Raw genomic sequence first — 57671 nt, 5'->3', positions numbered from 1 at the left:
GCGACGAGCAGCACGTCGCCGAAGAACCGCTCGACGGCGATGGTCGCCCGGGGCACGAGGGACGCGGCCGTGTCCAGGCTCTGGGCATACACGGGCGCGTATGCCGGTGGGTCGCCCAGCGCCTCCACGTCGTCGTCGTAGGGCACGAACGGGACCGGCTCGCCGCCCCGGCTCCACGAGGAGTGCTGCGGCCGCAGCTCGCCGTCGGGACCCGGCCCGACGTTGGCCCATGCGACGTGGCTCGGCGCGAGCGCGACGACGGCGTCGACCCGGGGGTCGTCACCGGCATACAGGAGAAAACCTTCGGCGGTCTTCGACGACCCGAACAGGACCACGCGCTCGCACTCGGCGGCGAGGGTGCCGACCGCGTCGCCGAAGGCCTCGAGCGGGTACTCCCAGACGGCGGCCGGCAGGCCAGGGCCGCCGAACCAGCGATAGGTGAGGGCGGCCGACACCCCGGCCGAGGCGAGCACCGTCGCCCGCTCCGTCTCGACGCGGCCGCTGGAGCCGGAGAGCACGAGCACGCCGGTGCCGTTGCCACCGTCGGCAGGTGCGACGAGGACGCCGTCGTGGTCGTAGGGGCGGGTTCGCAGATCCACCTCCCCAACCTATCCGTGGTGGGAGCATGGACCATGCCCGACTACTCCCACACCGAGACCGTGAACGCCTCTCCCGCAGCGGTCTTCGCCATCCTCGACGACGTCACCAGGGCCCCTGAGTGGCTCAAGCGGTGCACGCAGCTCGACAACGTCTCCGGCGGTCCGACGGCTGTCGGCACGCGCCTCAAGTACCACTACAAGGACGGCAGCCGCACCGGCGTCATGGACGGCTCGGTCGTCGCGCGCGAGCAGGACCGCAAGCTGACCAACCGCTTCACCGACAAGATGATGGACGTCACCGTCGACTTCGACGTCGCACCCGGGGCGATGCCCGACCAGACCACGCTGACCCACACCGTCACCATCGACACCAAGGGCCTCGGCAAGGTGTTCACGCCGATGATCAGGCGCCAGCTGCCGGCACAGACGACGGGCGCGATGGCCGAGCTCAAGCGGCTCGCCGAGTCGGGAACCTGACGGGGAACGCCCGGTCGGCTCAGCCGCCGAGGCGCTCGAACGCCGTGACCGTGAGCACCGCGGCCCCGGCCTCGTCGCTCGCCGCGAGGTCGACGACTGCCGTGATGCCCCAGTCGCGGTCGTCGTCGGGGTCGACGACGACCTGGCGCAGTCGCCACTCGCGGGGCGCCTTCTCGACCTGCAGCAGGGCGGGGGAGCGGGCGCCCTGGTCGGTCGCGATGGCGTCGTGCTCGTCGTAGTAGGCGCCGAGGGCCTCGTTCCACGCGTCGGCGTCCATCACGACCTTCTGCGGTGGGTCGGTCAGCTCGGCGACGCGGGCCTCGAGCTCGCCGAGCGCCTCCCACTCGTCGCGGGCGGCGAGCTCGACCCGGTGGAACATCGCGTTGCGGATCATGACCGTGAACGCACGTTCGTTGGCCGTGATCGGCCGCGCGGGCGGGGCCACGTCGGCGGTGGCGAGGACGGCCTCGCTCGGGTTGACGAGGTCCTCCCACTCGTCGAGCAGGCTCGAGTCGGTCTGGCGCACGAGCTCGCCGAGCCACTCGATGACGTCCTCGAGCTCCTCCGTGCGGTGCGACTCGGGCACCGTGTGCCGTAGGGCCCGGTACGCGTCGGTGAGGTAGCGCAGGACGAGCCCCTCCGACCTGGAGAGGCCGTAGTACGAGATGAACTCGTTGAAGGTCATGCCGCGCTCGTACATCTCGCGCACCACCGACTTGGCGGAGAGCGCGTCGGCCGAGATCCACGGGTGGGTCCGGCGGTAGGCCGCCAGGGTCACCTCGAGCAGGTCGGCCAAGGGCTTGGGCCAGCTGACCTCCTCGAGCCGTTCCATCCGCTCCTCGTACTCGACGCCGTCGAGCTTCATCGCCGCGACCGCCTCACCACGCGCCTTGAACTCCTGCGCCCACAGCACCTGGCGCGGGTCCTCGAGGATCGCCTCGATGACCGAGACGAGATCTCTTGCGTAGGAGTCGGACTCGGGGTCAAGGGTGTCCATCACCGCGAGAGCGAAGGGCGCCAGCGGCTGGTTGAGGGCGAAGTCGCGCTGGAGGTCGATCGTCAGCGCGTGGCGGCGGCCTGACGACTCGGCCGTGGCGAGCCGCTCGACGACGCCGGAGGTGAGCAGCTCCTTGGCGAGGACGAGGGCGTGCCGCTGGAGGCGCCGCTGGTCCTTGGCCTCATGGTGGTTGTCGGAGAAGAGCCGCACGGCGTGGGTGACCGGGTTGCCCTCTCGCGCAAGCAGGTTGACGAGCATCGAGTGGGAGACTCGCAGCCGCGGCTGCAGCGGCTCAGGCTCTGCCGCGATGAGGCGCTCGAAGGTCTCCTCCGACCAGTTGACGAAGCCGTCGGGAGCCTTCTTGCGCTGGATCTTCTTCTGCTTCTTGGGGTCGTCGCCCGCCTTCTCGACCGCGCGGAGGTTCTCGACGACGTGCTCCGGAGCCTGCGCGACCACCCAGCCTCGCGCGTCGAACCCGGCGCGCCCGGCGCGCCCGACGATCTGGTGGAACTCACGGGCCTTGAGCAGCCGCTGCTTCGTCCCGTCGAACTTCGTCAGGCCGGTGAGCAGGACCGTGCGGATCGGCACGTTGATGCCGACCCCGAGCGTGTCGGTGCCGCAGATGACCTTGAGCAGGCCGTCCTGGGCGAGCTGCTCGACGAGGCGGCGGTACTTCGGCAGCATGCCCGCGTGGTGCACGCCGATGCCGTGCCGCACGAGCCGCGACAGGGTGCGCCCGAAGCCGGCGCCGAAGCGGAAGCCGCCGATGCGCGTGGCGATGGCCTCGCGCTCCTCGCGGGTCGTGATCTTCACGGCCATGAGGCTCTGCGCGCGCTCGAGCGCGGCCGCCTGCGTGAAGTGCACGACGTAGACGGGGGCGCGGTCCTTCTCGAGGAGCTCCTCGATGGTCTCGTGGAGCGGGGTGACGGCATACGAGAACTCGAGGGGGACGGGACGCTCGGTGCCGGTGATGACCCCGGTGGACCGGCCGGTGCGGCGGGTCAGGTCGTCGCGGAACATCGTGACGTCGCCGAGGGTCGCCGACATCAGCACGAACTGAGCCTGCGGCAGCTCGAGGATCGGCACCTGCCAGGCCCAGCCTCGGTCGGGCTCGGAGTAGAAGTGGAACTCGTCCATGACGACGAGGCCGATGTCGGCCGAGCTGCCCTCTCGCAGAGCGATGTTCGCGAGGATCTCGGCGGTGCAGCAGATGATCGGGGCGTCGGCGTTGACGGACGCGTCACCGGTGATCATGCCGACGTTGTCGGCGCCGAACTGCTCGCAGAGGGCGAAGAACTTCTCCGACACCAGGGCCTTGATGGGGGCCGTGTAGAAGGAGACGCGGTCCTCGGCGAGCGCGGTGAAGTGGGCGGCGGTCGCGACGAGCGACTTCCCGGAGCCGGTCGGCGTCGACAGGATGAGGTTGCTGCCGCTCAGCACCTCGAGGAACGCCTCCTCCTGGTGGGGGTAGAGGGTGAGCCCGCGCTCGGCGGTCCACTCCGAGAAGACCTCGTAGAGCCCGTCGGGGTCGGGGTCCCGCGGGATGCGCTCGCTGAGGTTCTTCGTCACCACGCGAGTATGCCGTCGGGCCGCCTCGTCGGCCCAATCACCGTCGGTCGGGGGTGAGCAGCAGCACCACGGCCCCGACCAGCGCGCCGAGGACGGTCTCGAAGAGGCGGTCGCGCAGCAGCGACCCCACCGGGGCCGCGTGCGCGAGCTGGCCCATCATCAGGGCCAAGGGGGTGATGAAGAGCAGGGCGACGCCGTAGTTGCGCCCGACGACGAGCTCGGTGAGCACCTGGAGCACGACGATGACGAGCACGGCCCACGCCCCCTGCGGTGACCACAGCAGGATGGGCGCGGCCACGACGACGCCGAGGGCCGTGCCGACCACGCGGTGCAGCCCTCGGGTGAGCCGTGACGCGAGGTCGGGACCCGACAGCACGACGACGGCCGCGACCATCGCCCAGTACGGGTGCTCCCAGCCGAGCGCCGTCGCGATCGCGCCGGAGGCCCCGAGAGCCGCGACGTGGCGCAGCAGGTGGGTGCGGGCACCCGGCGCGTCGAGCGCGTCGCGGAAGGTGGGGGCCGGGAGATCGGGGCGCTGCCACTCACCGCGCCCGCGGAGGACGCCGACGTGCGACACAGCCAGTGAGAAGAGGACGCTCGCGGCCGAGACGGCGGCAGCGACCAGGACCGTCACGGGGGTGGCCGGCACCATGGCGCAGACCGTGAAGGCGAAGACGAGGAAGAGCGGGCCCGGAGGGTGCCAGCGGTAGGCGTCCGACGTGAGCGACCCGGCCGCGGCGAGCAGCGCGCCCAGCGGCACGACGAGCCAGCGCGAGTCGGGTGCGAGCGAGACGAGCGCCCCGAGGGTGACGGCGACCGTCAGGGCCACGCCGGCCACGACCTGCATGCCGGCCCGCTGCGCCCGGGCGTCGTTGCGCCCGTACAGCGACGTGAAGGCGCCGAACGCGGCATACGGCGTCCACTCGACGCGGCCGAACAGGACGAGCACGAGCAACGGGACCAGCACCGACACCCCGGCGCGCAGCGCGACCCGGTGGACGCCACCGTGTGGCCCCCAGCGCAGCAGCCCGCCGGCCACCCCTCGCGTTCTCATCGGCCTCGATTCTAGGTGGGGCGCCTATCCGCCTTTTCGGGCGTCCGCGTGCCTAGGGTGGTTACGACAGCGTGCCTTGTGGGAATACAGAGGTACGAGAGGTCGTGATACTCGGCCGGCGTGCGCGCACGCCGCGAAAGGTGGCGCCATGGAGGCGAAGAAGACGTTCTTGTCGTGGCCCGTGCTGCGGCAGGTCCGTTCCGGTGACTTCCTCGGCCGGGGCCCGGCCGTGACGTCCGAGCGCACGCGCACCCTGCAGCCGCGCACGTCCACGGCCGACCGCGTCGTGCAGAGCGTCTGCCCGTACTGCGCCGTCGGCTGCGGCCAGAAGGTGTACGTCAAGGACGAGAAGGTCGTGCAGATCGAGGGCGACCCCGACTCGCCGGTCTCGCGGGGCCGCCTGTGCCCCAAGGGTTCCGCGAGCGAGCAGCTCGTCAACAACCCGACCCGCGTGCGCGAGGTGCTCTATCGCCGTCCGGGCGGCACCGACTGGGAGCGTATGCCGCGGGCCACGGCCGTCGAGATGATCGCGCAGCGCTTCGTCGAGAGCCGCCGGGCCGGCTGGCAGGACCACGACGAGAAGGGCCGCCCGCTCCGGCGCACGATGGGCATCGCCTCGCTCGGCGGCGCGACGCTCGACAACGAGGAGAACTACCTCATCAAGAAGCTGTTCACCGCGGCCGGAGCGATCCAGATCGAGAACCAGGCCCGTATTTGACACTCCTCCACGGTCCCCAGTCTGGGGTCCTCGTTCGGGCGCGGCGGCGCGACACAGTACGTGCAGGATCTCTCCAACGCTGACTGCATCGTCATCCAGGGTTCCAACATGGCCGAGTGCCACCCGGTGGCGTACCAGTGGGTGACGGAGGCTCGCCTCAAGGGTGCCAAGGTGATCCACGTCGACCCGCGCTTCACGCGTACGTCGGCGACGTCCGACAAGCACATCCCGATCCGGGCGGGCAGCGACGTCGTGCTGCTCGGCGCCCTCATCAACCACATCCTCGAGGGCGGGCTGTACTTCAAGGAGTACGTCGTCGCGTACACCAACGCCGCGACCCTCGTCAGCGAGAAGTTCCAGGACACCGAGGACCTCGACGGGCTCTTCTCCGGCTACGACGACGAGACGGGACAGTACGCCCCCGACACGTGGGCGTACGCGACGTCCGAGGACGGCGAGGAGGACGGCGACCCGTCACCGGGCACCATCGGCGGGCCCGCCGCCGGGCACGAGGGCGGCGGCGACGGTGCGCACGAGCACGGCCACAGCAAGTCCGAGCGGGCGGCCGGCGACGAGCACGGCTCCGGCGGGCCCGCGCTCGAGCACGCCCGCGTGCTGCGCGACGAGACGCTGCAGGACCCGCGGTGCGTCTTCCAGATCCTCAGGCGGCACTACTCGCGCTACACGCCCGAGATGGTCGCCGACACGTGCGGCGTCAGCGTCGACGACTTCGCGTACCTCGCGAAGGCCGTCACCGAGAACAGCGGGCGCGACCGCACGACCGCGTTCGTCTACGCCGTCGGCTGGACCCAGCACACGCTCGGCGCGCAGTTCATCCGCACCGCGGCGATCGTGCAGCTGCTGCTCGGCAACATGGGCCGCCCCGGCGGCGGCATCATGGCGCTGCGCGGGCACGCCAGCATCCAGGGCTCCACCGACATCCCGACCCTCTACAACATCCTCCCCGGCTACCTCGCGATGCCGGTGGCCGGACTCCACGACACGTGGGACGAGTACGTGAACGCGATCGGCAGCAAGGAGCAGAAGGGCTTCTGGGCCAACGCCGACACGTATGCCGTCAGCCTCCTCAAGGCGTGGTGGGGCAAGGCCGCGACCGCCGAGAACGACTGGTGCTTCGACTACCTGCCCCGGCTCTCCGGCGCCCACGGCACCTACCAGACGACGATGGCGATGCTCGACGACCAGGTCGAGGGCTACTTCCTCCTCGGCCAGAACCCGGCCGTCGGGTCGGCGCACGGACGCATGCAGCGCCAGGCCATGAGCCACCTGAAGTGGCTCGTCGTGCGCGACTTCGCGATGATCGAGTCGGCGACGTTCTGGAAGGACGGACCCGAGATCGCCACCGGCGAGATGCGACCCGAGGACATCCAGACCGAGGTGTTCTTCCTCCCGGCTGCGGCCCACACCGAGAAGGCCGGGTCGTTCACCCAGACGCAGCGGATGCTCCAGTGGCACCACAAGGCGGTCGCCCCGCCCGGCGAGGCCCAGAGCGAGCTCGAGTTCTTCTACGAGCTCGGTCGGCGCGTGCGCGAGATCCTCGCAGACTCCGACGACCCTCGCGACCGGCCGCTGCTCGACCTCACGTGGGACTATCCCCTCGATGCCGACGGCGAGATCGACGCCGAGGCCGTGCTCGCCGAGGTCAACGGGCGTCACCTGACGGGCGACAAGGCGGGCCAGCCACTCTCTGCCTTCACCGAGATGAAGGCCGACGGGTCGACCAGCGGCGGGTGCTGGATCTACACCGGCGTCTATGCCGGCGGCGTCAACAAGGCCGCCAACCGACGGCCCGGGCGCGAGCAGGACCTCACCGCCCTGGACTGGGGCTGGGCGTGGCCCGCCAACCGCCGCATCCTCTACAACCGCGCCTCGGCCGACCCCGAGGGCAACCCGTGGAGCGAGCGCAAGAAGTACGTGTGGTGGGACGCCGACGAGCAGAAGTGGGTGGGCCACGACGTGCCGGACTTCCCGGTCGCGAAGGCGCCGAGCTACCGGCCCGAGCCCGGGACGGGCGGCCCCGACGGCCTCGCCGGCGATGACCCGTTCATCATGCAGGCCGACGGCAAGGGCTGGCTCTACACGCCGAAGGGCATGCTCGACGGGCCGCTGCCGACCCACTACGAGCCGCAGGAGAGCCCCGTCCGCAACCCGCTCTACCACCAGCAGTCCAACCCGGCGCGCCGCGTCTTCCCGCGCAAGGACAACCTGTGGAGCCCCTCAGGCGACGAGCCCGGCGCCGACGTCTACCCGTACGTCTTCACGACCTACCGCCTGACCGAGCACCACACGGCCGGCGGGATGAGCCGCTTCCTGCCCTACCTGTCCGAGCTGCAGCCCGAGTTCTTCTGCGAGGTCTCGCCCGAGCTCGCGAAGGAGCGAGGGCTCGAGCCGGGCGGCTGGGCGACGATCGTCTCGGCCCGCACCGCCGTCGAGGCCCGCGTGCTCGTCACCGAGCGCATGACGCCGCTGGTCATCCGGGGCCGCACCGTCCACCAGGTCGGCCTGCCCTACCACTGGGGTGTCGGCAGCGCCGCCGTCGTCAGCGGTGACGCCGCCAACGACCTGCTCGGCGTCGCACTCGACCCCAACGTGCAGATCCAGGAGAGCAAGGCCGGCTCGTGCGACATCGTGCCCGGCCGGCGTCCGACCGGTGAGGCCCTGCTGCGGTTCGTCGCCGAGTACCAGTCGCGGTCCGGTTCGACCGCCATGACGGGCAACGAGCTGCGCACCGGACACCCCGAGTCGGTTCCCGGGACGGCGACCACGACGAAGAAGGAGGGCTGAGACGTGGCCTTCTGGCGCAACCAGCTGTCCGGTCCCACCGACCCTGCGGCGGACGCGGCGTGGGACCGCCACGAGCCGCGCAAGGGCTTCTTCACCGACACCTCGATCTGCATCGGGTGCAAGGCGTGCGAGGTCGCCTGCAAGGAGTGGAACGGCATCCCCGAGGACGGCCTCGACCTGCTGAACCAGTCCTACGACAACACCGGCGCGCTCGGGGCGAGCACGTGGCGCCACGTCGCGTTCGTCGAGCAGAGCACCGACCGCATCGAGAAGGCGAGGGAGTCGGGTCGTCGCCTCGTCCAGCTCGGCATGCCGACGGTGCGGGACTCGGCGACGGCCACCGCCACGCTCGAGGCTCCCGGCGAGGTCCGCTCCGGCGCCGCGGCGGGACCCGGCCCCACCGACACGGCCGTGCCCGACGTGCGCTGGCTCATGGCGTCCGACGTGTGCAAGCACTGCACGCACGCCGCCTGCCTCGACGTGTGCCCCACGGGCTCCCTCTTCCGCACCGAGTTCGGCACCGTCGTCGTGCAGGACGACGTCTGCAACGGCTGCGGCTACTGCGTCGCCGCCTGCCCCTTCGGCGTCATCGAGCGCCGCCGCGGCGACGAGGGCCACGAGGGCGGCCGGCAGTCGCACGGCATCACGATCAACGGCGGCGGCGCCGACCCGGCCCACAACGGCGAGGTCAAGAACGTCGGCATCGCCCAGAAGTGCACCCTCTGCTACGACCGCCTCGGCGACGGCCAGACGCCCGCGTGCGCCAAGGCGTGCCCGACGACATCCATCAAGTTCGGCGACCTCGCCGACATGCGGGCCACCGCCCAGGCCCGCGTGACCGAGCTGCACGAGCTCGGCTACACCGAGGCGCGGCTCTACGGCGCCGACGTAAACGACGGCGTCGGAGGCACCGGCTCGGTGTTCCTGCTGCTCGACGAGCCGGAGGTCTACGGCCTGCCGCCCGACCCCCGGGTCACGACGGCCGACCTTCCCGACATGTTCCGCAAGGCCGGCATGGCAGGCCTTGCGATGCTCGGCATGGCGGCGGCCGCGTTCGTCGGGAGGAAGCGATGACGACCAACCCGTTCGACGCCGACCGGCCGCCCGAGAAGGAGCGGCGGCGAGACGTCGCGAGCCACGGCAACGCCCGCGACGGCAGCCACCAGGCCGGCCAGAACGGCGGGCGGCGGCGCCGCGACGAGTCGCTCATGGTGCCCGACGCGCAGTTCGACAGCTACTACGGCCGCCACATCGTCAAGCCGGCGCCCTGGGAGAAGGAGATCGCGGCGTACCTCTTCCTCGGCGGCGTCGCGGGCGGCTCGGCGCTGCTCGCAGCCGGCGGCAAGGTGCTCGGCTACCCCGCCCTGAGACGCGCGGGTCGCATCGGAGCCGTCGGCGCGGCCGCCCTCGGTGGTGCGGCGCTCGCCAAGGACCTCGGCAAGCCCAGCCGCGCGCTGAACATGATGCGCACCGTCAAGCTCACCTCGCCGATGTCGGTCGGCTCGTGGATCCTCACCGCCTTCAGTGGTTTCTCGGGGCTCGCGCTCGCATCGGAGCTCGGTCAAGCCCTCATCGAAAGTCGTTCCGGCACAACCGGGCCCGGCACAGCGCTCGCCCGCGTGAGCCGGATGCTCGAGATCGCCGACGGCCCGGCGACAGCAGGCTCGGCGCTCTTCGCGCCGCCGCTCGCCGCGTACACGGCCGTGCTGCTCGCCGACACGGCGACGCCCACCTGGCACGAGTCCTACCGTGAGCTGCCGTTCGTCTTCGTCAGCTCGGCCAACCTCGCCGCATCCGGTCTCGCGCTGCTCACGGTGCCTTCCCGGCAGAACGGTCCGGCGCGCCGGCTCGCAGCCGTGAGCGCGGTCGTCGAGACCCTCGCCTTCGAACGCATGCAGGACCGGCTCGGCCCGACCCTCTCCGAGCCGCTCCGCACCGGCAAGGCCGCCCGGCTGCTCAGGGCGAGCAAGGTGCTGACCATCGCCGGCGCCGTCGGCGCCGTCACCCTCGGGCGTACGCGTGTCGGAGCGGCCCTGAGCGGCCTGGCCCTCATGGCCGGCTCGGCCTGCACCCGCTTCGGGGTCTTCGAGGCGGGTATGACCTCTGCGATCGACCCCAAGTACACCGTCGAGCCACAGCGCGAGCGCCTCGAGGCGCGCCGGGCGAAGGGCATCGTCAACGACTCCATCACCACGGCGCGCTGAAGCGCCGCCCCCGACGGCGCAACGACGCGCCGCCGGACCACCGGAAAGGGGAAGTGCTGTGAGCAGGACCGACACAGGCCTGGAACAGGGGCCGGACACCACCGGCCGGGGCGCGAACCGCTGGGTGATCCTCGTGTGCGCCGTGCTCGTCCAGCTGGCCATCGGCTCCGTCTACGCATGGAGCGTCTTCGCCAAGGCGCTGCAGAGTGATGCGGCGTTCGGGTGGTCCAAGTCCAAGGCCGCCGTGCCGTTCAGCGTCGTCATCGGCATGATCTTCGTCGGCAGCTACGTCGGCGGCCGCCTCCAGGACGCCCGCGGCCCACGCGTCGTGGCGATGACCGGCGGCATCATCTACGCCGTCGGCGTCATCCTCGCCTCGTTCGCCCAGTCGCCCGACGCCTTCTGGCTGCTCGTCCTCGGCTACGGCGTCATCGGCGGCTTCGGCCTCGGCATGGTCTACATCGTCCCGATCGCCATGCTGCAGAAGTGGTTCCCCGACAAGCCGGGCCTCATCACCGGTCTCGCCGTCGCCGGGTTCGGCTTCGGTGCGGTGGTCACGGCACCCGTCGGCCAGGCGCTCATCGACAACTCGCCCAGCGTGCCCACCAAGGCCTTCCTCTGGCTGGGCATCGGCTACCTCGTCATCCTGCTCATCTGCACGTCGGTGTTCCGCAACCCCGCGGTGCGAGCCGACTGGGGCGCCGGCACGAAGGCTGCGGCGGCCGGCCCCGCCACGACGACGCGTGACTTCACGCCCAGCGAGGCCCTGCACACCAAGCAGTGGTACCTGCTCACCGCCATCCTCACGATGAGTGTCACGGCGGGCATCTCGCTCATCGCCGTCGCCGCCGGCACGGCCAGCGACGTCGCGGGCTACTCCGCCACCAGCGCCGCGGCCTTGGTCGGCGTGCTCGGCCTCTTCAACGGCGCCGGCCGCATCCTCTGGGGCTGGCTGTCCGACATGCTCGGCAAGATGCCGGCCTTCCTCGGCATCCTCGGCATCCAGGGCGTCTGCCTGCTCCTCATCCCGCACGCCGCCAACCCGGCGATGTTCGCCGTCCTCGCGGCCCTCGTCTACACCTGCTACGGCGGCGGGTTCGGCACGATGCCGTCGACCGCAGGCACGTTCTTCGGCGTCAAGAACGTCGGCGCGATCTACGGCCTCATGCTCATCGGCTGGAGCATCGGCGGCGTCGTCGGCCCGCTCCTCATCGCCTCGCTCATCGGCAGCGACAAGGCGTACAACCTCGGTTTCACGGTCATCGGCATCATCACGCTCGTGGCGCTCGTGCTGCCGCTCGTCACGAAGAAACCGCGGGCGGTCGACGGGGCCGAGTCCGTCGACGCGCGCGGTGCCCGCGGAGGCCGTCGAGGTCGCCCCGACACTGTGCGGAGCTGAGCCGACTGAGCCGACTGAGCTACTCGCGCACGTCGGCGGGGTCGGCTGACAGCGGCAGCCCGGCCGCGAGCCATGCCTCGACCCCTCCGACGACGTCAGTGGCCCGGCCCAGTCCGATGCGCGCTGTGCTGCCGTACGCGTGTCGACGAGGAGTGCGCCGGAGCGTGCCTCCGCCCACGCCTCCCCGGGCGTGAGGCGGTCGAGGAGGCGACGAGCTTCCTGCAGCGCGTCGTCGACCCTGCTCACCGGACTCTGATCACGTGATCGCCACGGGGCACGAGCTCACCGACGACGATGCCGCCGGGCACCTCGCCGGCGACGAGGAGGCCGCCGCTCGTCTGGGCGTCGGCGAGCAGCACGAGCTCGTCGTCCCCGACCCTCGCGTCGAGGTGCGGTCGCACCCAGTCGAGGTTGCGGCGGCTGCCGCCGGGCACGAAGCCCGCCGCGAGCGACTCGCGGGCCCCGTCGAGATAGGGCACGGCCGCCGCGTCGACGACGGCTGAGACTCCCGAGGCGCGGGCCATCTTGTAGAGGTGGCCCAGCAGGCCGAAGCCCGTGACGTCCGTCGCCGCGCGCACGCCGGCCGCAACGGCAGCCCGGCTCGCGACGTCGTTGAGGGCCACCATCGACGCGACCGCGTGCGGGAACACCTCGCCGGTCGCCTTATGCCGGTTGTTGAGCACGCCGACCCCGAGCGGCTTGGTGAGGCTGAGAGGTAGTCCGGCGACGGCGGCGTCGTTGCGCAGCAGGCGTTCCGGGTCGGCGATGCCCGTCACCGCCATGCCGTACTTCGGCTCGGGGTCGTCGATGCTGTGGCCGCCGGCGACCGGACAGCCAGCAAGGCGCCCGACGTCGAGGCCGCCGCGCAGCACCTCCGCCGCGAGCTCGATCGGGAGGACGCCGCGCGGCCAGCCGAGCAGGTTGACGGCGAGCACCGGGCGGCCACCCATCGCGTACACGTCGGAGAGGGCGTTGGCTGCGGCGATGCGTCCCCAGTCGTACGGGTCGTCGACGACGGGGGTGAAGAAGTCGGCCGTCGCGAGCACCGCCACCCCGCCCTCGATGCGCACGGCCGCCGCGTCGTCCCCGGAGTCGAGGCCGACGAGCAGGTCGGGGTGGCTCGCGCCCGTGAGGTCGCGCACCATCTCCTCGAGCTCGCCCGGCGGGATCTTGCAGGCACAGCCGCCGCCGTGCGCGAACTGGGTCAGTCTCACTTGCTCCACGAGCCCGCTCATACCCACACCGTAGGTCGGCGAGTGGCCCGAGCACGCGATGGGTACGGTGGCCCGTGGAGGTGTCTGGGCACCTGGTGGTCCCCACGGTCTTCAAAACCGGTGAGACCGAGCATCTCGGTCTGGCGGGTTCGATTCCCGTCCACCTCCGCCACAGCACTTTTCGAGGAGGGCGGCGTGACGCAGACCGACCCACGGCGGCGCATCCCGCGCACCGACGCGCTGCTCGCCGACCCGGTGCTCGCCGCCGCGGTCACGCGGCACGGCGCCGACGTCGTCAAGGCCGCCGTACGCGTGGCGCAGGGCCGGGCCCGCACCGGGGAGATCGAGCCGGGCGAGGTCGCCGACGCCGCGCGCGCGGCCCTGCCGTCCCGCGCGACGACCCTGCGGCCGCTCCTCAACGCGACGGGGGTGGTCGTGCACACCAACGTCGGCCGGGCTCCGTTGTCGGCAGCGGCGATCGAGGCGGTGACCGCTGCCGCAGGCTACGTCGACGTCGAGTACGACGTGGCCACCGGTGCGCGGGCCCGGCGCGGTCGCGGCACCCTGGCTGCCCTGGGCGACGCCGTGCCCGCCGCCGGCGGCGCGCTCGTCGTCAACAACGGCGCCGCCGCGCTCGTGCTCGCCACGACGGCGCTCGCGGCCGGACGCGAGGTGCTCGTCAGCCGCGGCGAGATGGTCGAGATCGGCGACGGCTTCAGGCTGCCCGACCTCATAGAGTCCACCGGCGCGCGGCTGCGCGAGGTCGGCACGACCAACCGCACCACCGTCGACGACTACGCCGCCGCGGTCGGTCCCGACACCGGGTGCATCCTCAAGGTGCACCCGAGCAACTTCCGGGTCGAGGGCTTCACGAGCGCTGCCTCGGTCGAGCAGCTCGCCGGGGTCACGAGCCCCGACGGTGCGCGGGTGCCGCTCGTCGTCGACATCGGCAGCGGGCTGCTGCGGCACGACCCGCTGCTGCCCGACGAGCCCGACGCCGCCTCGACGCTCGCGGCGGGCGCCACGATCGTCACGGCCAGCGGCGACAAGCTGCTCGGCGGCCCGCAGGCCGGACTCGTGCTCGGTGACTCCGGCACGGTCGAGCGCCTGCGCCGGCACCCGCTGGCCCGGGCGCTGCGTGTCGACAAGCTGACCCTGGCTGCCCTCGAGGCGACGCTGCGCGGACCGGTGCCCCCCGTCACTGCCTACCTCCACGCCGAACCGGACCGGCTGCGGTCCCGCGCCGAGCGGCTCGCCGAGGCCGTGGGCGGTGCGGTGGTGCAGGTCGAGGGGCGCGTCGGTGGGGGCGGCGCGCCCGGCGTGCCGCTGCCCGGCTGGGCGGTCGCCCTGCCCGAGCAGTGCGCCGAGCGCCTGCGCACCGGTGATCCCGGAGTCGTGGCTCGGGTCGAGCGCGGGAGGTGCCTCGTCGACCTGCGCTGTGTCCCAGCGGATTCCGACGGTGACATCGAGCGAGCCGTGCTGGCGGCCCTGGCTCGCGGCGACTGACGTGCGCGTCATCGCCACCGCGGGTCACGTCGACCACGGCAAGTCGACGCTCGTCAGGGCGCTCACCGGCATCGAGCCCGACCGGTGGGCCGAGGAGCACCGCCGCGGCCTCACCATCGACCTCGGGTACGCGTGGACGACGCTCCCCTCGGGCGAGCAGGTCGCGTTCGTCGACGTCCCGGGCCACGAGCGCTTCATCGGCAACATGCTCGCCGGGCTGGGCCCGGTCCCGGCGGTGCTGCTCGTCGTCGCAGCCGACGAGGGGTGGCGTGCCCAGACGACCGAGCACCTCGCGGCCGTCGACGCGCTGGGCCTGACACACGGACTTGTCGTCGTGACGCGCAGCGACCTCGCCGACCCCGTTCCGGCGATGGCGGATGCCGTTGAGCGCGTGAGCAGTTCGTCGCTGGCCGGCTGCCGCGCAGTCGCGGTCTCGGCCCGCAGCGGAGCGGGTCTCGACGAGCTGCGTGAGTCGCTCGACGCACTCGTGGCCGGGCTGCCGGCACCCGTGGTCGACGGCCGCACCCGCCTGTGGGTCGACCGGTCGTTCACGATCCGCGGCGCCGGAACCGTCGTCACCGGAACCCTCGGCGAGGGCACGATCCGCACGGGCGACGAGCTCGTCCTGCACGACACCTCGGGGCGCGAGCGGCCCGTCACCGTGCGCGGCCTGCAGTCGCTCGAGGAGCCGCGCGACGCCATCGCCGCCGTCGCCCGCGTCGCGGTCAACCTCCGCGGGATCGCGGCTGAGGAGGTCCGACGCGGCGACCTGCTGCTCACCGCCGGCGCCTGGCGGTCGACGACCCAGCTCGACGTGCGCCTGGCCGAGGAGACGCCCGCCCGGCGGCCGCTCCACGTCATGGTCCACATCGGCACCACGGCGGTGCAGGCCCGGGTGCGTCCGCTCGGTGGCAGCGCCCTGCGCCTCGCTCTGCCCGATCCGCTGCCCGTGACGGCCGGCGACCGTCTAATCCTGCGCGACCCCGGGTCGCGGCACATCGACGGTGCGGTCGTCGTCGACGCCGACCCGCCACCGCTCACCCGGCGTGGCGCCGCGGCAGTGCGCGCCGCGGTGGTGGCCCGCCAGCACGCCGGGCCGAGCCTGGAGCAGGAGGTCGGGCGACGCGGCGCCATGACCGTCGACGCCGCGCTCGCGCTCGGTGCGACGGTGCCCGACGGCGCCCGTCCGGCCTCCAACGTCGCGCGGCGCGGGCGGTGGCTGGTGACCGACGAGACCTGGGAGCAGTGGGCCGACCGACTACGAGAGGCATTGGAGCACAAGGCCGCTCGTGATCCACTCGACCCGACCCTGACGCTCGAGGCCGCACGCGCAGCCGCCGACGTGCCGGACCGGTCGCTCCTGGCCGACCTGACGGCATACGCAGGCCTCGAGGTGCGCGACGGCCGCGTCGGCGCCCCCGGCCACCGGGAGGCGCTGCCCGAGAAGGTCGACGCGGCCCTGCGCGTCCTCGAGGCGCGCCTCGCCGACCAGCCCTTCGCTGCGCCCGAGCAGCGCGAGCTGCAGGCGTACGGCCTCGGCCCGCGCGAGGTGGCCGCCGCGGTGCGCACCGGCCGGCTGCTGCGGCTCGACGACGACGTCGTGCTGCTGCCGACCAGCCCGGCCCGCGCCATGCGGGTGCTCTCCGGCCTGCCGCAGCCGTTCACGACGAGCGAGGCGCGGGTGGCGCTCGCATCGACGCGGCGCACCGTCATCCCGCTGCTCGAGCACCTCGACGGCAGGGGCTGGACCCGGCGGCTCGACGGCTCGCACCGTGAGGTGCGACGCTGAACACATGGACCCCCGTCCGCCGCTGCCGCCGTTCACCGAGGAGACCGCGCGCCAGAAGGTGCAGGCCGCCGAGGACGCCTGGAACACCCGTGACCCCGAACGCGTCGCCGGCGCCTACACGGCGGACACCGAGTGGCGCAACCGCGACGAGCACCTCGTCGGGCGCGACCAGGTGGTGGAGTTCCTCCGCCGCAAGTGGGACCGCGAGCGGGAGTACCGCCTGCGCAAGAACCTCTGGGCCTTCGAGGGCAACCGGATCGCGGTGCGGTTCCAGTACGAGTCGCAGGACGCCGACGGGCAGTGGTGGCGCTCCTACGGCAACGAGCAGTGGGAGTTCGACGACCTCGGCTACATGCGCCGACGCGAGGCGAGCATCAACGACGTGCGCATCGACGAGGCCGACCTGCGGGTGACGCCGGGCGAGGGCGAGCTGCCGGCGTACTGACGCCCGTCACGCAGGCTCGACGCGCAGCGCCTGCTCCATGTCCCTCTCGATGTCGCGGGTCGTCAGGGCGAGAGCGCTGACGATGTCGACGAGGCGGTCCTCGCGGAAGCGCACCGTCGGCATCGACACGGTCACGGCCGCGTCGGTGCGCTCGCCGATGCGGACACCGCGACCGATCGCGGTCACGCCCGTCTCGGTGCGGTCCTTGTTGATGGCGAAGCCGCGGCGCCGCACGCCCGCCAGGTCCCTGCCGACGGCGGTGACGTCCGGGCGCTGGGCCTCGCGGCCCTCCCACCGGTCCTCCGTGAAGAGCGCCGCCAGCTCGTCGGGAGGCAGGTCGGCGAGCATCACCTTGCCGCCCGAGGCGAGGTGGGCCGGGAAGACCATGCCCTCACGGTCGCCCACGCGCAGCGACTGGTGGCACTCGACCGAGGCGACGAACCGGGCGTGGTCGCCCGCGAGGACCATGAGGTTGGCCGACTCCTCGACCCGGTCGACGAGCACCTGCAGATGGGGGAGCGCGACGGCCCGGAGCAGCGCGGTGTGGCTGCGCGAGTCGGCCTCGAGGGAGATGACGGGGCCGGCGTGGTAGCGGCGGTCGGCGCCCTGCCGGGCGAAGTCGCGGTAGACGAGCATGGACAGCAGCCGGTGCGCGGTCGAGCGGGCGACGCCGAGCCGCTCGGCGACGTCGGAGACGGTCTGCGGACCCTCGACCTGCAGGATGACGGCGAGCTGCAGGGCGTGGTCGACGCTACGAAGGGCGTACTGCGGCTTCGTCTTCAGGCCCGTGTTCATGCGGGTGATCCTCGCTCGTCTCCGGGATGTGGGACTTCTTGATTCTGCCATGCAGAATTGTCTCGTTCTGCCATGTCGAACGATCCCACCATGGTCGGCATGGCAACGACGCCCTCACCCTCGCTCCCGGCCCCCGCCCGGCGGCTCTCCAGCCGCCCCGCCTGGCTGGTCACGCTCCTCTGCTGGCTCATCGTCGTCTTCGACGGCTACGACCTCATCGTCTACGGCACGACGATCCCGTCCCTGCTCAAGGAGCGTGGCTGGGGCCTGACGCCCGCCTCCGCCGGCTTCATCGGCAGCCTCGCCTTCGCCGGCATGCTCGTCGGTGCGCTCGGCGCCGGCTACCTCGCCGACCGGCTCGGCCGCCGCCGCACGATCCTCTGGTGCACCCTCTGGTTCTCCGTCTTCACGGCCCTCTGCGCCGTCGCCTCCGGGCCCGAGGCCTTCGGGGCGTTCCGCTTCGTGGCCGGCCTCGGCCTCGGTGGCCTCGTGCCCTCCGCCAACGCCCTCACCTCCGAGTTCGTCTCCCGCCGGCGCCGCTCCGCGGTCTCGACGATCATGATGTCCGGCGTGCCCATCGGCGGCTCCGCGGCCGCCCTCGTCGGCCTGTGGCTGCTGCCCCAGCACGGCTGGCGGTCCATGTATGCCGTCGCCGTCCTCGCGGTCGTCGTCCTGCTGCCGCTCTGCGCCACCCTCCTGCCGGAGTCGCCGACGTGGCTGCGCACCCGTGGCCGGGTCGACGAGGCGGTCGCCGTCGAGGCCCGCTACGGCCTGGTCCACGACGCCGTCGAGAGCCCTGCCGCAGGTCACCACCGCCCCGGTTTCCGCTCGATCCTCAGCGGCCAGTGGCTGCGCCCCACCGTGCTCTTCGCCGTCGCCACGGTCGCCACCCTCTTCGCGTGGTACGGCCTCGGCACCTGGCTGCCCAAGCTCATGGCCTCCGACGCGCGGTTCGACATGGGCCAGCCGCTGCACTTCCTCCTCGCCCTCAACCTCGGCGCCGTGCTCGGCTCGGTCGTCACTGCGTGGGCAGGCATGCGCTTCGGTCCGCTCAAGAGCGCGATCTGGGCGGCCGCCGCCGCGGCCATGGGCCTGGCCTTCCTGCTGACCTACCCGAGCGACCTGCTGCCGGTCTACGGCGCCCTCATCCTCGCCGGCGTCGGCACCCACGGCACCCAGTGCCTCATCATCGCCGCTGTCGCCAACCACTACCCGCCCGCGCTGCGCGGCACGTCGCTCGGCTTCGCCCTCGGCGTCGGCCGCATCGGTGCGGTGCTCGCCCCCCAGGTCGGTGGCTGGCTGCTCGCCGCGAACCTCGGCGTCGGCAGCAACTTCCTCGCCTTCTCGATCGCGGCCGGCGTGGCCGCACTGCTCCTGCTCGTCACGCTCCTGGCCACCCGTCCCGCCGCCCGCGTCACCTCGGTGGGCGCCCCGGCCGAGCTCGTCCACTGAAAGGAACGACGATGTCCGCACCCTCCTCCGCCTCCTCGGTGAGCCCGTCCAGCCCGGTGAGCCTCGCCGCCGTCGACGCCCCCGACCAGCCGACCGTGACGCCCGAGCTCGAGGACCTCTACCGCGGCTTCGAGAAGGAGCTGCTCGTGCCGCTCTGGACCGAGATCGGCGACCTCATGCCCCCGCACCCGCGCTCCAAGGCGCAGCCGCACCGCTGGGAGTGGGCGACCCTGCTCGAGCTCGCCGGCCGCGCCGGTGACCTCGTGCCCGTCGGCCGTGGCGGGGAGCGGCGCGCGATCGCGCTGGCCAACCCGTCGCTCGGCGGCAAGCCGTACGCCACCCCGACCCTCTGGGCCGCGATCCAGTACCTCATGCCGGGGGAGGACGCCCCCGAGCACCGGCACACGCAGAACGCGTTCCGCTTCGTCGTCGAGGGCGAGGGCGTGTGGACCGTCGTCGGCCGCGACCCGGTGCCCATGCGCCGCGGCGACTTCCTGCCGCAGGCCGGCTGGAACCTGCACGCCCACCACAACGCGGCGGACCGGCCGATGGCGTGGATCGACGGTCTCGACATCCCGTTCCAGTACGAGGTCGAGGCACAGTTCTTCGAGTTCGGCCGCGACCAGATCTCCGACGAGGAGCGCACCACGCCCGAGCGCTCCCGCTCGCAGCGCCTCTGGGGCCACCCCGGCATCGCGCCGGTGTCCCAGCTCGGGTCGACGCCCGGCTCGCCCCTGCTCTGCTACCGCTGGGAGGACACCGACCGCGCCCTCACCGACCAGCTCGTGCTCGAGGCCGAGGGCTTCGGCGGCACCGTCGAGCACGGCCACGCCGCGATCCGCTTCACCAACCCGACGAACGGGGGCGACGTGCTGCCGACGATCCGCACCGAGTTCCACCGCGTCGCATCCGGCACCGAGACGGCCCCGGTCCGCGAGACGGGCTCGTCCGTCTACCAGGTCTTCGACGGTGCCGGCACGGTCACGGTCGGAGACGTCAGCTGGTCGGTGACGCGCGGCGACCTCTTCGTCGTCCCCTCCTGGCAGCCGCTCTCCGTCCGCTCCGAGGCCTCTGCGTCCGACTCCGACTCGGGCGCCCTCGACCTCTTCCGCTTCTCCGACGCGCCGATCTTCGAGCGCCTCAACCTCTTCCGCACCGAGACCGAAGGAACCATCTGATGAAGCTCGCCACCGTCCGCACCGCCGACGGCGCCACCCAGGCCGTACGCGTCGAGGGCCCGGTGCTCGTGCCCCTCGGTGTCCCCGACGTCGGTGCCCTTCTGGCGCAGCCGGACTGGCGCGAGATCGCCGCGGGCTCCGAGGCCGGTGCACCTGCGCTCGAAGCCGGCCAGGCGGCATACGCCCCCGTCGTGCCGCGACCGGGCAAGATCTTCTGCGTCGGGCTCAACTACCGCAACCACATCCTCGAGATGGGACGCGACCTGCCGGAGTACCCGACGATCTTCAGCAAGTACGCCGACACCCTCGTCGGTGCCGAGGACGACATCCTTCGCCCCGACGAGACCGACCAGTTCGACTGGGAGGCCGAGCTCGCCGTCGTCATCGGTGCGACGGTGCGCCGCGCCAGCACCGCCGAGGCCGAGGCCGCCATCGCCGGCTTCGCGGTGCTCAACGACATCACCGCCCGCGACTGGCAGTTCCGCACGAAGGAGTGGCTGCAGGGCAAGAACTGGGAGTCGACGACGCCGCTCGGCCCGTGGCTCGTCACGCCCGACGAGCTGCCCGGCGGCGTGCGCCCGACCCTCGCCATCCGGGCCGAGGTCGACGGTGAGGTCGTCCAGGAGGACACGACCGGCGACCTGCTCTTCGACCCCGTGGCCCTCGTCGAGTACCTCTCGACGATGATCACGCTGCGCCCCGGCGACGTCATCGCCACGGGCACCCCGGGCGGGGTCGGTCACGCCCGCAAGCCCGCCCGCTACCTCGAGGCCGGCCAGAAGGTCGTCACCGAGATCGAGGGCCTCGGTCGCTGCGAGAACGTCGTCGTCGCGGACGGGCGCAGCTGATGTCGCCCACGCTGCTCTGGTCGCGCGACCTCGTCGCCGCCGGCACGGCCCTGTTCCAGCGGGCCCTGGACGGCCTGGACGACGCATCCTTCGCCGATCCGACCGCGCTCGCCGGCTGGACCCGGGCGCACGTCGTCGCCCACGTCGCGGCGAACGCGGAGGCGCTCGTCAACCTCGCGACGTGGGCGCGCACGGACGTCGAGACGCCGATGTACGCGTCCCCGGAGCAGCGTGGGGACGCCATCGAGAAGGGGGCGCTCCTCGCCCCTGCCCGGCTGCGGGGGTGGTTCTCCGACAGCGCTGCCTGGCTCGACACGGCCCTGGGGGCCCTCGACGGAGCGGGCTGGACCCGGCTCGTGCGCACGGCGCAGGGACGCACCGTCCCGGCGACGGAGGTGCCGTGGATGCGCACCCGGGAGGTGATGGTCCACGCCGTCGACCTCGACGGTGGCGTCGGGTTCGACGACCTGCCGACGGACTTCCTCCTCAAGGTGCTGCACGACGTCGCGGCCAAGCGGTCCCGCAGCGCCGACGGCCCAGCCGTGGTGCTCGTCTCGACCGACCCCACCGACTCCGTCGACGGCACGCCGCGCAGCACGGCCTGGCCCGTCGCGGGCGCTGGGGAGCCGGTCCACGTGCGCGGACCGCTCGCCCAGCTCGCCGCGTACGCGACCGGCCGCGGGCACACCGGCCTCACTTCCGACGGGGGAGCGGTCCCGGTCCTGCCGCCGTGGCTCTGACCCCGCGAAGCCCCCTGAACCCGCTGAACGCCCTGACGACGAAGGAGTCGAGATGACCATCCACCACAACCCCACCCAGCCGGTCGACGGCATCGAAGCGATCGTCGTCGGAGGCGGCATCGGCGGCCTCGCCAACGCGCTCGCCCTCACCCGCAAGGGACTGCGCGTGCGCGTGCTCGAGCGGGCCGCCGAGTTCGGCGAGGTCGGCGCCGGCCTCCAGATCGCCCCGAACTGCACCCGGATCCTCGACCAGTGGGGCCTGCTCGACGAGGTCATCGCCCTGGGCGTCGTGCCCGAGAACCTCGTCATGCGCGACGCGGTCGACGGCTCCGAGCTGACCCGGCTGGACCTCGGCGACGCGCGCGAGCGCTACGGGTTCCCCTACGTCGTCATCCACCGCAGCGACCTGCACGGAACGCTGCTCCGGGCCTGCGAACGCGCGGGTGTCGACCTCCTCACGAACGTGGCGGTCACGGCATACGAGCAGGGGTCGGATGGCGCGACCGTCGTGCACGCGGGCGGGCGGGAGACAGCACGCGTCGTCATCGCCGCGGACGGACTGCACTCCGTCGCAAGGAAGCTCATCTCCGACGACCAGCCGGTGTCGTCGGCGTACGTCGCCTACCGCGGTGCCGTGCCGATGGGTCAGGTCGAGCAGCTCGACATCGCTCTCGACGACGTCGTCGTCTACGTCGGGCCGAAGTGCCACTTCGTGCAGTACCCGCTGCGTGGCGGCGAGATGTTCAACCAGGTCGCCGTCTTCGAGTCCCCGAAGGCCCTTGCGGGAGAGGAGGACTGGGGAACCCCCGACGAGCTCGACGCCGCCTTCGACCAGACCTGCGACAACGTGCGCGCCGGTCTGCCGCTCATGTGGCGCGACAAGTGGTGGCGGATGTACGACCGCGACCCGATCGACCAGTGGGTCGTCGGCCGCATCGCCCTCACCGGCGACTCCGCCCACCCGCCGCTGCAGTACCTCGCCCAGGGCGCGGTCATGGCGATCGAGGACGCCTGGGTGCTCTCCGAGCACGTCGGCGCCCAGCTGGAGGCCGGTGCCGACGGCAGCACGCTCGACTGGGACACCGCGCTGGCGGCGTACCAGGCGGTGCGCCCCGAGCACTGCCGGCGTGTCCTCACCACGGCGCGGGCGTGGGGGCGGCTGTGGCACCTCACCGGCGAGGACCGGCTGTGGCGCAACGACGTCATGCGGGACCGCGACGTGCGCGACTACTCGTTCGTCGACTGGCTCTACGGCCCGACCGCGCTGCGCCCGGAGGAGGAGGCGGCGATGTTCGAGCCGCTCGAGCGGCAGGTCGCCGCAGCCGTCTGAGGGTGCTGCGCGGCGCGTGTCGGCGCCGGATGGCAGGCTGGCCCTGATGGCGAGGAGCAAGCGAGCCGACGTGCTCGACCGGTTCTCTCCGGCGACCGCAGAGTGGTTCCGGAGCAGCTTCAGCGCGCCCACGACCGCCCAGGAGGGTGCGTGGGACGCCATCAGCTCGGGGCACCACTGCGTCGTCGTCGCGCCCACCGGCTCGGGCAAGACCCTCTCGGCGTTCCTCTGGGCCATCGACCGGATGGCGAGCGAGCCGGTGCCCGAGGAGCGCCTCGAGCGGTGCCGCGTGCTCTACGTCTCGCCCATGAAGGCGCTCGCCGTCGACGTCGAGCGCAACCTGCGGGCGCCGCTCGTCGGCATCGGTCACGCCGCCACCCGGCTCGAGCTGCCGCCGCCCGACATCAGCGTCAGCGTCCGATCGGGTGACACCCCCGCCAACGAGCGTCGCGCGTTCGCGCGCACCCCCACCGACATCCTCATCACGACGCCCGAGTCGCTCTTCCTCATGCTGACCTCGTCGGTGCGTGAGGCGCTCAAGGGCATCGAGACGGTCATCGTCGACGAGGTCCACGCCGTCGCCGGCACCAAGCGCGGCGCGCACCTGGCCCTCAGCCTCGAGCGCCTCGACGCGATCCTGCCCAAGCCGGCCCAGCGGGTCGGCCTCTCCGCGACGGTGCGCCCGGTCGAGGAGGTCGCGCGCTACCTCGCCGGCGGCCGTCCGGTCGAGATCGTGCAGCCCGCGTCGACCAAGCAGTGGGACCTCGACGTCGTCGTCCCCGTGCCCGACATGGGCGAGCTGTCGGGGGCAGCTGCCGAGATCTCGCCGGGGGTGCCCGACCTCTCGGGCCCGGCGGCGGGCAACGCGCCCCAGGCGAGCATCTGGCCGCACGTCGAGGAGCGCATCGTCGACCTCATCGCCGAGCACCGCTCGACCATCGTCTTCTCCAACTCGCGGCGCCTCGCCGAGCGCCTGACCTCCCGGCTCAACGAGATCTGGGAGGAACGTCTCGCCGAGCAGGAGGGGCTGCCGTCGCCGAACCTCGCGGCGCTGTCGACGCAGCCGCCGGCACAGGTCATGGCGCAGTCCGGTGCCTCGCGTGGCGCGCCCGCGGTGCTCGCCCGCGCGCACCACGGGTCGGTGAGCAAGGAGCACCGCGCCGCCATCGAGGAGGACCTCAAGGCCGGACGCCTGCCCGCCGTCGTCGCCACGAGCAGCCTCGAGCTCGGCATCGACATGGGAGCCGTCGACCTCGTCATCCAGGTCGAGAGCCCGCCCTCGGTGGCGAGCGGCCTGCAGCGTGTGGGGCGCGCCGGTCACCAGGTCGGCGCGGTCAGTCAGGGCGTGCTGTTCCCGAAGTTCCGCGGCGACCTCGTCCAGACGGCCGTCGTCGTCGAGCGCATGCGGGCCGGCGCCATCGAGTCGCTCCGCATCCCCGCCAACCCCGTCGACGTGCTGGCACAGCAGGTCGTCGCGATGTGCGCGCTCGACGACTGGACCGTCGCCGACGTCGAGGCCCTCGTCCGTCGCTCGGCGAGCTTCGCGTCGCTGCCACGCTCCGTCCTCGAGGCGACGCTCGACATGCTCGCGGGCCGCTACCCGTCCGACGAGTTCGCCGAGCTGCGCCCGCGCATCGTCTGGGACCGCGTCACCGACACGCTGAGCGGCCGCCGCGGGTCCCAGCGCCTCGCCGTCACGAGCGGCGGCACCATCCCCGACCGCGGCCTGTATGCCGTCTTCCTCGCGTCAGGCGAGGGCCCCGGTCGCCGGGTCGGCGAGCTCGACGAGGAGATGGTCTACGAGTCGCGCGTCGGCGACGTCTTCACGCTCGGCACGTCGACGTGGCGCATCGAGGACATCACCCACGACCGCGTCCTCGTCACGCCGGCCCCCGGCCAGGCCGGCCGGCTGCCGTTCTGGAAGGGCGACCAGCAGGGCCGGCCGGCCGAGCTCGGCCGCGCCCTCGGCGGCTTCGTCCGCGAGCTCGTCGGCCTCACGCCCGAGCGCGCCCGCGAGCGCGTCACCGCGGCAGGGCTCGACGAGTGGGCGGCCGACAACCTCATCGGCTACCTCACCGAGCAGAAGGAGGCCACGCGGCACGTCCCCGACGACCGCACCATCGTCGTCGAGCGCTTCCGCGACGAGATCGGCGACTGGCGGGTCGCCGTGCTGTCGCCGTTCGGTGGGCAGGTGCACGCGCCGTGGGCGCTCTGCGTGGCCGCCCGCATGCGCGAGCGCTTCGGCATCGACGTCCAGGCGATGCACGGCGACGACGGCATCGTCTTCCGCCTGCCCGACCTCGAGTTCGACGACGGCGCTGCCGTCGGCCAGCAGCTCGTCGAGCTCGTCACCCTCGAGCCCGAGGAGGTCAGCGAGCTCGTCACCCAGGAGATCGGCGGGTCGGCCCTGTTCGCAGCGCGGTTCAGGGAGTGCGCGGCGCGCGCCCTGCTCCTGCCGCGTCGCCGCCCCGACCGCCGCCAGCCGCTGTGGCAGCAGCGGCAGCGGGCCGCCCAGCTCCTCGAGGTGGCCAGCCAGTACCCCTCGTTCCCGATCGTGCTCGAGGCAGTGCGCGAGTGCGTGCAGGACGTCTTCGACGTGCCGGGTCTCGTCGAGCTGATGACCGACATCCGCTCGCGGTCGGTCAAGGTCGTCGACGTCGAGTCGAGCCAGCCGAGCCCCTTCGCGAAGTCGCTCGTCTTCGGCTACGTCGCGCAGTACCTCTACGAGGGCGACTCACCCCTCGCCGAACGTCGGGCGGCGGCGCTGGCGCTCGACCCCTCGCTGCTGTCCGAGCTGCTCGGTCAGGGCGAGGCGCTCGCGCTGCGCGACCTGCTCGACCCCGAGGCTGTCGCCCGCACCGAGGCCGAGCTGCAGCGGCTCACGCCCGAGCGCGGCGCCCGCGACGCCGAGGACGTCGCCGACCTGCTGCGGGTTCTCGGCCCGCTCTCGCTGCGCGACGTCGTGGCCCGCGCGGCCGAGGGCTTCGAGCCCGCCGCGGTCGAGTCCGCGCTCACCGAGCTCGAGGCGGCGCGCCGGGTCATCGCCGTGCGCGTCGGCGGCGAGGACCGCTGGGCCGCCATCGAGGACGCCGCCCGGCTGCGCGACGCCCTGGGCACCGCGCTGCCCGTCGGCGTGCCGCAGGCGTTCCTCGAGTCGGTGCCCGACCCGCTCGCCGACCTCGTCGCGCGGTTCGCCCGCACCCACGGGCCCTTCGCCGTGCAGACGGTCGCCGCGTGGTGGGGCGTGGGCCCGGCCGTCGTCCACGACGCCCTGCGCCGGCTCGTGTCGGCCGGTCGCGTCGTCGAGGGTGAGCTGCTGCCCACCGAGAACGGCGGCGGCCACGGCCCCGAGTTCTGCGACGCCGAGGTGCTGCGCCTGCTCCGCCGCCGCTCGCTCGCCGCACTGCGCCACGAGGTCGAGCCGGTCGCCCAGGCCGACCTCGCGCGGTTCCTGCCGCAGTGGCAGGGCGTCGGCGGTGGCCTGCGCGGGCGAGAGGGGCTGCTGCGTGCCGTCGAGCAGCTGACGGGGGCCGAGGTGCCGGCGAGCGCGCTCGAGTCGCTCGTGCTACCCGCGCGCGTGGCCGGCTACAGCCCAGCCCTGCTGGACGAGGTGATGAGCTCGGGCGAGGTCGTGTGGCGCGGTCACGGCTCGCTGCCCGGCGACGACGGCTGGGTCAGCCTGCACCTGGCCGACGCCGCCCACCTCACCCTCACACCGCCCGAGGTCGTCGACCTCACCGACGCCGAGCAGGCCGTGCTCGACGCGCTGGAGGGCGGTGGCGCGTACTTCTTCCGGGCCCTGTCGACGCGCGTGGGCCTCGGTGACACCGAGCTCAACGACGCCCTGTGGTCCCTGCTGTGGTCGGGGCGCATCACGAACGACACCATCGCGCCGCTGCGCGCGCTCCTCGCCGGCGGCCGCACGGCGCACAAGCGCACCACCTCTGGACCCCGCTCCACGAGGTATGCCGGCCGGCGGGGTTCACTCGGCCGGTTCGGCTCTCTCCGTGGCCCGCTCGCGGGCACGACGTCTGCGCAGGTCGAGGCCGCCGAGGACGCCGCGATCTCCAAGGCGCTCGCCGCCGGGCGTGCGGTCGGGTCGGGGCCGTCGACGGGTGTGGGGCGCTGGACGGCGCTGCCGGCCGCCGAGACCGACCCCACGGTGCGCGCCGTCACCAACGCCGAGCTGCTCCTCGACCGCTACGGCGTGCTGACCCGCGGTTCCGTCGCCACCGAGGACGTGCCCGGTGGCTTCGCCGCGGTCTACCGTGTGCTCGCGGCAGCCGAGGAGGCGGGCAAGGTGCGCCGCGGCTACTTCGTCGAGGGACTCGGCGCGTCGCAGTTCGCGTCGACCGGGGCCGTCGACCGGCTGCGGTCCATGTCGCGGCTACCGGGAGCGGACAGCGCCGGCGCCGACAGCGGCGGCGGCCACCGCGTCGACCCTGCGGAGGGCGACGAGTGGCTGACGCCGTCGCAACCGGCCCGACGCGGCGACCGTCGCGACCGCCCCGAACGCACCGGCCCGCCCGCCCTCGTGCTCGCTGCGAGCGACCCCGCCAACCCCTACGGAGCCGCCATCGGTTGGCCCGAGCGTGGTGTCACCGACGCGACGGACGACTCGTCCTCGGACGGTGCGGCCACCGACGACTCCGGCAAGGGCTCCCGGCGCAAGGGACACCAGCCCGGCCGCAAGGCCGGTGCGCTCGTCGTCCTCGTCGACGGCGACCTCGTGCTCTACGTCGAGCGGGGCGGCAAGACGATGCTGTGCTGGTCCGACGACCCCGACCGGCTCCAGGGTGCCGCCGACGCCCTCGCCCTCGCCGTGCGCGAGGGCGCCCTCGGCCGGCTCACCGTCGAGAAGGCCGACGGCGCCTCGGTGCTCGGCTCGGGACACCCTCTCGTGCAGGCGCTCTCGCAGGCCGGGTTCCACATGACGCCACGAGGTCTGCGCCTGCGCCGCTGAGGTGCGCCCCGCCTGCGCCTAGCACCTCTCCCAGTAGCCGGGGGAGCTCTGCTTCAGGGTCGCCGTGTAGAAGGTGTTGTAGAGGCCCAGGTTCTGGTTCGAGCCGACCGCATAGGCGTAGCCGCCCGACTGGTAGGCACGTCCGGCCACGACGTGGTCGTAGTTGCTCGACGTGATGCACGTCGGCGCCGGTGTCGACGTGGTGGTGGTCGTCGGTGAGGGCGTCGCCGTCGTTGTGGTCGTGCCGGTCGAGGTCGGCGGCGTGCCGCCGTCGAGGCCGAAGAAGGCGACGTCGTAGTACGCGGCGCACACCGTGTCGATGAAGTACGCCCCGGCGGTGCCGCACTGGTTCGCGGCGGTCCCGGGGTCGACGGCGGTGCCGTGGCTCATGCCGGCGACCTTCGTCAGTCGCACGCGGCCGCCGTAGTCCTCCCACGTCACCCCCGGCGCGATGGTGCCGGTCGAGGTCGGTGTCTGCGAGACGCCGTTCACGTTCGTGAACTGGTCGCGCAGCTCGACGCCGTTCAGCGGGGCGACGGTGGTGTCGGACTGGCCGTGCCAGATGGCCACCTTCGGTCGCGCACCCGACCAGCCGGCGTACGCACCCCGCACGAGGTCACCCCAAGCGGCGGGCGTCTTGTCGACGCCCGGGTTCATGCACGAGAACGCGGCGGTCATCGTGGTCGCGCACCTGTAGGGGATGCCGGCGTTGATCGAGCCGCCCGCGAACTTGTCGGGGTAGGCGGCGAGCACGACGGCGGTCATGGCCGCACCGGCGGAGAGGCCCGTGACGTAGACGCGTCGGGAGTCGCTGCCGTAGTTCGCGACGGCGTAGTCGACCATCTGGGCGATGCTCGCGGCCTCGCCCTGGCCGCGCGTGATGTCGCCGGGCTCGAACCAGTTGAAGCACTTGTTCGAGTTGTTGCTGCTGCTCTGCTGCGCGAGCAGCAGGGCGAAGCCGTGGCGGTCTGCGAAGGTGCGCCAGCCGGAGTTCGTGAAGTAGGTCGTCGCGTCCTGCGTGCAGCCGTGGAGCTCGACGACGACCGGTGCGCCGGCGGGCAGCCCGTCCGGGCGGTAGCTGAACATCGTCAGCGCACCTGGGTTGCTGCCGAAGCTCGCCACCTGCTGGAGCGTGGCGGCCTGCGCCGGAGGCGCCGCCGCCACGACGAGAGTCGTCGCCACCGTCACCGCGAGGGCGAGCAGCACTCCGACCGCTCGGACGGCTCTGGCGGGTACGGGAAGGGTGAGTGTTCGCGTCGAAGTCATCGTCGCCTCCGGTCCGGGGCATCCTCGTCAATGTCCGTTTTGTCACGATGGCACCGGGCCTGGGGGCGTGGCATGGGTCGACGCGCCAGCACCGGGCCGACAGCGTGTGCCAGCGGCCCATTGCGCAGCGAGCCATCACGAGCGAACGAGGAGGTGCCGTGCCGGAGGGGGACACCGTCTGGCGGACGGCGACGCGCCTCAACGAGGCGCTCGCCGGCCGGGTCATCGTCGAGTCCGACCTGCGCTGGCCCGGCGAGATCGCGACCGCCGACCTGTCCGGCCGCACGACGCTCGAGGTGGTCAGCCGCGGCAAGCACATCCTGCACCGCGTCGAGGGTGGCTTCACGCTGCACTCCCACCTGCGGATGGAGGGCCAGTGGCGCGTCGAGGCGACGCCCGGTCTCGCCGAGCGGTGGCGCCGCAACCCGCAGCTGCGGGCCCTCGTCTCCGCCGAGGACTGGACCGCGCTCGGGCTGCGCCTGGGCATGCTCGACCTCGTGCCGACGGCGCGCGAGGGTGAGCTCGTCGGGCACCTCGGCCCCGATGTGCTCGGCCCTGACTGGGACCTGCCCCGAGCCGTCGACAACGTGCTGGGCTCCGGCCAGCCGCTGGGTCAGGCCCTGCTCGACCAGCGCAACCTCGCCGGCGTGGGCACCATGTGGTGCGCCGAGACGCTCTTCCTCGAGCGCATGCCGCCGTGGACGCCGACGAGCGAGCTGGACCGCGACGTCGTCGAGCGCGTGGTGACCCGCGCGCACCGGCTCATCGACAACGGCCGCCGCCACGCCGTGCAGTCGAGCACCGGCAGCTACCAGCTCGGCGAGGCCCACTACGTGCACGCCCGCAGCGGACGACCGTGCCGGCGCTGCGGCACCACGGTGCGGGTCGCCCCCATCGGCGAGCCGACGCGTGAGCGCACGATGTTCTACTGCCCCGGCTGCCAGGGCGGGCTCGGCCCGACCGACGACGGGCGACGACAGGCGCCGCTCGGGTCGACCCGGGGGGCCGGTCGCTCGCGTCGGTCGTACTGACGGCTCCTGTTCCTCCGAACGCCACCTCGGTGTCGGACGCCGGTCCTAGGGTGAGAGACACCCATTCCCCGAGAGGAGCACGGTCACATGTCTTCCCGCCTGAACCCCTACATCAGCTTCAAGGACACCGCCCGCGACGCGATGGAGTTCTACAAGTCCGTCTTCGGCGGTGAGCTCAACGTCAGCACGTTCGGGCAGTACGGCGACACCGGCCCCGGCGCCGACAACGTCATGCACGCCCAGCTCGAGACGCCCAGCGGCTACACGATCATGGCGTCCGACACTCCCGAGGGCATGAGCTACGAGCCCGGCAACAACATCACCGTCAGCCTCAGCGGCGACGACTCCGACGAGCTGCGCGGCTACTTCGACAAGCTCTCCGAGGGCGGCAACGTCTCGATGCCCCTCGAGAAGCAGATGTGGGGCGACGAGTTCGGGCAGCTGACCGACAAGTTCGGCATTGGTTGGCTCGTCAACATCGCGGGCGACCAGTCGGGCGAGGCCCCCTCGGCCTGAGACCTGTCGCGGAGCGGGCTGGGCCTCATCCTCGGCCCGCACCGCCGAAGGCGGCAGCCGTCCGGCGACCGAGCTCGGCCTCGTCGATGAGGCTCGAGTGCGTCCCGGGGGTGCCGCACGCCCAGGCACCGGCGACGGTGCCGGCGCGGGCGGCGGCGCGGGCGTCACCGCCGCCGAGCCACCGGTGCAGGAAGGCCGACACGTACGCGTCGCCGGCGCCGTTCGAGTCGACCGCCGGCCGGCCCTCGATCTCGACGGCGGGCACCGCGAACGAGCCTCCCTCGCGCACCGTGACGCGGCTGCCGTCGGCGCCGTCCATCACGACGACGAGCCGGGCGGGGCCACGGTCGAGGATGTCGGCGACGACGTCGTCCTCGGCCGGCCCGAGGCGTGAGCCCGACACGAAGACGAGGTCGGCGGCATACGCGAACGGTCGGTGGTGCGGGTTGCGGCCGTCCCAGTCGTGCAGGTCGGTCGACGTCGTCGCGCCGGCAGCGGCTGCGTCGGCGAGGGCGCCGACGGTCCACGGCATGATCGACGCGTGCACGTGCCGCGCGCCCTCCACGAGGGGGCCGCGCCAGAGTGACGGGTCGGGCGCCAGGTCGTAGGGGTGGCGCGGGTCGTAGAACGACATGCGCCGCCCGGTGGCGTCGACGAGGTTGACCGCCCGGCGCGTGCCGCTCTCGTGCACGACGTGCTCGAAGCGCACGCCCTCCTGGGCGAACCGCTCGCGCACCATGGCGCCCTCGTGGTCGTCGCCGATGACGTCGACGAAGCACGTGGCGAGGCCGAGCCGGTGACAGCCGAGGGCGACCCCGCTGCCGGTGTGGCCGACGACCGTGTCGATGGGCGGCACGACGTGCGAGTCGGCGAGGGGCACCGGCAGGTCGTCGACGCGCACGATGGTGTCGACGCCGGCGCCGCCGACGACGAGGACGTCCGTCGTCGCCTCCCGGTGACTCCCGCTCATGGGCGGGTCACGCTCAGCAGGCCGAGGCACATCTCGTCGGTGGTGCCCTCACCCCAGACGACGTAGCGCTCGGGCAGGCCCTGCAGGTCTGGCAGCTTGTCGCGCCACGACTGGTCGTGGGTGCAGCTGACACGGATCGAGTCGCCGGGCTTGATCGACGTCGCCGGCACGGGCACGGCGCCTTGGTTGTCGAAGTCCCAGAGCTTGATGTCGAGCAGGGTGCGCGCCGACGCAGTGTCGGGGTTCAGCTCGACGCGCAGCGACGACCCGAGCAGGTGCATGTGCCCGGCCACCGCGCGGACGGTCGCCGCCTGCTCGACCGTGCGGGTGCACGACTGGGTCGGCCCCGGCGAGGGCAGCACCGTGCCGTTGCAGACGAGCAGCAGCCCGTTGACGATGCGAGGCGACATGGCGCCGAAGCGACTGGTGACGTCCTCGATGGCCTTGGACCGGTCGCAGAGCGATCCAGACTTCCTTGGGCGACAGGGCAGCTCGACAGGTGCCGGATAGAGCATCGTCTCCAGCGGCTTGAGCCCGGGCGACGACGAGAGGCGCAGCGAGACCGAGGTGCGGTCGGGTGTGACGCCGTGGCGCAGGTTGTAGTGCACCTGCATGATGAGCAGCGAGCCGCGCTGCATGGGGATGCCGACGTCGGCCGGCAGCACGTTCTCGCGGCCGCCGGGGGCCCACGCGCCGACCCAGGGCGCGTCGTCGAGCGTCGCGCCGCGGGAGCCGAGCCCGGTTCCGCCGAAGCACGTCCAGCCCCTGCCTCCGCTCTCGGCGTCGCGAGCCCTGGCCGCGTCGACGGCGGACGGCGGCACGCGGAAGAGGATGACGTGGTGCACCTCGTCGGGCTGGCCGGGCGTGATGTCGAAGCCGGTGACGAACTGGTCCTTCGCCAGCTTCGGGTCGAGGACGAAGCAGCGGTAGTCGTCGGTGCCCGTGGTCGGCGCCCTGGGCGTGTACGAGACCGGCGATGCCACCGAGCGCAGGGACTCGCCCACCCGCAGCGGCGTGGGTGCGGCAGGGCTGGGCGTGGGTGCGGCAGGGCTGGGCGCGGCGGAGGTCGAGTGCCCGGTGTGCGAGGTGGTCACTGCGCCCGGGGCCGATGCAGGGGTCGGCCCGCCGCAGGCGGCCGCGAGCAGCGTCGCAGCCGCCACGGCGACCGCGGCCAGACCGCGTCGAGTCCTCACCTCGTCAGTGTAGGAACTCGGCGCGCGAGAAGGGTCAGGACGGGTCGGCCGCCCTGCTCACGGGGATGCGGCGCGCGTCGGGGGCGCTGAGCCGCTCGGCGTTGGCCTCGGAGTCGGCGAGCTCCTTCTGCGACTCGAGCTCGGCCTCGACACGGGCGACGTACGCGGCCACCTCGGCCTCGACCCGGTCGGCGTCCCAGCCCAGCACCGGCGCGACGATCTCGGCGACCGCGCGGGCGCTGTCGATGCCGCGGCTCGGCGTCTCGATGGAGATGCGGGTGCGGCGGGCGAGCAGGTCGTCGAGGTGCAGCGCACCCTCGTGCGTGGCGGCATACAGGGCCTCCACCTTGAGGTACTCCTCGGCGCCGGGCAGCGGCTCGTAGAGCGACCGGTCGTCCTCGGCCAGCGCGAAGAGCTCGTGGACGAGCGAGCCGTAGCGCTCGAGCAGGTGCGTGATGCGCCAGACGGGGAGGTCCTGGTGGCGGGCGAGCCGGTCGATCTGGTTGACGAGCGCGACGTAGCCCTCGGCGCCCGAGAGCGGGATGTACTCGGTGACGCTGTCGGAGACATCGCCGCCGATGTCCTCGCGAGCGGCGTCGACCGCGTCGGCGGCCATGACGCGGTAGGTCGTGTACTTGCCGCCGGCGATGGAGATGAGGCCGGGCTGCGGGCGGGCGACGGCGTGCTCGCGCGAGAGCTGGCTGGTGTCCTCGCTTTCACCGGAGAGCAGGGGCCGCAGGCCGGCATAGACGCCCTGGATGTCGCTGTGGCTCAGCGGCACCTTCAGCACGGTGTTGATGTGCTCGAGGATGTAGTCGATGTCGGCGCGGGTGGCCGCCGGGTGCGCGCGGTCGAGCTCCCAGTCGGTGTCGGTGGTGCCGACGATCCAGTGCGTGCCCCAGGGGATGACGAAGAGCACGGACTTCTCGGTGCGCAGGATGAGGCCGGTCTCGGAGTTGATGCGGTCGCGGGCGACGACGATGTGCACGCCCTTGCTGGCCCGCACGTGGAACCGGCCCCGACCGCCCGCCATGGTCTGGATGTCGTCGGTCCAGACGCCGGTGCAGTTGATGACGACGGAGGCCTTGACCTGCACGGTCTCGCCCGTCTCGACGTCCTCGACGACGGCGCCGACCACCCGCTCGCCGGCGCGGAGCAGGTCGACGACGCGCGCGCTCGAGACCACCGTCGCGCCGTATGCCGCCGCGGTGCGGACCGTCGTCAACGTGTGCCGGGCGTCGTCGGCCTGGGCGTCGTAGTAGAGCAACCCGCCGGTCAGCGCGTCGCGCTTGAGGGCCGGCGCGAGCTTGAGGGCGCCGGTGCGGGTGAGCTGCCTGTGCCGGGGGACCGAGCGAGCACCACCCATGGAGTCGTAGAGGGTCAGGCCCGCGGTGACGTAGGGGCGCTCCCAGCCGCGGTTCGTCAGCGGGTAGAGGAACGAGACCGGCTTGACGAGGTGCGGCGCGATGCGGCTCAGCATGAGCTCGCGCTCCTTGAGCGCCTCGCGGACGAGGTCGAAGTTCATCTGCTCGAGGTATCGCAGGCCGCCGTGGAAGAGCTTCGACGAGCGCGACGACGTGCCCGAGCCGAAGTCACGCTGCTCCACGAGGGCGGTCGAGAGGCCGCGCGTGGCCGCGTCGAGCGCGACGCCGCCGCCGGTCACGCCGCCCCCGATCACGAGCACGTCGAACTGCTTGGTGGCAAGGCGCTTCCACGCTCGGGCGCGGTAGTCGAGGTCCAGCCGAACCGGGCTCGTCATCGGTACCCCTTCACGTAGGTGTCGAGACCGACACTCTAACGAGGTCGACCACCCCCACCTCCAGCCGTCCGGACCTGTCAGCGGTTGACGCCCGCGGCCCCCCGCAGCGCGTCCGTCGCGCACGGCGTGTCCCTGCCGGCGGTGTCGAGCACCGTCTTGAGCTTGTCGCCCTGGCCCGAGGCGTAGGCGAGGGAACCGACGAGCCAGCAGAGCTCTGGGTCCGCCTCGGTGGATACGTCAGGGGCGGGTAGTGATTCGACGTTCCGCTCGAGCCGCTCCAGCGTCTCCGCCTGCGTCTGCGCCATGAGGCCCAGCACGACGAGGTTCGCGGCCAGCAGGACGAGTGCGAGCCCTCGGCTCACGGGTCCCGCGAGCCATCGCTGCGGTTCCGCCGTCGTCGCCGACTGGGTCGTCTTCGAGTCCCCTGTGCTCATGCGCGCCAGGGTATGCCGTCGCGGCCCCTCCCGCGCGCCGGCGGGCCCTAGGGTCGGCCCATGGGAATGACGGTGGTGGCGCGGACCCTCGACGAGCAGCTCCTGGCGAGCCTGCACGACGACGAGTCCTTGGCGGAGGAGCTGGTCTGGGACGAGGAGGAGGACGACGAAGCCGACGGCTCCGACCGACCCGGGAGCGAGCCGATCTGGCTCGACCTCGACAAGTCCTGGCACGGCATCCACTTCCTGCTGACCGGCACCGACTGGACGGCTGGTGACTCCGGCGCGGCGGGGGGCGCGATCCTGGGCGGTCGGCCCGTGGGGGAGGACAACGGCTACGGGCCCGCGCGCCTGCTCGAGCCGGAGGCGGTCGGAGAGGTTGCTGCCGCCCTCGGGAGGGTGAGTGATGCAGACCTGCGAGCACGGTTCGACGCCGGCGAGATGCAGCGGCTCGACATCTATCCGCAGGTGTGGGACGAGCCGGGGGTGCTGGACGCGTACCTCATGCCCAACGTCGCCCGACTGCGCGACTTCTACACGCACGCCGCGGCCAGAGGCGAGGCAGCGCTCATCTCCGTCCAGTGACAGGCTGGGGTCGTGACCACTCCTGATCGCGACCGCGACACCCGGGGTCGCGCCCGCCAGGCTCGCCCCCGGGACGCTCTAGGGCGCCCGTTGCCGTACGGCGCCGACGGCGTGGAGCCGGTGCCGGAGGAGGCGCTGCGTCCCGACGAGACGCTGCGGGTGGCGCGCGAGCTGGTGGCTGAGGGCCGACCGTTCTCGGCCCACGAGGTCCTCGAGGCACGGTGGAAGGCCGGTCCCGACGAGGAGCGCGACCTGTGGCAGGGCCTGGCGCAGCTGTGCGTCGCGATGACGCACGAGGCGCGGGGCAACCAGGTCGGTGCCGGCCGTCTCTTCGAGCGGGCTGCCGGGAGGCTGGCCGACTACGCCGTCACCGGGCGGCAGGCGCACGGTGTCGATCTGGCTGCCGTTGTGGCGGGCGCTCGCCGTCACGACGGCACGTTCTGATCTCAGAACGGAGGCGGCTCGTCAGCTGGGGGAGCGGGGGACGGGGTGACGCGCCCGTGTCGTGGAGGGCCTCCCGCCAGTCGCGGGGGTAGGTGACGTACTCGCGGCCGGTGAGGGTCGTCCACCGGATGCCGTCGTCAGGCGCGCGTGCCGCCGACCACAGGCCGGCGGTCTTCGGGTGGTGGCAGCCGCGGCTCAGGGACTGTGCGTTGCCCACGGTGGTCGCCCCCAGCGGCCACGGCACGAGGTGGTCGAGGTCGCAACGGTCGGCGGGGACCTGGCACCCTGGCGCGCGACACACGCCGTCGACGGCACGGACATGCTCGACGATGGCGCGGGTTGGGCGGTAGCGGTCGATGGAGAGCTCGAGCGTTCGACCCGTGTCGACGTCCACGGCCAGCCGCTGCCACACCGAGCCCTCGGCAGTCATGATGCGGCGCGCGTGGGCCGCGGTGACCCAGCCGTGGCCCGGCAGCTCGCACGCGGCGTTCGAGAGACCGGCCGCGACCTCGAACGGCACGACGATGCGCACGCTGGCGGCGGGCACGGCGGCGCCGAACGAGTTGTGCTCAGCCGCAAGGGAGCCGAAGAGTGCCAGTGAGCAGATGGCATCGCTGCGCAGCTGGTCGAGGGTGCGCGAGTCGCCCGCAGCTCGGGCCGCGCGAGCCATGGCGTCCGCCCGATCGAGCACTGCCACCACGGTCTCGGCCGGTGCCGTGACCGTCAAGGTGCCGACGCCGTCGTCGGTGAGCCGGCCATGAGCGTTGCGTGACGCCTCGGCGCACCGGCGGCGTTCGTCGCCCGACCGGTCGTCGGCCGATCGGACCAGACGGTGCAGCCTGGCCGAGAACAACCGCTGCGAGGCGATCGACCCGTCGGGGGCGGGCGCGAGCACGGCTGACTCGATCGCGGGAAGCAGCTCGTCGTCCAGCAGGCGGGTCTCGGCGACCACGCGCAGCGCCCGGTACAGGCTGACCCTGCCCGTGCGCAGGGCTGCATGCAGCACACGGTGACGTCGCGGTGCGGTGGCCAGCTCGAGGCGTCGTGACACCTCCGCCGCGCCGACGCCTGTCGCGCAGGCAATCTCCTGCGTCACGACGGCGTCGGCACGCAGCGGGACGGGACCGCTCGACAGTCCGATGACCTCTTGCTGCTGCTCGAGGACCGTGTGCAGCGACGCGTAGGCATCGACGAGCCGACCCTCCAGCCGGGCCTTCTCGGCCTCGAGCGACTCGATCTTGCGCAGTGCTGCCTCGCCCGCGGCGAACAGGGACGGCAGCGGATCCGGCTCGTCGACGATGATGGCCGCGCGCTCCAACGCAGCCTCGAGCGCGAGCTCGAGGGCTGATCGGTAGGAAGTGAACGGCATGCCCCATTGGAACACGTGTTCTGCATATCTGCTTGGGTGAAGTAGAATCTGTGGATGACCGCGAATCCGATTCGGGGCGTGGACTACCCGTCGACGTACCAGCAGCTGCTGGAGTGGTTCCCGGACAACCAGTCCTGCTTGGACTACCTCGCGGGTCTGCGGTGGCCGGATGGGTTCGTCTGCCCGAAGTGTGGAGCGCGGGAGTACTGGCGGACCGGCGCGGGGTTGTGGATGTGCCGCGCATGTGGGCGGCGCACGTCGGTGACGGCCGGGACGATCTTCGACCGGACCCGCACGCCACTGTCGACCTGGTTCGCCGCGATCTGGTTCCTGACCTCGCAGAAGAACGGCATGTCAGCCCTCGGCCTGCAGCGCGTCCTCGGGTTCGGTTCCTACGAGACGGCGTGGGCCTGGATGCACAAGCTGCGCCGGGCCATGGTCCGCCCCGAACGGGACAAGCTCTCGGGGATCGTCGAGCTCGACGAGACCATGATCGGCGGGGTCAGCCCGGGCAAGTTCGGTAACGCGAGCGACAAGGTCGCGGTCATGATCGCCATAGAACACAACGAGACCCGCCGGCTCGGCCGGGTTCGGCTCGCTGTCGCTGACCGGCCCGCCACGTCCCAACTGGTCGACTTCGCCACCGCGGTGATCGAACCAGGATCCACGATCCGCACCGACGGCGCCCGCACCTTGCGCCGGCTCGCCGACCTCGGCTACACCCACGAGTTCACCCTCGGCTACAGCGCGCCCGACAAGGCGAGCGTCCTCCCTGGCGTGCACCTGGTCGCCTCGCTGCTCAAGCGCTGGCTCATCGGCACTCTGCACTTCCGCGTCGAAGAACAGCACCTGCCCTACTACCTGGACGAGTACACGTTCCGGTTCAACCGCCGCAACGCCAGGTCCCGCGGCCTGCTCTTCTATCGCCTGCTCGAGCAGGCCGTCGACACTGACCCGCACCCGCTCAAAGAACTGCTCAAGCCAGAAACCGGCATACCGGACTTCACCTAAGCAGATATGCAGAACACGTGTTCGACAAGACCACAAGAACTGTCCACTGCCAATCGGCTTGCTTCCCAAGGAGATCCGCGCGACACGTGACGTCGTCGACGCCCGCCGGTACGGTTCCCACATGTCGACGGAGCAGCGCAGCCATGTCGTGGCGATCGACCAGGGAACGACCAGCACGCGGGCCATGGTCTTCGACCGGAGAGGGCGCGTCGTCGCCGTCGACCAGCAGGAGCACCGCCAGATCCTGCCGCGGGCCGGCTGGGTCGAGCACGACCCGATGGAGATCTGGCAGAACACCCGCGCAGTCGTCGGCGGCGCCCTCGGCAAGGCCAACGTCAACGCCACCCACGTCGCCGCCGTCGGCATCACCAACCAGCGCGAGACGACCGTCGTGTGGGACAAGGCGACCGGCGAGCCGATCCACAACGCGATCGTCTGGCAGGACACCCGCACCCAGCCGATCTGCGACGAGCTCGCGAAGGACGGCGGCATCGAGCGGTTCAAGGACGTCACCGGCCTGCCGCTCGCGACGTACTTCGCCGGGCCCAAGGCCCGCTGGATCCTCGACCACGTCGACGGCGCGCGTGAGCGGGCCGAGGCGGGCGAGCTGCTCTTCGGCACGATCGACACCTGGCTGCTCTGGAACCTGACGGGCGGCGCGACCGACGGCGGCGTCCACGTCACCGACGTCACCAACGCCTCGCGCACGCTGCTGATGGACCTGCGCACCCTGTCGTGGGACGAGTCCGTCGCGGCAGAGATCGGCATCCCGCTCGCGATGCTCCCCGAGATCCGCTCGTCGTCCGAGGTCTACGGCACCTGCAAGCCCGGCATCCTCATCGACGTGCCCGTCGCCGGCATCCTCGGCGACCAGCAGGCGGCGACCTTCGGGCAGGCGTGCCTCGACGTGGGCACCGCCAAGAACACCTACGGCACCGGCAACTTCATGCTGCTCAACACCGGCGAGGAGATCGTCGCGTCGAAGAACGGCCTGCTCACCACGGTCTGCTACCAGCTCGGCGATGCGAAGCCCGTCTACGCCCTCGAGGGCTCGATCGCCGTCACGGGCTCGCTCGTGCAGTGGCTGCGCGACAACCTCGGCCTCATCAAGGACGCCAAGGAGATCGAGACGCTCGCCGCGACCGTCGACGACAACGGTGGCGCCTACTTCGTCCCCGCCTTCTCGGGCCTCTTCGCCCCGCACTGGCGCCCCGACGCGCGGGGCGCCCTCGTCGGCCTCACGCGCTTCGTCAACAAGGGTCACATCGCGCGGGCGGCCTTGGAGGCCACGGCATTCCAGACGCGCGAGGTGCTCGAGGCGATGAACGCCGACTCCGGCGTACCGCTCACCGAGCTGAAGGTCGACGGCGGCATGGTCGTCAACGAGACGCTGATGCAGTTCCAGGCCGACCTGCTCGGCGTGGACGTCGTGCGGCCCGTCGTGGCCGAGACGACGGCCCTCGGTGCCGCGTACGCCGCCGGTCTCGCGGTCGGCTACTGGGAGGGCACCGACGAGATCCGCGACAACTGGGGCGAGGACCGGCGCTGGTCGCCGCAGCTCGACGAGGCCGAGCGCGAGCGCCTCTTCCGACAGTGGAAGAAGGCGGTCGAGCGCACCCTCGACTGGGTCGACGACGACACCGCCTGAGCCCTGCGGGCTCCCGAGGGCGTATGCCGTCAGCCCTCCTCGAGGTGGAGCACGACCTTGCGCAGCAGGGCGTTGAGGGAGACGAGCTCCTTCGGGCTCAAAGCAGAGAATGCCGCCTGTTCGCGGGCCATGCCCGCGGCGATTCCCCTCTGCCACAGTGCTCGTCCGCTACGAGTGGGTCGGATGAGGATGCGCCGCCGGTCCATCGGGTCGACGTCGCGGGTGACGTGGCCGCGCTGGACGAGGCGGTCGAGGCGCGAGGTCATCGCGGCGCGGGTCACCCCGCACGCGTCGGCGAGCTGCGCCGGCGTGGCCTCCTCGGGGTAGGGCTGGATGAGCAGCGCGTGGAGGGTCCAGTAGTCCTCGATGGTGTCGTCGCTGCCCGCGAAGGCCGCATGGTCGGCCGCCTTGATGTGCTTGGTGATCGCCTGCAGGCGCGTGATGGCGCCCTCGACCTCGGGGTCCATGTCGTCGAGCAGTCCCGCCCACCGCGCGACGTGGCGATCGACGGAGTCCTGCTCGGGCGTGGCCGATGGGGTCATGGGATCCATCTTCGCAGACCGGTCGGCCTTCTGACTGTCAGGCACAGAACTATTCATTGACTGACTGTTAGATGTCGTACTAATTTGTGCGACGTGACCCCCAAGGACGTGCTGCGACTCCGCGATTTCCGTCTTCTGCTGGCCGGGCAGGGCCTCTCCTGGGTCGGCGACGCCTTCCACCCCATCGCGCTCTCGGTGGCGATCGTGCTGGCCGGTGGTGGCGCCACGGAGCTCGGCGCCATCGCGGCCTCGGCGATGGCCGCGCGACTCGTCTGCACGCTCTTCGGCGGGGTCTGGGCCGACCGGGTCGCCCCCCACCGCATCATGGTCGTGGCCGACGCGGTCCGCGCCACGACGGCGGGCGCCACCGCCCTCGCCTTCCTCGCCGGCGACCCGCCCCTCGTCCTGCTGGCGGCCCTCGCGGCCGTCACCTCGGGGGCCGGTGCCTTCTTCTTCCCGGCGTTCGTCTCGCTGCGACCCCTCGTCGTGCCCACCCCGCAGCGGCAGAGCGCGAACGCCGTCATCAGCTTCCTGCAGTCAGCGGCCCAGATCGCCGGCCCGCTGCTGGCTGGTCTCGTCGTCGCCCACCTCGGCCCGGTGACCGGGTTCGCCGTCAACGCGGCCACCTTCGTCTGGTCGGCCGTCAGCGTCACCCTCGTGCGGGCCCGCGCCGAGGCCCGCGCTCAGCGGTCCTCGGTGCGGGCCGAGATCGTCGAGGGCCTCTCCGAGATCCGTCGCAGGGACTGGCTGTGGACCGGGCTGCTGTCCGCCGGCATGTTCCACGTCGCCACGGGCGTGCTCGTCGTGCTCGTCGAGGTGACGACAGTGCGAGATCTCGGCGGTGCCCGTGCCCTCGGCCTCGTCATCGCGGCCCAAGGCGTCGGCGGCATCCTCGGCGGGCTGCTGGCGATGCGGCTCCAGCCGCGCCGGTTGCTCCTCTGGGCCTTCGTCGCACTGGGAGCGTTCCCGCTCTTCCCGCTCGCCTTCTTCTTCTGGCCCGGCCACCTCTTCGGCATCCTCGTGCTGGGCCTCGTCGCCAACGCCGGACTCATGTTCTTCGCCGTCGGGTGGGACACGGCCCTGCAGGACGGCGTGCCCCACGAACGACTGGCACGGGTGGCCTCGTGGGACATCCTCATCTCGTTCAGTGCGATCCCGCTCGGCAACGTCCTCGCCGGGCCGCTCAGCGAGCGGTTCGACACCGCCGCGGTCATGCTCGGCGTCGCGGTCTGGATGCTGGTGGCCGGCTGCTGGCCGCTGCTCGCCCGCGGTGTGCGCGACCTCACGCGACCGGCCCCCGCGACCCCGGCCGTGCCGGTGGGCGAGCCGGCCCAGCTCGGCGGCTGAGCCGGCTCGGCCGCCCGGTCAGCCCCCGACGGCCTCGTCGATGCCGATGCGCCGGTCGAAGCCTCCCGGCGCGTGGACGTTGAGCAGGCGAACGGCGGTGTCGCCGCGGTTGTCCAGGGCGTGCGGCGTGTCCTCGGGCACGAGCACGTAGGTGCCGGGGCCGGCCTGCACCTCGCGGGAGGGCGACCCCACCATCACGGACAGCACGCCGTCGAGCACGAGCCACGAGTCGTCCTCGCCGGGGTGGCTGTGACTGCTCACCCCCTGACCCGGTGCCAGCACGACGATGGCGAGGTTGAAGAAGGGCGTGTCGCTGGTGCGAGCCAGGAACTCCACGTTGCCGACCCGCTGGCCGCCACCGGGCTCGACGACGACCACCGGCCGGCTCACCGTGCACCTGCGGGGACGAGAGGCGAGACCGCGGCGGGGACTGCGTCGGGCGTGCCCAGCGGGCCGCCGAAGACGTCGCCGGGATCGACGGCCGCCTTCACGGCGCGCAGGCGGGTGAGGACGTCGGGCGCCCAGGCGCGCGCGAGTGTCGAGCGGTCGCCGCCGAAGTTGACGAGCGTCGTGCCCGTCGACCACGGCGCGAGCGCCTCCACGACGCCACCCGCGAGGGCCGGAGCGACCTCCGCGAGCGGCGGAGGGGCCGGCGCCACGACCGACACGGAGAAGGCACCCTCCCGACCGGCGACGGCGTTCGGCACCGGCGCCGGGCGGCCGAGCGCTCCGCCCATGAGCCGCAGCTCGACCACGGCGAGGGGCACGTCCACGCCCGGCCCGGCGACGGTGAGCAGGGTCTCGACGGCCGCCTCCGGGAGCGACCCCAGCAGGCCTCCGCGCGCCACGGCAGGCATCGGGTCGGTCGGGTCCATGTGGATCGCGTCCACCGCGGCATACGGCATTGGCCCGATCGAGTCGAGGACCGGGGTCGCGACCCGGCGCATCGGCGCGACGAGCCCCGCGACCCGTTCGGCCGGACCGTGGTGGGCGAAGCGGACCGCGAGGCTGACGACGCCGCGCAGCGGTGCGGGGACCTCCGGGACCGCTGGCAGGCGGAGGATCGCGACGGAGGTCGTCACCTCCTCGGGCAGCGTCGGCGCCCAGGCCGACCAGGCGTGGAGCACCCGCGGCGCGTCGTCGGCACTGAAGACCATGGCGCCGCCGGCGAACTCCGGTACCGGCACGAGGTCGAACTCGAGGGCCGTGACGAGGCCGAACGCCGACTGGCCACCGCGCACGGCCCAGAAGAGGTCGGGGTCGGAGTCGGGGCTGACGGTGCGCCGGGCCCCGTCCGCGGTCACCAGGTCGACCGAACGGACCAGGTCCGCCGCGAAGCCGTGCCGTCGTGCGAGGTGACCCATGCCCCCGCCGGTCGTGTAGCCGACGACCCCGACGCCGGACGAGGAACCGGAGAGCGGGGCGAGTCCGTGCGGCGCGGCCGCGTCGATGACCGAGCGCCAGCGCACCCCGGCCTCGACGCGCGCCCGGCGCGCAACCGGGTCGACGTGCACACCCTGCATGGCACGCGTCGTCACGAGCAGGCCTGCGTCGACCGGCCTGCTCGCCCCGTGCCCGGTGGCCTGGACGGCGACCGGCAGACCGTGGGCAGCGGCGTAGCGGACGGCCTCGGCGACGTCGTCGGCGTCCCGCGCCGCGACGACCACCGCCGGGTGGTGCGTCACGGCCCTGTTGAACGCGGCGACCTCCGCCGCGGCCTGTGGGTCCTGACCGTCGAGGACCGTCCCTCTCACCCTGCGGGCGAGCGTCTCGTGTGTGGTGGCCTGCATGTCTTCTCCTCCTCGGGCGCCGCCGCACCGTGCGGTCCGGCGTGTCTCCGACTCTGGGTCTGAGGGGGTGGCCGGCACCTGAGGAGATCGCGCAGTCCTGCGGCGACGGGACCTCAGGGAGGCGTGACCGACCCCTGCACGTCGAGGAGCCCGCGGCGCATCGCGACCGTGACGGCCTCGGTCCGGCTGGAGACGTTGAGCTTGGCCATGAGGTTGCTGAGGTGGACGCTCACCGTCTTCTCGCTGATGAAGAGACGGCGGCCGACCTCGCGGTTGGTCAACCCCTCCGCGACGAGGGCGAGGACGTCCCGCTCTCGGGAGGTGAGCACGGTGCCGGCCGCACCCGACCCGGCTGACGCCGCCGACAGGCGGGACGCCGCGACCGTGCCCGCGATGGCCCGCTGCAGCGGCACCGCGCCGAGGCGCTCGGCGGTCGTGGCGGCCACTGCGATGTGCGCACGGGCGGCATCGCGGTCGCCGGCGTCGGCGTACGCCTCGGCGAGCCGCCACTGGCTGCGTGCCTGCTCGTACACGTGGCCGTAGCCGAAGGCATCGACGGCCGCCAGCCAGGGCTCGACCGCCGGCTCGCCCCGGAGCCGGGCGTGCTCGGCCAGGGCGCGGACGTGCCAGGCGTGGCCCTCGGGCCCGAGGCCGCCGGGACGTCCGCGTCCGCCCTCGACGATCCGCCGCACGCGGTCGCGCAGCCCCTCCCCGCGCTCGAGCGCGCGGGCGACGGCGTCGTCGTCCCGGCGCCCGCGGGCGCCCGCCGCCAGGTCGGCCAGGGCTGCGAGTCCCAGGGCGGAGAGCCACAGCCCGCCGTACATGCCCTCTCCGGCGGTGGTGTCGAGGTGCGCCTGCGCCTGCTCGGCCATCTCGGCAGCCGCGGAGGGGTCGCCGGCCCACGTGAGGCGGTCGGCTTCGCAACCACCGGCCACCAGGCCCACCTGCGGGTCGAGGTGCCAGTCGCGGCGCACGGCACCGAGCTGCTCCCCGGCCTCCGGGAGGCCGAGGGCGACGGACGCGTAGCCACCCACGGCGGCGAGCCGCGCCGCGGCGACCGGTGGTGGCCGTGTCCCGGGGGACCGGGTCGCCTCGATGCTTCCCTGCAGGTCGCCCGAGACGTAGCGCGCGACGGCGTCGAGCAGGCGCAGCTCGATGCCCGGGTGGCTCCAGCGCAGCCCCGTCTCGGCGACCCGGCCCAGCCCCGCGCGCAGCACCGGGAGCGCGGCGGCGACGTCGCCGCCGTAGAAGTGCAGGCTCGCGAGGGTGTAGTGGGCCCGCAGCTCGGCGGCCAGCTCGCCCTCGGTGCGGGCGAGCAGCAGGGCACTGCGGAGCCGGTCGGCGGCGCGGTCCCGGTCACCGTCGACCTCGTCGAGGAAGGCCGCCGTCGTCAAGGCGTCCACCTCGAGCGCCGCGGCCCCGGCGTCCCGCGAGCGCACGATGGCGCGCTCGGCCGGCTGCCGGGCCAGCGAGGTCTGTCGGGCGGCGAGCAGCGCCCGAGCCAGCACGACGTCGGCCAGCGCCCGGGTCCGCGCGTCCACGGCCGGCGCCCGGGCCACCGCCACCGCCTCCTCGGCTGGGCCGACCACCGCGTCGGTGGCATCGGCCGCGACGAGAGCCCGCACGAGCTCCGCCCGCGCGTGCACGGCGGTCGTGGGCTCCTCCGACGTGTCGGCGAGCCGCACCGCCCGGGAGGCCAGCTCCACCGCCCGCGGGCCCTCGCCGGCCAGCCCGGCGGCCCGCGCGGCTCGCACGGTCAGCTCGGCGAGTCCGAGGCCGGTCACGGCGGTCGCGTCGTCGACGGCGGGCCAGACCGACAGCGCGAGCTCGAGGTGCGCGAGTGCCTCGGTCGGGGCGAGCACCCGCATGGCCTCCTCGGCCGCCCGGACCGACCACAGCAGGGTCGCCGGGCCGTCCTGTGCTCGGGCGGCGTGGTGCGCGACCTCGGCAGCTCGCGGTCGGGCGAACGTGTCCGCCGAGAGCGCCGTCGCGTACGCCGAGTGCAGCCGTACGCGTGCACCCGGTAGCAGGTCGTCGTAGGCGGCCGCACGCATGAGGTCGTGCGAGACGGCGTGGTCGCCGCCGGCAGGGGTGAGCACCCCCTCCGCGACCGCCTCCCGCACCGCCCGCTCGAGCTCGACCGGCCCGAGGCCGACGACCTGGCGCAGGAGCCGGTCGGGCACGCTGCGGCGGGCGACCGACACCGCCCCGACCACGGCTCGGGCCTCGTCCGACAGGGCGTCCAGACGTGCAGCGAGGACATCGGCCAGCGCCCGTGAGGAGCGCACGGCCGCAACCGGGTCGGGGTCGCGGTCGAGGTCCACCGCCGTGAGGAGGGTGCGCACGAAGTAGGGATTGCCGCCCGTGCGACGCACGAGCTCGGACGGGAGGTCGGGGTCCGGGCCGCCGGACGTCAGGTGTCCCACCAGGGTGGCGACCTCCGCCTCGTCGAGTGGCTCGACGTCGACGCGGTGCACCCTGGGCAGCCGGGCGAGCTCGCCCACGAGCCGACGCGTCGCGGGCCGTCCGGCGAGCCCGTCGGTGCGGACCGTCGCGACGACGAGGAGGCGCTCGTCCGCGAGTCGCCCGAGCAGGAACCGGAGGAAGGAGGCCGAGGACGGGTCCACCCACTGGAGGTCCTCCACGACGACGGCGACGGGTCCACGATGGCGCGCGAGCTCGGCCAGCAGCTCGGTCAGGGCGTCGAAGACCCGCAACGGGCGGGTCTCGTCGGCCCCGGGGTCACGTGGGTCACGGGGGTCCGTGGACGTCGGCCCGAGTGCGTCGACGAGGGGGGCCGCGGCGAGGAGCCGGCTCACCTCGGCATCGCCGGCGAGCGATCGCACGCCCCGCACGAGGTCGGTGACCACGAGGTGGGGCAGGCCGGTGTCACCGAGGTCGACGCCCTGCGATCGCAGCACGACCGGTGCGGGCGCGCCGGGGTCGTCGAGGAGGGCGCGGACGAGGCGGGACTTGCCGACACCCGCCTCGCCGGTGACGAGCACGGCCCGCGCCCGACCGGCGTCCGCGCTCGCGAGCGCCTCCCGCAGAGCGGTCAGCTCCCGGGCGCGGCCGACGAGGGGGAGGTCGTCCAGGGGTCCGCCCACGCGGGCATCATCGCACCGAACCGCGTCCCACGGACGAGGTCCGGGTCAGCCGACCGCCATCAGCCGAGAGCGGCGATGGCGGCCTCGTAGTCGGGCTCCTGGCCGATCGAGGGCACCAGCTCGGAGTGCAGCACGGTGCCGTCGGTGCCGATGACGACGACCGAGCGCGCGAGCAGCCCGGCGAAGCCGCCGTTCTCCATGCGCACCCCGTAGTCGTAGCCGAAGCTCGACCGGAACGACGACGCGGTGACGACGTTCTCGATGCCCTCGGCGCCGCAGAACCGGTTGAGGGCGAAGGGCAGGTCCGCCGACACGCAGATCACCGTCGTGTTCTCGAGTCCCGCCGCGAGCTCGTTGAACCGGCGCACGCTCGTGGCGCACGTCTTGGTGTCGATGCTCGGGAAGATGTTGAGCACGACGCGTGCGTCGGCGGGCAGGGTCACGTCGTCGGTGAGCGTCGCGCTCGTCAGCGTGAACTTCGGGGCGGTGGTGCCCACCTCGGGCAGCTCGCCGACGGTGTGGACGGTGGTGTCTCCCAGCAAGGTGGTGGCCATGGGTCGTTTCTAACACCCTTAGGTTGGAGGCATGGAATCCGGTGCGGGCTCGCGCTTCGTCATCAACGTGGTGGGGCTGGTCGGCCTCCTCTTCGGCGCGCTCGCGATCGTGCGCTACCTGCTCGACCTGTCGTTCTTCGGCTTCACCACGGCGCCCTACGACTGGCTGCAGCTGACGGGCTTCATGCGCTACGTGCCGCCGCTCATGGTGCTCGTCGTGTGCCTGGCGGCCGCGTACATCCTCGAGCGGCGCACCCAGCACGACTGAGCGCCACCGTCAGCGCACGACCTTGATGTTGAACATCCCGGTGCCGAGGGCGTTCATCGTGCGTAGCCACAGCGGCAGGAGCATCTCGGTGCCGCGGGCGGTCTCGATGCCGCCGAGGTCGATGACGTCGTCGTGACCGAAGTCGGTGAGCAGGGCCGTCACGGTGGCCTTGGCATCCGCGTCGTCGCCGGAGACGAAGACGGTGGTGCTCCGGCCGAGCAGCGTCGGCTCGACCATGAGCGCCGCAGTCAAGGTGTTGAGCGACTTGACGAGGCGCGCCTGCGGGAAGGCCTGCTGGAGCCGCTCGCCGAGCGAGTCGGTGTCCTTGACGAAGAGGCTGGGGGGGAACCCGGCCGAGAAGTCGAGCGGGTTGGAGATGTCGAGGACGACCTTGCCCGCGAGGTGGTCGGCGCCGGCCGCGGTGAGCATGTCGAGCGCGGCGAAGCCGTTGCCCGCCAGGACGATGAGCTCGGCACCGGCCGCAGCCTCGGCGAACGTGGCGAGGGTGACGTCGGCGTGCTCCGCGAGCCAGGCGGCGAACGGCGGGTTGCCCATGCCGTCGGGCTCGGTGCGGGCCAGCGTCTGCTGAGGGTCGCGGGTGCCGACGACGACGGAGTGGCCGTGTCGGGAAAGGGCGCCGGCGAGGGCCTGGCCGACCATGCCGGTGCCGAGAACAGCGATGTCCATGAGAATCCTTCGAGAGGGAGCGATGTGGGCAGACAGGTCTGTCTGCCCTGCGACGTGGACACTAACAGACAGGTCTGTCTATCATCAAGGGTGCCCACTCCCTCCGCTCGTGAACGCATCCTCGACACCGCCTTCGCGCTCTTCTATGCCCGAGGGATCAGAGCGGTCGGCGTCGACCTGATCATCGCCGAGTCGGGCGTGGCCAAGGCGACCTTTTACAAGCACTTCCCGGCCAAGGACGAGCTCGTCCTCGCCTATCTCGACAAGGTCGACGGCGTCTGGACCGGCCAGCTGAAGGCTGCCGCCGCAGCGGCGGGTGAGGCTCCGGCCGAGCAGCTCGTGGGCCTCTTCGACGCCCTCGGCACGGTCTGCCGGCGCGACGGCTACCGCGGCTGCGCCTTCATCAACGCCGCCGCCGAGTCGCAGCCGGGTACGCCCGTGCACGAGCGCACCGTCGCCCACAAGCAGTCCGTCCTCGGCTGGGTTCGTGGCCTCGCCGCCGACGCCGGCGCCGCCGACCCTGACGGCCTGGCCCGCTCGCTCGTCCTGCTCCTCGACGGCGGGCTGGCGGACGGTGCCCTGGCCGCCGACCCGGGGGCCGCGGTGGCGGCTCGCCGCACCGCGGAGCTGCTCGTGGCCGCCGCACTGCCCGTCGCTGCCTAACGAGTATGGTCTGACAGATTTGCGATTCTGTCACTTGTGATCACGCTGGAGTCATGACGACCTCCAGCACCCCCACCGTCCGCCACTCCCTCGACGAACGCCGCCTCGGCGCCGCAGGCCCCACCGTCGCCGGCCTCGGTCTCGGCCTCATGGGCATGTCCGACCTCTACGGCCCGGCTGACGAGGCCGAATCCGTCGCGACGATCCGCGCCGCCCTCGACGCCGGCGTCACCCTGCTCGACACCGGCGACTTCTACGGCATGGGCCACAACGAGCTGCTCCTGCGCGAGGCCCTCCGCGGCCGCGACCGCGAGAACGCCGTCATCAGCGTCAAGTTCGGCGCCCTCCGCGGTCCTGACGGATCGTGGGGCGGCATCGACACGCGCCCAGCCGCCGTCAAGAACTTCCTCGGCTACACGCTGCAGCGCCTCGGCACCGACCACGTCGACATCTACCGCCCGGCCCGGTTCGACCCCGAGGTCCCCATCGAGGAGACCGTCGGCGCGCTCGCCGACCTCGTGCAGGCCGGGTGGATCCGGCACATCGGCCTCTCCGAGGTCGGTGCCGACACGCTGCGCCGGGCCGCCGCGGTGCACCCCATCGCCGACCTGCAGATCGAGTACTCCCTGCTCTCGCGAGGCATCGAGACCGACATCCTGCCGACGGCACGCGAGCTCGGTGTCGGCGTCACGGCATACGGCGTGCTCTCGCGCGGCCTGCTCTCGGGCCACTGGAGCGCCGACCGCGACGTGCGCGACCCGCGTGACTTCAGGGCCCACCTGCCGCGCTTCACCGGCGAGAACCTCGAGGCCAACCTCCGTCTCGTCGAGGCGCTCCGCGAGGTCGCCGAGGCGCGTGGCGCCACCGTCGCCCAGGTCGCGATCGCGTGGGTCGCCTCACGGGGCGACGACATCGTCCCCCTCGTCGGCGCCCGCACCCGGTCGCGCCTCAGCGAGTCCCTGGGCTCCACCACGCTGGAGCTGACCCGCGACGACCTCGCCGCCATCGAGGCTGCCGTGCCGGCCGACGCCGTCGCCGGCAGCCGCTACGACGCGATGCAGATGTCCTTCCTCGACAGCGAGAAGTAAGTTGCCGTCCGTGACCGAGCCGTTGACCGCCGAGAGCATCCTCGACACCGCCGAGGAGGTGCTGCGCCGCTTCGGGCCCGCCAAGACGACCGTCGTCGACGTCGCCCGAGCCCTCGACGTCAGCCACGGCTCGGTCTACCGGCACTTCGGCAGCAAGGCCGCGCTGCGCGACGCCGTCACGCGGCGATGGCTCGAGCGGGTGTCAGCGCCCCTCGCCGAGCTCGTCGACGGGCCGGGGGAGGCGTCGGCGCGGCTGCGCGCCTGGGTGCACCGGCTCGCCGCGACGAAACAGGGCATCGCTCGGGAGGACCCCGAGCTGTTCGCGACCTTCCGCAAGGTCACCGACGAGGCCGGCGAGGTGGTCGACGCCCACGTCGCCCACCTCGCCGCCCAGCTCGCCGCCATCGTGACCTCGGGGGTCGAGGCGGGCGAGCTCAGCGTCGACGACCCTGCCGCAGCGGGGCTCGCCGTGCTCCAGGCGACGGCGGTCTTCCACCACCCCGCACATGCCGACGAGTGGCGCCGCGAGGGGCTCGACGGCCAGCTCGACGCCGTCCTCGACCTGGTCGTCGACGGCCTTCGGACCCGTCCCGCCTGACCCAACCCTCGACGGACCGCGACCGCTCCGCTGGTACGCGTGATGTGATGTGGGCATGTTGCCCCGGGCACCCCTCCTCGCCGCGCTCGTCCTCGCGACCGGCCTGGGGTCGGGGCTCGCCGCAGCGCCCGCCCACGCGGCCCCGGCGTTCAGTGCCCCACCGGCCGCCGACGGTGCCACGCCCGAGGTGTCGAGCGTGCCGGTCGGGGCCGAGCCCGACGGCACCGCCGTCAACCTCGACGTCTCGATCTGGCCCCAGGCGGCGGGCCGGCACCCGGTGGTGCTGCTCGCCCACGGCTTCGGCGGCACCAAGGACTCGGTGACAGCACAGGCCGACGAGCTGAACGCGCGCGGCTACGTGGTGGTCACGTGGAGCGCCCGCGGTCACGGCCGCTCCGGTGGGCGCATCCACCTCAACGACCCGGCATACGAGATCGCCGACGCGAAGAGGCTGCTCGACCTCGCCGCCAGGCGCGCCGACGTCGAGCTCGACGCGACCGGCGACCCGCGCGCCGGCGTCATGGGCGCCTCCTACGGCGGCGCACTCGGCCTCATGCTCGCCGGCACCGACCGTCGCGTCGACGGTGTCGTCTCGGCGATCACGTGGAACGACCTCGCCGACGCCTTCTTCCCGCAGTCGGCGGTGACGACGCCGTCCACGACGGCCGCCGGACGCCGCCCGGTCGACGGACCGGGCCCGTTCAAGCAGGTCTGGGCCACGAACTTCTTCCTGTCGGCGCTGCGCGGCGGTGGCGGGGCGGGAGCCACCGACTGCGGCCGCTTCGACCCGACGATCTGCCGTCTCTTCGTCCAGACGTCCGAGACCGGCGCACCGCCGCCGCAGCTGACCGCCCTGCTTCGCGCCCACAGCCCCAAGCCGACGATGAACGCGGTCACCGCTCCGACGTTCCTCGTCCAGGGCGTCGGCGACTCCCTCTTCGGTCTCGACCAGGCCGACGCCACCGCGTCGGCGCTCGCGGCCAAGGGCACGCCGTATGCCGTCAGGTGGAGCGACGGGGGCCACGACGCCCCCAGCTCGCACGAGGCGGAGGAGGTCGAGGCCTCCTACACGTGGCTCGACCACTACGTGCGCGACAAGGCCGGGCCTGAATCCGCCTTGCCCACAGCCGCTTTCACCTACGGCACGCGCAACACGCGTCCGAACGCGCCGACGACCCTGCACACGCTGCCGGCCTACCCGGGGCTGTCGGGCTCGAAGGTCGAGACGCGCGAGCTGCCGCTCTCGACGGCGTCGGGTGCGCTGCTGCACCCGCCCGGTGGTCAGCCGGCATCGCTCATCGCCGTGCCCGGGCTCGCCGCCCTCGGGATCACCGTCTCGACGTACCAGATCGCCGCTCTGCCAGGACAGTCCGCCGCTCTCGACTCCCGGCCGATCAGCGAGGCGGCGACCGTCGTCGGGTCGCCGACGATGCGGTTCACCGTGACCTCCGACAGCACCGACGTGACCCTCTTCGCCTCCGTCTGGCGCGTCACCGGTGGGTCCGTGACCCTCACCAACCCGCTCGTGGCGCCGATCCGCCTCACGGTGACCCCAGGCAGGCCCACGCCCGTGACGATCTCGCTGCCGCCCGCGACCTACGTCATGCCGGCCGGCACCCGCTGGCGCGTGCTGCTCACGAGCACCGAGTCGACCTTCTCCAACTCGCGCACGCCCGGGCGCCTGCTCATCGGCGACGCGTCGGCGATCACGCTGCCCGTGGCCTCCGGAGCCGAGGTCGGCGGTGCCGTGGCCGTCGGCGTCGACACCGAGACCATCCTCGCGAGCGGCGTGCTCGCGGCCCTGCTCCTCGTGGCCCTCGTCGGCTGGCTGCTGCGTCGTCGCCGTCGCCGGCTGCTGCCGTCGCGTCCCGACCTCGCCGACGTGCCGCTCGTCGTCGAGGGGCTCGTCAAGACCTACTCCGACGGGCACCGCGCCGTCGACGACGTGTCGTGGCGCGCCGAGAAGGGCCAGGTCGTCGGCCTGCTCGGGCCCAACGGAGCCGGCAAGACGACGACGATGCGCATGGTCATGGGGCTCATCTCCTCCGACGCCGGCAGCGTGCACGTGCTCGGCGAGCCGGTGACCGCGGGCTCCACCGTGCTCGGTCGGGTCGGGGCGCTCATCGAGGGGCCCGGCTTCCTGCCGCACCTCACCGGGCGCCAGAACCTCGAGGCCTACTGGTCGGCCACCGGCCGCGACCCCGCCGACGCCCACTTCGACGAGGCGCTCGAGGTGGCTGCCCTCGGCGGCGCCGTCGACCGGCCGGTGAAGTCCTACAGCCACGGCATGAAGCAGCGACTCGGCATCGCGCAGGCGATGCTCGGGCTGCCCGAGCTGCTCATCCTCGACGAGCCGACCAACGGCCTCGACCCGCCGCAGATCGCGGCCATGCGACCGATCCTGCGGCGCTACGCCGAGACCGGGCGCACCGTCGTCGTGTCGAGCCACATGCTCGCCGAGGTCGAGATGACCTGCACCCACGTCGTCGTCATGCACGCCGGACGCGTCGTGACCCAGGGCCCCGTCGCCGACCTCGTCGACAGCGACGACACGACCATCCTCGACCTGCCCGAGCACGTCGCGCACGAGGTCGTCAACGCCGGCGTGCACGCCCTGGAGGCGGCCGACGGCATCGCCGAGGTGCGCGTCGACACCCCGACCCGGCTCGTCGTGGTCGCCGACCGCGGTCGCGCCGAGGTCGTCTCAGCGGCCGTCGCGGCGGGTCTGCCCGTCGTCGGTGTCAGCAGCAGGCGCCACCTCGAGGAGGTCTTCCTCGGGGTCATCTCGTCGGCGACCGGCTCGGCCGGAGCCGGCGCAGGCGAACCCGGAGACCAGGGAGCCTCCCTCATCGAACGACTGAGGCAGGTGAGGGCGCGATGACCCACCAACCCGAGCACACCGCGGCACCCACTCCGGGCGAGGCGCTGCTCGACGCCATCGAGCCCGGCGCGGCACCGAGCGCCGAGACGACCTTCGTTCGCGACCCGCTCTCGTGGCGGGCCGAGCTGCGGCGCCAGTGGGGGCGACGGCGTACGACCTGGGCGTTCGGTCTGCTGCTCGCGCTGCCGCTCGTGCTCGTCGCGTCGTTCGCGTTCGGGCAGCGCAGCAACAACAACCGCGGCGGCACGACGACCCGCATCTTCGACCTCGCCCAGAGCGGCGCCGCGAACTTCAGCCTCGTGCTCGTCTTCCTCGCGTCGGAGCTGCTGCTCGTGCTGCTCGCCGCGCTGTTCTGCGGAGACGCCGTGCCGTCCGAGGCGTCGTGGTCGTCGCTGCGCTACCTGCTCATCGCGCCGGTGCAGCGGGCCCGGCTGCTGACGAGCAAGCTCGTCATCGGGGTCGCCTCGACGCTCGCCGCCACGATCCTGCTGCCGGCGTGGGGGTTGCTCGTCGGCGGCATCGCCTACGGGTGGGAGCCGCTGACCAACCCGATCGGCGAGAACCTCGAGTGGGGGCAGTTCCTGCCGCGGCTCGCACTGGCGATGGGCTACATCTTCGTGACGCTGCTGCCGATCGGCGCCATCGCCTTCTGGCTCGGCACGCGCTCCGACGCGCCCCTCGCCGCGGTCGGCGGAGCCGTGCTCTTCAGCATCCTGCTCAACATCCTCGACCAGCTCGACGCGCTCGACCCCTACCGCAACGCCTTTCCGGGCCACTACTCCCGCGAGTGGCAGGACGCCCTCGCGGTGTCGCCCGACTGGAACGACATGGCGCACGGCGTGCTGTGGTCCCTCGTCTGGGCCGTCGCCTTCACGATGCTCGCCTACCGCCGGTTCCGGCGGTCCGACATCCTGAGCTGACGCCGGCGCCGGAAACGGCGCGGCTCAGAGCTTCTTCGCCTCGGGGATGATGCGCTCGCCGAAGATCTCGAGCCAGTCGGTGCGCGAGCCGTCGCCGCCGATGGAGTGCACGTGCGTGACGCCGAGCGCCGCGAGCTCGCCCAGGTGCTCGAGGGTCGCGTCGACGTTCGCGCCGTCGGGGCCCGGGTCGATGCGGCTCATGACCGTCTTCTCGATCTCGTCGTAGTCGCGGCCGAGCGCCTCGCAGTGACCGCGCAGCACCTCGAGCTTGTGGGCCAGGTCCGGGGAGTCGAAGAGGTTGCACGCCTGGGCGTACTGCGCCACCATCCGCAGCGTCTTCTTCTCGCCACCACCGCCGATGAGGATCGGCGGGTGCGGCCGCTGCACCGACTGCGGCGAGTTGAGGGTGCTGCCGAGGCGGTAGTGCTTGCCCTCGTAGGGCTCGTCGCTGTCGCTCCACATCTGCAGGCAGATCTGCAGCGTCTCCTCGAGCCGCTCGAAGCGCTCGGCCGTCGGCGGGAACGACAGGCCGAGCCCGACGCACTCCTCCTCGTTCCAGGCGGCGCCGATGCCCAGCCAGGCCCGGCCCTTCGACAGCACGTCGAGCGTCGTGACCTCCTTGGCGAGCAGGCCCGGCTCGCGGTAGACGGCGGCCGTCACCCAGGCGAGCAGCTCCACCCGCTCGGTGACCGCGGCGAGGAAGCCCAGGGCCGTGTAGGCCTCGAGCATCTCGTGCTCCTTCGGCCCGACGCCCCGGATCTGCCAGACGTGGTCCATCACCGAGAGCTTGGTGAAGCCGACGTCCTCGGCGGTGCGTGACGTGCGCACGAGGTCGTCGACGAAGGTCGCGGAGCCGCCGCTCCACGTGAAGTTGGCGAGGTGCAGTCCGAGGTCCATGACTCGCACACTACGTGCGTGAGGCGGCCGACGCTTCCAGCCGACTCACAGCCTCGGTCGGGCACCGGTCACTCGGCGTCGGCGGTCCCGACCTGCGACCCCGACACGGGAGGCTCCGCCGACCACGGGAAGACGATCCACTGGTCCGTCTCGCGCCAGACGTAGTCGGGCGTCACGACCGACCTCGACTTGCCGTAGATCACGGCGCTGCGCGCCTCGGCCCCGTGCTCCTGGAGCAGGTCCAGCACGAGGGCCAGGGTGCGACCCGAGTCGGCGACGTCGTCGACGACGAGGATCCGGCGGCCCTTGATGCTCTCGGTGTCGAGGTGCGGGGCGAGCAGCACCGGGTCGGGCAACGTCTCCTCGACGTCGGTGTAGAACTCCACGTTGATGGCGTCGGTGAGCTTGATGCCGAGGGCGTAGGAGAGGCCGCCGCCCGGGATGAGCCCGCCGCGGGCCACCGCCACGAGGATCTCGGGGCGGAAGCTCGAGTCGGCGACGAGCGTCGCGAGCTCACGGATGGCGGTGCCGAAGCCCTCCCACGTCAGCACCTCCTTGTCGACCAGGGCGGAGGAGTCGGCGTGGTAGGCGGTGGTCATGGACCGAGGCTAGCCACCCCGGGTGAACACCGTGTTTCCCGGTGGTCCGGCTCGTCGGCCCGTCGGGCAGACTGGCCGGGTGAGCCAACCGCCCCGTCTCCTCGGTCCGTCCCGGCGCTCGCAGGTGCCGCCGTTCGAGGTGATGGACGTGCTCAACCGGGTCGCTGTGCTCCGCGCCGCGGGGCGCGACGTCGTCTCGCTGTGCGCCGGCGAGCCGTCCGGCGGGGCGCCGTCGCTCGTCTCCGAGGCGGCCGCTCGCATCCACGCCTCCGGCCGGGCGCTCACCTACACCTCCGCGCTGGGCATCCACGAGCTGCGCGCCGAGATCGCCGCGCACTACCGGCGCTGGTACGACCTCGACGTCGACCCGGCCAGGGTCGCGATCACGACCGGCTCGTCGGGCGGATTCGTGCTGGCCTTCCTCGCGGCGTTCGAGGCGGGCGACCGGGTGGCCCTCGCCCGGCCCGGCTACCCCGCCTACCGCAACATCCTCACCTCGCTCGGCTGCGAGGTCGTCGAGATCGACTGCGGACCTGACACGCGCTACCAGCCGACACCCGAGCTGCTGGATGCGGCGCAGGTGGACGGCCCGCTCGCCGGACTGATCGTCGCGTCGCCCGCCAACCCGACCGGCACGATGGTCGACCGTGCCGAGCTGGCGGCGATCACGGGCTGGTGCGCCGCCAACGGCGTCCGGCTCGTCAGCGACGAGATCTACCACGGGGTCACCTACCCCGAGCCGGGCTCGCCCGACCCGCGCGGCGTCTGCGCGTGGGAGACCGACGACGCCTCGGTCGTGGTCTCGTCGTTCAGCAAGTACTGGGGCATGACGGGCTGGCGCCTGGGCTGGCTGCTGCTGCCCGAGGACCTCGCGCGCCCCGTCGACGCGCTCGCCGGCAACGTCGCGCTCTGCCCGCCCGCCCCGGCGCAGTATGCCGCCGTGTCGGCTTTCGCGGAGGAGTCCTACCGTGAGTGCGACGAGGCGGTGGAGGAGTTCGCGCGCACGCGGAGGCTGCTGCTGCACCATGCGGCCCGACTCGGGTGGGGCGACTCGGCACCACCCGACGGCGCGTTCTACTACTGGGCCGACCTCGGCCCGCTGCTCGAGCGCTGGGGGAGCTCGGCGGCATACGCCCGGGCCCTGCTGGAGGACGTCGGCGTCGCCATCACTCCGGGCGGCGACTTCGACGACCGTGCCGGCGGTCGCTCGGTACGGCTCAGCTTCGCGGCCGGCAGCACCGCCGTCGGCGAGGCGATCGACCGGATCGAGGCCTTCAACGCGCGGTGAGCCGCTAGCGTCCCGTCAGTGTCAGGGTGACAGCACCGCTCACGCGGTGGTTGGGTCCTGATCATCGGTTGTCTGGCTCATAGCGTCGGTGCCGCCCTTGGGTTGGCGTTCATGCGTTTTGCCGGCGACCGGTG

The 57671-nt window shown here is 72.7% G+C and carries 47 protein-coding genes and 1 tRNA gene (1 of these 48 running past the window's edge); 29 read left to right on the top strand and 19 right to left on the bottom strand.

Annotation, left to right across the window (positions count from 1 at the left end):
* Positions 1–599, bottom strand: partial view of an acyl-CoA thioester hydrolase/BAAT C-terminal domain-containing protein gene (locus ACXR8F_RS13495; protein ID WP_458801172.1) — the 5' portion only. 247 nt of this gene lie to the left of the window's left edge; only the first 599 of its 846 coding nucleotides appear in the window; it begins with the start codon at positions 597–599; its stop codon lies beyond the left edge, outside the window.
* A gap of 33 nt (positions 600–632) precedes the next feature.
* Here ACXR8F_RS13495 and ACXR8F_RS13490 point away from each other — a divergent pair, with 33 nt between their 5' ends.
* Positions 633–1076: an SRPBCC family protein gene (locus ACXR8F_RS13490; RefSeq protein ID WP_458801170.1), complete on the top strand. Its 444-nt coding sequence runs from the start codon at positions 633–635 to the stop codon at positions 1074–1076.
* 19 nt (positions 1077–1095) lie between these two features.
* Here ACXR8F_RS13490 and ACXR8F_RS13485 read toward each other — a convergent pair whose 3' ends face one another.
* Entirely contained in the window at positions 1096–3645 is a 2550-nt protein-coding gene (locus ACXR8F_RS13485; RefSeq protein WP_458801168.1) for a DEAD/DEAH box helicase, read from the bottom strand.
* A gap of 34 nt (positions 3646–3679) precedes the next feature.
* Positions 3680–4696: an FUSC family protein gene (locus tag ACXR8F_RS13480; RefSeq protein WP_458801166.1), complete on the bottom strand. Its 1017-nt coding sequence runs from the start codon at positions 4694–4696 to the stop codon at positions 3680–3682.
* Positions 4697–4844: 148 nt separating this feature from the next.
* Between ACXR8F_RS13480 and fdh the strand changes: the two genes are divergently transcribed.
* From fdh to ACXR8F_RS13460, 4 genes are read left to right on the top strand one after another with little or no spacing between them, the layout of a single operon-like run.
* On the top strand, positions 4845–8219 hold the full coding sequence (gene fdh / locus ACXR8F_RS13475) for a formate dehydrogenase (RefSeq protein ID WP_458801164.1): 3375 nt from the start codon (positions 4845–4847) through the stop codon (positions 8217–8219).
* Between the two features lie 3 nt (positions 8220–8222).
* Positions 8223–9293, top strand: a complete 1071-nt coding sequence (locus ACXR8F_RS13470; protein ID WP_458801162.1) for a 4Fe-4S dicluster domain-containing protein — start codon at positions 8223–8225, stop codon at positions 9291–9293.
* Complete coding sequence (gene nrfD, locus ACXR8F_RS13465; protein WP_045189909.1) at positions 9290–10423, top strand: NrfD/PsrC family molybdoenzyme membrane anchor subunit; 1134 nt, start codon at positions 9290–9292, stop codon at positions 10421–10423. Before ACXR8F_RS13470 ends, nrfD begins: the two co-directional genes overlap by 4 nt.
* Before the next feature lie 58 nt (positions 10424–10481).
* Positions 10482–11822 carry an L-lactate MFS transporter gene (locus ACXR8F_RS13460; RefSeq protein ID WP_458801160.1) on the top strand — a complete coding sequence of 447 codons (1341 nt, stop codon included), beginning with the start codon at positions 10482–10484 and terminating at the stop codon, positions 11820–11822.
* Between the two features lie 242 nt (positions 11823–12064).
* On the opposite strand, the gene selD is transcribed toward ACXR8F_RS13460, so the two are convergent.
* Positions 12065–13057: a selenide, water dikinase SelD gene (gene selD, locus ACXR8F_RS13455; RefSeq protein WP_045189911.1), complete on the bottom strand. Its 993-nt coding sequence runs from the start codon at positions 13055–13057 to the stop codon at positions 12065–12067.
* Between the two features lie 55 nt (positions 13058–13112).
* Between selD and ACXR8F_RS13450 the strand changes: the two genes are divergently transcribed.
* The 4 genes from ACXR8F_RS13450 to ACXR8F_RS13435 all read left to right on the top strand — a co-directional run bounded on the left by ACXR8F_RS13450 (position 13113) and on the right by ACXR8F_RS13435 (position 16776).
* Positions 13113–13208: transfer RNA gene (locus ACXR8F_RS13450), tRNA-Sec, on the top strand.
* 23 nt (positions 13209–13231) lie between these two features.
* Complete coding sequence (gene selA / locus ACXR8F_RS13445) at positions 13232–14542, top strand: L-seryl-tRNA(Sec) selenium transferase (protein ID WP_458801157.1); 1311 nt, start codon at positions 13232–13234, stop codon at positions 14540–14542.
* Positions 14496–16331: a selenocysteine-specific translation elongation factor gene (gene selB / locus ACXR8F_RS13440; RefSeq protein ID WP_458801156.1), complete on the top strand. Its 1836-nt coding sequence runs from the start codon at positions 14496–14498 to the stop codon at positions 16329–16331. The genes selA and selB overlap by 47 nt, the downstream gene beginning before the upstream one ends.
* Positions 16332–16335: 4 nt before the next feature.
* Entirely contained in the window at positions 16336–16776 is a 441-nt protein-coding gene (locus ACXR8F_RS13435; protein WP_458801154.1) for a DUF1348 family protein, read from the top strand.
* Positions 16777–16782: 6 nt separating this feature from the next.
* On the opposite strand, the gene ACXR8F_RS13430 is transcribed toward ACXR8F_RS13435, so the two are convergent.
* Complete coding sequence (locus ACXR8F_RS13430) at positions 16783–17571, bottom strand: IclR family transcriptional regulator (protein ID WP_458801152.1); 789 nt, start codon at positions 17569–17571, stop codon at positions 16783–16785.
* A 99-nt stretch (positions 17572–17670) separates the two neighbouring features.
* Here ACXR8F_RS13430 and ACXR8F_RS13425 point away from each other — a divergent pair, with 99 nt between their 5' ends.
* Genes ACXR8F_RS13425 through ACXR8F_RS13400 form a run of 6 tightly spaced genes read left to right on the top strand, consistent with a single transcriptional unit; the run spans position 17671 to position 28082 of the window.
* Positions 17671–19023 (top strand): MFS transporter, encoded by a 1353-nt coding sequence (locus ACXR8F_RS13425; RefSeq protein ID WP_458801150.1) that lies wholly within the window; start codon positions 17671–17673, stop codon positions 19021–19023.
* Positions 19024–19034: 11 nt separating this feature from the next.
* Positions 19035–20201, top strand: a complete 1167-nt coding sequence (locus ACXR8F_RS13420; protein WP_458801149.1) for a cupin domain-containing protein — start codon at positions 19035–19037, stop codon at positions 20199–20201.
* Positions 20201–21049 carry a fumarylacetoacetate hydrolase family protein gene (locus tag ACXR8F_RS13415; RefSeq protein ID WP_458801148.1) on the top strand — a complete coding sequence of 283 codons (849 nt, stop codon included), beginning with the start codon at positions 20201–20203 and terminating at the stop codon, positions 21047–21049. Before ACXR8F_RS13420 ends, ACXR8F_RS13415 begins: the two co-directional genes overlap by 1 nt.
* Positions 21049–21789: a maleylpyruvate isomerase family mycothiol-dependent enzyme gene (locus ACXR8F_RS13410; protein WP_458801147.1), complete on the top strand. Its 741-nt coding sequence runs from the start codon at positions 21049–21051 to the stop codon at positions 21787–21789. Before ACXR8F_RS13415 ends, ACXR8F_RS13410 begins: the two co-directional genes overlap by 1 nt.
* A 52-nt stretch (positions 21790–21841) precedes the next feature.
* The gene (locus ACXR8F_RS13405; protein WP_458801145.1) at positions 21842–23119 is read left to right on the top strand and encodes an FAD-dependent oxidoreductase; all 1278 of its coding nucleotides are present in this window, start codon (positions 21842–21844) and stop codon (positions 23117–23119) included.
* A gap of 46 nt (positions 23120–23165) precedes the next feature.
* Positions 23166–28082, top strand: coding sequence for an ATP-dependent helicase (locus tag ACXR8F_RS13400; protein WP_458801143.1), 4917 nt, complete (start codon positions 23166–23168; stop codon positions 28080–28082).
* Between the two features lie 18 nt (positions 28083–28100).
* Here the strand turns inward: ACXR8F_RS13400 and ACXR8F_RS13395 are convergent, their stop codons facing one another.
* Positions 28101–29348, bottom strand: coding sequence for an extracellular catalytic domain type 1 short-chain-length polyhydroxyalkanoate depolymerase (locus tag ACXR8F_RS13395; protein WP_458801141.1), 1248 nt, complete (start codon positions 29346–29348; stop codon positions 28101–28103).
* A gap of 158 nt (positions 29349–29506) precedes the next feature.
* On the opposite strand from ACXR8F_RS13395, the gene ACXR8F_RS13390 reads away from it, so the two are divergent.
* Together ACXR8F_RS13390 and ACXR8F_RS13385 are read left to right on the top strand one after the other, a co-directional pair.
* Positions 29507–30379: a DNA-formamidopyrimidine glycosylase family protein gene (locus ACXR8F_RS13390; protein WP_458801139.1), complete on the top strand. Its 873-nt coding sequence runs from the start codon at positions 29507–29509 to the stop codon at positions 30377–30379.
* An 87-nt stretch (positions 30380–30466) separates the two neighbouring features.
* On the top strand, positions 30467–30895 hold the full coding sequence (locus ACXR8F_RS13385; protein WP_045189936.1) for a VOC family protein: 429 nt from the start codon (positions 30467–30469) through the stop codon (positions 30893–30895).
* Positions 30896–30920: 25 nt separating this feature from the next.
* Here ACXR8F_RS13385 and ACXR8F_RS13380 read toward each other — a convergent pair whose 3' ends face one another.
* The 4 genes from ACXR8F_RS13380 to ACXR8F_RS13365 all read right to left on the bottom strand — a co-directional run bounded on the left by ACXR8F_RS13380 (position 30921) and on the right by ACXR8F_RS13365 (position 35251).
* Complete coding sequence (locus ACXR8F_RS13380; RefSeq protein ID WP_458801136.1) at positions 30921–31865, bottom strand: carbohydrate kinase family protein; 945 nt, start codon at positions 31863–31865, stop codon at positions 30921–30923.
* Positions 31862–33058: a hypothetical protein gene (locus tag ACXR8F_RS13375; RefSeq protein WP_458801134.1), complete on the bottom strand. Its 1197-nt coding sequence runs from the start codon at positions 33056–33058 to the stop codon at positions 31862–31864. Before ACXR8F_RS13375 ends, ACXR8F_RS13380 begins: the two co-directional genes overlap by 4 nt.
* 34 nt (positions 33059–33092) lie before the next feature.
* Positions 33093–34817: a glycerol-3-phosphate dehydrogenase/oxidase gene (locus ACXR8F_RS13370; RefSeq protein WP_458801132.1), complete on the bottom strand. Its 1725-nt coding sequence runs from the start codon at positions 34815–34817 to the stop codon at positions 33093–33095.
* A gap of 77 nt (positions 34818–34894) precedes the next feature.
* A complete protein-coding gene (locus tag ACXR8F_RS13365; RefSeq protein ID WP_458801131.1) occupies positions 34895–35251 on the bottom strand; it encodes a hypothetical protein in 357 nt (118 codons plus the stop codon).
* 60 nt (positions 35252–35311) lie between these two features.
* Between ACXR8F_RS13365 and ACXR8F_RS13360 the strand changes: the two genes are divergently transcribed.
* Both ACXR8F_RS13360 and ACXR8F_RS13355 read left to right on the top strand, forming a co-directional pair.
* Positions 35312–35836: a YfbM family protein gene (locus tag ACXR8F_RS13360; protein WP_458801129.1), complete on the top strand. Its 525-nt coding sequence runs from the start codon at positions 35312–35314 to the stop codon at positions 35834–35836.
* A 12-nt stretch (positions 35837–35848) separates the two neighbouring features.
* A complete protein-coding gene (locus tag ACXR8F_RS13355; protein ID WP_458801127.1) occupies positions 35849–36280 on the top strand; it encodes a DUF309 domain-containing protein in 432 nt (143 codons plus the stop codon).
* Here ACXR8F_RS13355 and ACXR8F_RS13350 read toward each other — a convergent pair.
* The gene (locus ACXR8F_RS13350) at positions 36204–37649 is read right to left on the bottom strand and encodes an HNH endonuclease signature motif containing protein (RefSeq protein WP_458801125.1); all 1446 of its coding nucleotides are present in this window, start codon (positions 37647–37649) and stop codon (positions 36204–36206) included. The genes ACXR8F_RS13355 and ACXR8F_RS13350 overlap by 77 nt on opposite strands.
* A 54-nt stretch (positions 37650–37703) precedes the next feature.
* On the opposite strand from ACXR8F_RS13350, the gene ACXR8F_RS13345 reads away from it, so the two are divergent.
* Positions 37704–38660 (top strand): IS1595 family transposase, encoded by a 957-nt coding sequence (locus ACXR8F_RS13345; RefSeq protein WP_458801124.1) that lies wholly within the window; start codon positions 37704–37706, stop codon positions 38658–38660.
* A 121-nt stretch (positions 38661–38781) separates the two neighbouring features.
* The gene (gene glpK, locus ACXR8F_RS13340; protein ID WP_458801122.1) at positions 38782–40308 is read left to right on the top strand and encodes a glycerol kinase GlpK; all 1527 of its coding nucleotides are present in this window, start codon (positions 38782–38784) and stop codon (positions 40306–40308) included.
* A 29-nt stretch (positions 40309–40337) separates the two neighbouring features.
* On the opposite strand, the gene ACXR8F_RS13335 is transcribed toward glpK, so the two are convergent.
* Positions 40338–40850, bottom strand: a complete 513-nt coding sequence (locus ACXR8F_RS13335; RefSeq protein ID WP_458801120.1) for a MarR family winged helix-turn-helix transcriptional regulator — start codon at positions 40848–40850, stop codon at positions 40338–40340.
* A 93-nt stretch (positions 40851–40943) separates the two neighbouring features.
* Between ACXR8F_RS13335 and ACXR8F_RS13330 the strand changes: the two genes are divergently transcribed.
* Positions 40944–42197, top strand: a complete 1254-nt coding sequence (locus ACXR8F_RS13330; protein ID WP_458801118.1) for an MFS transporter — start codon at positions 40944–40946, stop codon at positions 42195–42197.
* A gap of 18 nt (positions 42198–42215) precedes the next feature.
* Here the strand turns inward: ACXR8F_RS13330 and ACXR8F_RS13325 are convergent, their stop codons facing one another.
* From ACXR8F_RS13325 to tpx, 4 genes are all read right to left on the bottom strand, one after another.
* On the bottom strand, positions 42216–42587 hold the full coding sequence (locus tag ACXR8F_RS13325) for a cupin domain-containing protein (RefSeq protein WP_458801116.1): 372 nt from the start codon (positions 42585–42587) through the stop codon (positions 42216–42218).
* Positions 42584–43987 (bottom strand): FAD-binding oxidoreductase, encoded by a 1404-nt coding sequence (locus ACXR8F_RS13320; RefSeq protein WP_458801114.1) that lies wholly within the window; start codon positions 43985–43987, stop codon positions 42584–42586. Before ACXR8F_RS13320 ends, ACXR8F_RS13325 begins: the two co-directional genes overlap by 4 nt.
* 113 nt (positions 43988–44100) lie before the next feature.
* A complete protein-coding gene (locus ACXR8F_RS13315; protein WP_458801112.1) occupies positions 44101–47094 on the bottom strand; it encodes a helix-turn-helix transcriptional regulator in 2994 nt (997 codons plus the stop codon).
* A gap of 59 nt (positions 47095–47153) precedes the next feature.
* On the bottom strand, positions 47154–47648 hold the full coding sequence (gene tpx, locus ACXR8F_RS13310; protein WP_458801110.1) for a thiol peroxidase: 495 nt from the start codon (positions 47646–47648) through the stop codon (positions 47154–47156).
* Between the two features lie 31 nt (positions 47649–47679).
* Between tpx and ACXR8F_RS13305 the strand changes: the two genes are divergently transcribed.
* Complete coding sequence (locus ACXR8F_RS13305; RefSeq protein WP_045188608.1) at positions 47680–47916, top strand: hypothetical protein; 237 nt, start codon at positions 47680–47682, stop codon at positions 47914–47916.
* 9 nt (positions 47917–47925) lie between these two features.
* Here the strand turns inward: ACXR8F_RS13305 and ACXR8F_RS13300 are convergent, their stop codons facing one another.
* Positions 47926–48603, bottom strand: coding sequence for an NADPH-dependent F420 reductase (locus tag ACXR8F_RS13300; RefSeq protein ID WP_045188610.1), 678 nt, complete (start codon positions 48601–48603; stop codon positions 47926–47928).
* 90 nt (positions 48604–48693) lie between these two features.
* Between ACXR8F_RS13300 and ACXR8F_RS13295 the strand changes: the two genes are divergently transcribed.
* Genes ACXR8F_RS13295 through ACXR8F_RS13275 form a run of 5 tightly spaced genes read left to right on the top strand, consistent with a single transcriptional unit; the run spans position 48694 to position 54753 of the window.
* Positions 48694–49266 (top strand): TetR/AcrR family transcriptional regulator, encoded by a 573-nt coding sequence (locus tag ACXR8F_RS13295; RefSeq protein ID WP_458801108.1) that lies wholly within the window; start codon positions 48694–48696, stop codon positions 49264–49266.
* 53 nt (positions 49267–49319) lie between these two features.
* Complete coding sequence (locus tag ACXR8F_RS13290) at positions 49320–50354, top strand: aldo/keto reductase (RefSeq protein WP_458801107.1); 1035 nt, start codon at positions 49320–49322, stop codon at positions 50352–50354.
* A gap of 10 nt (positions 50355–50364) precedes the next feature.
* Complete coding sequence (locus ACXR8F_RS13285) at positions 50365–50952, top strand: TetR family transcriptional regulator (protein WP_458801105.1); 588 nt, start codon at positions 50365–50367, stop codon at positions 50950–50952.
* 55 nt (positions 50953–51007) lie between these two features.
* On the top strand, positions 51008–53833 hold the full coding sequence (locus ACXR8F_RS13280) for an alpha/beta fold hydrolase (protein WP_458801103.1): 2826 nt from the start codon (positions 51008–51010) through the stop codon (positions 53831–53833).
* Positions 53830–54753 carry an ABC transporter permease gene (locus ACXR8F_RS13275; protein ID WP_052677101.1) on the top strand — a complete coding sequence of 308 codons (924 nt, stop codon included), beginning with the start codon at positions 53830–53832 and terminating at the stop codon, positions 54751–54753. Before ACXR8F_RS13280 ends, ACXR8F_RS13275 begins: the two co-directional genes overlap by 4 nt.
* 24 nt (positions 54754–54777) lie before the next feature.
* On the opposite strand, the gene ACXR8F_RS13270 is transcribed toward ACXR8F_RS13275, so the two are convergent.
* A complete protein-coding gene (locus ACXR8F_RS13270) occupies positions 54778–55650 on the bottom strand; it encodes an LLM class F420-dependent oxidoreductase (RefSeq protein ID WP_458801101.1) in 873 nt (290 codons plus the stop codon).
* 68 nt (positions 55651–55718) lie between these two features.
* On the bottom strand, positions 55719–56249 hold the full coding sequence (locus ACXR8F_RS13265) for a phosphoribosyltransferase (RefSeq protein WP_045188619.1): 531 nt from the start codon (positions 56247–56249) through the stop codon (positions 55719–55721).
* A gap of 142 nt (positions 56250–56391) precedes the next feature.
* Between ACXR8F_RS13265 and ACXR8F_RS13260 the strand changes: the two genes are divergently transcribed.
* Positions 56392–57537, top strand: coding sequence for an aminotransferase class I/II-fold pyridoxal phosphate-dependent enzyme (locus tag ACXR8F_RS13260; RefSeq protein ID WP_458801379.1), 1146 nt, complete (start codon positions 56392–56394; stop codon positions 57535–57537).
* Positions 57538–57671: the final 134 nt, after the last annotated feature.

This window comes from Terrabacter sp. AAH1 (assembly GCF_054456855.1).
The sequence above is the reverse complement of the archived record's forward strand: the minus strand, read 5'-3'. Positions and strand labels throughout refer to the sequence as shown.

Bases quoted from the DNA above. Each gene is read 5' to 3' on its own strand.
- ACXR8F_RS13305 (WP_045188608.1), top strand. From the start codon at position 47,680: ATGGAATCCGGTGCGGGCTCGCGCTTCGTCATCAACGTGGTGGGGCTG.
- ACXR8F_RS13480 (WP_458801166.1), bottom strand. From the start codon at position 4,696: ATGAGAACGCGAGGGGTGGCCGGCGGGCTGCTGCGCTGGGGGCCACAC.
- ACXR8F_RS13365 (WP_458801131.1), bottom strand. From the start codon at position 35,251: ATGAGCACAGGGGACTCGAAGACGACCCAGTCGGCGACGACGGCGGAA.
- ACXR8F_RS13300 (WP_045188610.1), bottom strand. From the start codon at position 48,603: ATGGACATCGCTGTTCTCGGCACCGGCATGGTCGGCCAGGCCCTCGCC.
- ACXR8F_RS13430 (WP_458801152.1), bottom strand. From the start codon at position 17,571: ATGAACACGGGCCTGAAGACGAAGCCGCAGTACGCCCTTCGTAGCGTC.
- ACXR8F_RS13395 (WP_458801141.1), bottom strand. From the start codon at position 29,348: ATGACTTCGACGCGAACACTCACCCTTCCCGTACCCGCCAGAGCCGTC.
- ACXR8F_RS13435 (WP_458801154.1), top strand. From the start codon at position 16,336: ATGGACCCCCGTCCGCCGCTGCCGCCGTTCACCGAGGAGACCGCGCGC.
- nrfD (WP_045189909.1), top strand. From the start codon at position 9,290: ATGACGACCAACCCGTTCGACGCCGACCGGCCGCCCGAGAAGGAGCGG.
- ACXR8F_RS13335 (WP_458801120.1), bottom strand. From the start codon at position 40,850: ATGACCCCATCGGCCACGCCCGAGCAGGACTCCGTCGATCGCCACGTC.
- ACXR8F_RS13265 (WP_045188619.1), bottom strand. From the start codon at position 56,249: ATGACCACCGCCTACCACGCCGACTCCTCCGCCCTGGTCGACAAGGAG.
- selD (WP_045189911.1), bottom strand. From the start codon at position 13,057: ATGAGCGGGCTCGTGGAGCAAGTGAGACTGACCCAGTTCGCGCACGGC.
- glpK (WP_458801122.1), top strand. From the start codon at position 38,782: ATGTCGACGGAGCAGCGCAGCCATGTCGTGGCGATCGACCAGGGAACG.
- tpx (WP_458801110.1), bottom strand. From the start codon at position 47,648: ATGGCCACCACCTTGCTGGGAGACACCACCGTCCACACCGTCGGCGAG.
- ACXR8F_RS13370 (WP_458801132.1), bottom strand. From the start codon at position 34,817: ATGACGAGCCCGGTTCGGCTGGACCTCGACTACCGCGCCCGAGCGTGG.
- ACXR8F_RS13410 (WP_458801147.1), top strand. From the start codon at position 21,049: ATGTCGCCCACGCTGCTCTGGTCGCGCGACCTCGTCGCCGCCGGCACG.
- ACXR8F_RS13385 (WP_045189936.1), top strand. From the start codon at position 30,467: ATGTCTTCCCGCCTGAACCCCTACATCAGCTTCAAGGACACCGCCCGC.
- ACXR8F_RS13360 (WP_458801129.1), top strand. From the start codon at position 35,312: ATGGGAATGACGGTGGTGGCGCGGACCCTCGACGAGCAGCTCCTGGCG.
- ACXR8F_RS13345 (WP_458801124.1), top strand. From the start codon at position 37,704: ATGACCGCGAATCCGATTCGGGGCGTGGACTACCCGTCGACGTACCAG.
- ACXR8F_RS13260 (WP_458801379.1), top strand. From the start codon at position 56,392: ATGGACGTGCTCAACCGGGTCGCTGTGCTCCGCGCCGCGGGGCGCGAC.
- ACXR8F_RS13380 (WP_458801136.1), bottom strand. From the start codon at position 31,865: ATGAGCGGGAGTCACCGGGAGGCGACGACGGACGTCCTCGTCGTCGGC.
- ACXR8F_RS13425 (WP_458801150.1), top strand. From the start codon at position 17,671: ATGGCAACGACGCCCTCACCCTCGCTCCCGGCCCCCGCCCGGCGGCTC.
- ACXR8F_RS13420 (WP_458801149.1), top strand. From the start codon at position 19,035: ATGTCCGCACCCTCCTCCGCCTCCTCGGTGAGCCCGTCCAGCCCGGTG.
- ACXR8F_RS13405 (WP_458801145.1), top strand. From the start codon at position 21,842: ATGACCATCCACCACAACCCCACCCAGCCGGTCGACGGCATCGAAGCG.
- ACXR8F_RS13415 (WP_458801148.1), top strand. From the start codon at position 20,201: ATGAAGCTCGCCACCGTCCGCACCGCCGACGGCGCCACCCAGGCCGTA.
- ACXR8F_RS13270 (WP_458801101.1), bottom strand. From the start codon at position 55,650: ATGGACCTCGGACTGCACCTCGCCAACTTCACGTGGAGCGGCGGCTCC.
- ACXR8F_RS13400 (WP_458801143.1), top strand. From the start codon at position 23,166: ATGGCGAGGAGCAAGCGAGCCGACGTGCTCGACCGGTTCTCTCCGGCG.
- ACXR8F_RS13350 (WP_458801125.1), bottom strand. From the start codon at position 37,649: ATGCCGTTCACTTCCTACCGATCAGCCCTCGAGCTCGCGCTCGAGGCT.
- ACXR8F_RS13490 (WP_458801170.1), top strand. From the start codon at position 633: ATGCCCGACTACTCCCACACCGAGACCGTGAACGCCTCTCCCGCAGCG.
- ACXR8F_RS13320 (WP_458801114.1), bottom strand. From the start codon at position 43,987: ATGCAGGCCACCACACACGAGACGCTCGCCCGCAGGGTGAGAGGGACG.
- ACXR8F_RS13280 (WP_458801103.1), top strand. From the start codon at position 51,008: ATGTTGCCCCGGGCACCCCTCCTCGCCGCGCTCGTCCTCGCGACCGGC.
- ACXR8F_RS13275 (WP_052677101.1), top strand. From the start codon at position 53,830: ATGACCCACCAACCCGAGCACACCGCGGCACCCACTCCGGGCGAGGCG.
- ACXR8F_RS13290 (WP_458801107.1), top strand. From the start codon at position 49,320: ATGACGACCTCCAGCACCCCCACCGTCCGCCACTCCCTCGACGAACGC.